Source organism: Hymenobacter radiodurans, assembly GCF_004355185.1.
Lineage (GTDB): Bacteria > Bacteroidota > Bacteroidia > Cytophagales > Hymenobacteraceae > Hymenobacter > Hymenobacter radiodurans.
The window spans coordinates 457,518-514,420 of the sequence record NZ_CP037922.1; the positions used below are offsets into that span (position 1 = coordinate 457,518).

At 54.3% G+C, this 56,903-nt stretch carries 54 protein-coding genes, 2 tRNA genes and 3 pseudogenes (2 of these 59 cut by a window edge); 34 read left to right on the forward strand and 25 right to left on the reverse strand.

What is annotated here, in order from left to right:
* Both EPD59_RS03050 and EPD59_RS03055 read left to right on the forward strand, forming a co-directional pair.
* Positions 1-618: the 3' portion of an FG-GAP repeat domain-containing protein gene (locus tag EPD59_RS03050; protein ID WP_133271504.1), read on the forward strand. It extends 165 nt beyond the left edge of the window; the window shows 618 of its 783 coding nt (coding positions 166-783); its start codon lies off the left edge, out of view; the stop codon is at positions 616-618.
* Positions 543-2,132 (forward strand): FG-GAP-like repeat-containing protein, encoded by a 1,590-nt coding sequence (locus EPD59_RS03055; RefSeq protein ID WP_133271505.1) that lies wholly within the window; start codon positions 543-545, stop codon positions 2,130-2,132. Before EPD59_RS03050 ends, EPD59_RS03055 begins: the two co-directional genes overlap by 76 nt.
* A gap of 73 nt (positions 2,133-2,205) precedes the next feature.
* Here the strand turns inward: EPD59_RS03055 and EPD59_RS03060 are convergent, their stop codons facing one another.
* The 3 genes and pseudogenes from EPD59_RS03060 to msrA form a co-directional block, all read right to left on the reverse strand.
* A complete protein-coding gene (locus EPD59_RS03060; RefSeq protein ID WP_394347214.1) occupies positions 2,206-3,003 on the reverse strand; it encodes an amidohydrolase in 798 nt (265 codons plus the stop codon).
* A gap of 113 nt (positions 3,004-3,116) precedes the next feature.
* Positions 3,117-4,277, reverse strand: a complete 1,161-nt coding sequence (locus tag EPD59_RS03065) for a methionine aminotransferase (RefSeq protein ID WP_133271506.1) — start codon at positions 4,275-4,277, stop codon at positions 3,117-3,119.
* A gap of 205 nt (positions 4,278-4,482) precedes the next feature.
* Positions 4,483-5,147, reverse strand: a pseudogene (gene msrA / locus EPD59_RS03070) (peptide-methionine (S)-S-oxide reductase MsrA).
* Between the two features lie 630 nt (positions 5,148-5,777).
* Here msrA and EPD59_RS03075 point away from each other — a divergent pair.
* Together EPD59_RS03075 and EPD59_RS03080 are read left to right on the forward strand one after the other, a co-directional pair.
* Positions 5,778-6,206 (forward strand): LacI family DNA-binding transcriptional regulator, encoded by a 429-nt coding sequence (locus tag EPD59_RS03075; RefSeq protein ID WP_133271507.1) that lies wholly within the window; start codon positions 5,778-5,780, stop codon positions 6,204-6,206.
* Between the two features lie 141 nt (positions 6,207-6,347).
* Positions 6,348-6,758 (forward strand): hypothetical protein, encoded by a 411-nt coding sequence (locus tag EPD59_RS03080; RefSeq protein WP_133271508.1) that lies wholly within the window; start codon positions 6,348-6,350, stop codon positions 6,756-6,758.
* 7 nt (positions 6,759-6,765) lie between these two features.
* Here the strand turns inward: EPD59_RS03080 and EPD59_RS03085 are convergent, their stop codons facing one another.
* Positions 6,766-7,200 carry an META domain-containing protein gene (locus EPD59_RS03085; protein WP_133271509.1) on the reverse strand — a complete coding sequence of 145 codons (435 nt, stop codon included), beginning with the start codon at positions 7,198-7,200 and terminating at the stop codon, positions 6,766-6,768.
* 271 nt (positions 7,201-7,471) lie between these two features.
* Here EPD59_RS03085 and EPD59_RS22155 point away from each other — a divergent pair, with 271 nt between their 5' ends.
* The 6 genes from EPD59_RS22155 (at position 7,472) to EPD59_RS03095 (ending at position 10,943) form a co-directional block, all read left to right on the forward strand.
* Positions 7,472-8,149 (forward strand): hypothetical protein, encoded by a 678-nt coding sequence (locus tag EPD59_RS22155; protein WP_240731595.1) that lies wholly within the window; start codon positions 7,472-7,474, stop codon positions 8,147-8,149.
* Entirely contained in the window at positions 8,128-8,766 is a 639-nt protein-coding gene (locus EPD59_RS22160; RefSeq protein WP_240731596.1) for a hypothetical protein, read from the forward strand. Before EPD59_RS22155 ends, EPD59_RS22160 begins: the two co-directional genes overlap by 22 nt.
* Positions 8,733-8,951: a TolB-like translocation protein gene (locus tag EPD59_RS22165; protein ID WP_240731597.1), complete on the forward strand. Its 219-nt coding sequence runs from the start codon at positions 8,733-8,735 to the stop codon at positions 8,949-8,951. Before EPD59_RS22160 ends, EPD59_RS22165 begins: the two co-directional genes overlap by 34 nt.
* Entirely contained in the window at positions 8,900-9,994 is a 1,095-nt protein-coding gene (locus EPD59_RS22170) for a TolB family protein (protein ID WP_240731598.1), read from the forward strand. Before EPD59_RS22165 ends, EPD59_RS22170 begins: the two co-directional genes overlap by 52 nt.
* Positions 9,995-10,049: 55 nt before the next feature.
* Complete coding sequence (locus tag EPD59_RS22175) at positions 10,050-10,373, forward strand: hypothetical protein (RefSeq protein ID WP_240731599.1); 324 nt, start codon at positions 10,050-10,052, stop codon at positions 10,371-10,373.
* Positions 10,374-10,754: 381 nt separating this feature from the next.
* Positions 10,755-10,943, forward strand: coding sequence for a hypothetical protein (locus EPD59_RS03095; protein WP_133271510.1), 189 nt, complete (start codon positions 10,755-10,757; stop codon positions 10,941-10,943).
* Between the two features lie 82 nt (positions 10,944-11,025).
* Here the strand turns inward: EPD59_RS03095 and EPD59_RS03100 are convergent, their stop codons facing one another.
* Complete coding sequence (locus tag EPD59_RS03100; protein WP_133271511.1) at positions 11,026-11,418, reverse strand: hypothetical protein; 393 nt, start codon at positions 11,416-11,418, stop codon at positions 11,026-11,028.
* A gap of 630 nt (positions 11,419-12,048) precedes the next feature.
* On the opposite strand from EPD59_RS03100, the gene EPD59_RS03105 reads away from it, so the two are divergent.
* On the forward strand, positions 12,049-14,505 hold the full coding sequence (locus EPD59_RS03105; RefSeq protein WP_165963458.1) for a TonB-dependent receptor plug domain-containing protein: 2,457 nt from the start codon (positions 12,049-12,051) through the stop codon (positions 14,503-14,505).
* Positions 14,506-14,624: 119 nt separating this feature from the next.
* Here EPD59_RS03105 and EPD59_RS03110 read toward each other — a convergent pair whose 3' ends face one another.
* Positions 14,625-15,143, reverse strand: coding sequence for a hypothetical protein (locus EPD59_RS03110; protein ID WP_133271513.1), 519 nt, complete (start codon positions 15,141-15,143; stop codon positions 14,625-14,627).
* Between the two features lie 227 nt (positions 15,144-15,370).
* On the opposite strand from EPD59_RS03110, the gene EPD59_RS03115 reads away from it, so the two are divergent.
* Entirely contained in the window at positions 15,371-16,066 is a 696-nt protein-coding gene (locus EPD59_RS03115; RefSeq protein ID WP_133271514.1) for a DsbA family oxidoreductase, read from the forward strand.
* A 92-nt stretch (positions 16,067-16,158) separates the two neighbouring features.
* On the opposite strand, the gene EPD59_RS03120 is transcribed toward EPD59_RS03115, so the two are convergent.
* The 3 genes from EPD59_RS03120 to EPD59_RS03130 form a co-directional block, all read right to left on the reverse strand.
* Complete coding sequence (locus tag EPD59_RS03120; RefSeq protein WP_317128445.1) at positions 16,159-16,530, reverse strand: DoxX family protein; 372 nt, start codon at positions 16,528-16,530, stop codon at positions 16,159-16,161.
* A 90-nt stretch (positions 16,531-16,620) separates the two neighbouring features.
* The gene (locus EPD59_RS03125; RefSeq protein WP_205703476.1) at positions 16,621-17,004 is read right to left on the reverse strand and encodes a VOC family protein; all 384 of its coding nucleotides are present in this window, start codon (positions 17,002-17,004) and stop codon (positions 16,621-16,623) included.
* A gap of 101 nt (positions 17,005-17,105) precedes the next feature.
* Positions 17,106-17,531, reverse strand: coding sequence for a VOC family protein (locus EPD59_RS03130; protein WP_133271517.1), 426 nt, complete (start codon positions 17,529-17,531; stop codon positions 17,106-17,108).
* A 198-nt stretch (positions 17,532-17,729) separates the two neighbouring features.
* On the opposite strand from EPD59_RS03130, the gene EPD59_RS03135 reads away from it, so the two are divergent.
* The gene (locus EPD59_RS03135; RefSeq protein ID WP_133271518.1) at positions 17,730-18,713 is read left to right on the forward strand and encodes a GlxA family transcriptional regulator; all 984 of its coding nucleotides are present in this window, start codon (positions 17,730-17,732) and stop codon (positions 18,711-18,713) included.
* Positions 18,714-18,731: 18 nt separating this feature from the next.
* Here EPD59_RS03135 and EPD59_RS03140 read toward each other — a convergent pair whose 3' ends face one another.
* Complete coding sequence (locus EPD59_RS03140) at positions 18,732-19,280, reverse strand: GNAT family N-acetyltransferase (RefSeq protein WP_133271519.1); 549 nt, start codon at positions 19,278-19,280, stop codon at positions 18,732-18,734.
* A 24-nt stretch (positions 19,281-19,304) separates the two neighbouring features.
* Entirely contained in the window at positions 19,305-19,850 is a 546-nt protein-coding gene (locus tag EPD59_RS03145) for a cupin domain-containing protein (RefSeq protein WP_133271520.1), read from the reverse strand.
* A gap of 731 nt (positions 19,851-20,581) precedes the next feature.
* On the opposite strand from EPD59_RS03145, the gene EPD59_RS21740 reads away from it, so the two are divergent.
* Positions 20,582-21,382: an FAD-binding oxidoreductase gene (locus EPD59_RS21740; RefSeq protein WP_205703477.1), complete on the forward strand. Its 801-nt coding sequence runs from the start codon at positions 20,582-20,584 to the stop codon at positions 21,380-21,382.
* Entirely contained in the window at positions 21,370-21,978 is a 609-nt protein-coding gene (locus EPD59_RS21745; RefSeq protein WP_205703478.1) for a BBE domain-containing protein, read from the forward strand. Before EPD59_RS21740 ends, EPD59_RS21745 begins: the two co-directional genes overlap by 13 nt.
* A gap of 41 nt (positions 21,979-22,019) precedes the next feature.
* On the opposite strand, the gene EPD59_RS03155 is transcribed toward EPD59_RS21745, so the two are convergent.
* The gene (locus EPD59_RS03155) at positions 22,020-22,454 is read right to left on the reverse strand and encodes a hypothetical protein (protein ID WP_133271521.1); all 435 of its coding nucleotides are present in this window, start codon (positions 22,452-22,454) and stop codon (positions 22,020-22,022) included.
* Positions 22,455-22,666: 212 nt separating this feature from the next.
* Here EPD59_RS03155 and EPD59_RS03160 point away from each other — a divergent pair, with 212 nt between their 5' ends.
* Together EPD59_RS03160 and EPD59_RS03165 are read left to right on the forward strand one after the other, a co-directional pair.
* Positions 22,667-24,253 carry an amidohydrolase gene (locus EPD59_RS03160; protein WP_133271522.1) on the forward strand — a complete coding sequence of 529 codons (1,587 nt, stop codon included), beginning with the start codon at positions 22,667-22,669 and terminating at the stop codon, positions 24,251-24,253.
* 237 nt (positions 24,254-24,490) lie between these two features.
* On the forward strand, positions 24,491-25,912 hold the full coding sequence (locus EPD59_RS03165) for a S8 family peptidase (protein WP_133271523.1): 1,422 nt from the start codon (positions 24,491-24,493) through the stop codon (positions 25,910-25,912).
* Positions 25,913-25,994: 82 nt separating this feature from the next.
* Here the strand turns inward: EPD59_RS03165 and EPD59_RS03170 are convergent, their stop codons facing one another.
* Entirely contained in the window at positions 25,995-26,627 is a 633-nt protein-coding gene (locus EPD59_RS03170; protein ID WP_133271524.1) for an OmpA family protein, read from the reverse strand.
* A complete protein-coding gene (locus EPD59_RS03175; protein ID WP_133271525.1) occupies positions 26,624-27,193 on the reverse strand; it encodes a phosphoribosylglycinamide synthetase in 570 nt (189 codons plus the stop codon). Before EPD59_RS03175 ends, EPD59_RS03170 begins: the two co-directional genes overlap by 4 nt.
* 536 nt (positions 27,194-27,729) lie before the next feature.
* Here EPD59_RS03175 and EPD59_RS03180 point away from each other — a divergent pair.
* Positions 27,730-28,968, forward strand: a complete 1,239-nt coding sequence (locus EPD59_RS03180; RefSeq protein ID WP_133271526.1) for an AAA family ATPase — start codon at positions 27,730-27,732, stop codon at positions 28,966-28,968.
* Positions 28,969-28,973: 5 nt separating this feature from the next.
* Positions 28,974-29,600 carry a hypothetical protein gene (locus EPD59_RS03185; protein WP_133271527.1) on the forward strand — a complete coding sequence of 209 codons (627 nt, stop codon included), beginning with the start codon at positions 28,974-28,976 and terminating at the stop codon, positions 29,598-29,600.
* A 43-nt stretch (positions 29,601-29,643) separates the two neighbouring features.
* Here the strand turns inward: EPD59_RS03185 and EPD59_RS21475 are convergent, their stop codons facing one another.
* The 3 genes and pseudogenes from EPD59_RS21475 to mfd form a co-directional block, all read right to left on the reverse strand.
* Positions 29,644-29,976: a hypothetical protein gene (locus EPD59_RS21475; RefSeq protein WP_165963459.1), complete on the reverse strand. Its 333-nt coding sequence runs from the start codon at positions 29,974-29,976 to the stop codon at positions 29,644-29,646.
* Between the two features lie 147 nt (positions 29,977-30,123).
* Positions 30,124-30,516, reverse strand: a complete 393-nt coding sequence (locus EPD59_RS03195; protein WP_133271529.1) for a hypothetical protein — start codon at positions 30,514-30,516, stop codon at positions 30,124-30,126.
* Positions 30,517-30,649: 133 nt separating this feature from the next.
* Positions 30,650-34,122: pseudogene (mfd, locus tag EPD59_RS03200) on the reverse strand (transcription-repair coupling factor).
* Positions 34,123-34,362: 240 nt separating this feature from the next.
* On the opposite strand from mfd, the gene EPD59_RS03205 reads away from it, so the two are divergent.
* Together EPD59_RS03205 and EPD59_RS03210 are read left to right on the forward strand one after the other, a co-directional pair.
* The gene (locus EPD59_RS03205; protein WP_165963460.1) at positions 34,363-35,103 is read left to right on the forward strand and encodes a metal-dependent hydrolase; all 741 of its coding nucleotides are present in this window, start codon (positions 34,363-34,365) and stop codon (positions 35,101-35,103) included.
* A 537-nt stretch (positions 35,104-35,640) separates the two neighbouring features.
* A complete protein-coding gene (locus tag EPD59_RS03210) occupies positions 35,641-36,636 on the forward strand; it encodes an NYN domain-containing protein (RefSeq protein WP_317128446.1) in 996 nt (331 codons plus the stop codon).
* A gap of 346 nt (positions 36,637-36,982) precedes the next feature.
* On the opposite strand, the gene EPD59_RS03215 is transcribed toward EPD59_RS03210, so the two are convergent.
* Positions 36,983-37,450 carry a PaaI family thioesterase gene (locus EPD59_RS03215; protein ID WP_133271532.1) on the reverse strand — a complete coding sequence of 156 codons (468 nt, stop codon included), beginning with the start codon at positions 37,448-37,450 and terminating at the stop codon, positions 36,983-36,985.
* A gap of 118 nt (positions 37,451-37,568) precedes the next feature.
* Positions 37,569-38,012: a GNAT family N-acetyltransferase gene (locus EPD59_RS03220; protein ID WP_133271533.1), complete on the reverse strand. Its 444-nt coding sequence runs from the start codon at positions 38,010-38,012 to the stop codon at positions 37,569-37,571.
* A 252-nt stretch (positions 38,013-38,264) separates the two neighbouring features.
* On the opposite strand from EPD59_RS03220, the pseudogene EPD59_RS03225 reads away from it, so the two are divergent.
* Positions 38,265-38,755, forward strand: a pseudogene (locus tag EPD59_RS03225) (YajQ family cyclic di-GMP-binding protein).
* Between the two features lie 114 nt (positions 38,756-38,869).
* Positions 38,870-39,634, forward strand: coding sequence for a TerC family protein (locus EPD59_RS03230; protein ID WP_133271534.1), 765 nt, complete (start codon positions 38,870-38,872; stop codon positions 39,632-39,634).
* A gap of 75 nt (positions 39,635-39,709) precedes the next feature.
* Here the strand turns inward: EPD59_RS03230 and EPD59_RS03235 are convergent, their stop codons facing one another.
* The 3 genes from EPD59_RS03235 to EPD59_RS03245 all read right to left on the reverse strand — a co-directional run bounded on the left by EPD59_RS03235 (position 39,710) and on the right by EPD59_RS03245 (position 41,472).
* Positions 39,710-40,516 (reverse strand): J domain-containing protein, encoded by an 807-nt coding sequence (locus EPD59_RS03235; RefSeq protein WP_133271535.1) that lies wholly within the window; start codon positions 40,514-40,516, stop codon positions 39,710-39,712.
* Positions 40,513-40,971: a hypothetical protein gene (locus tag EPD59_RS03240; protein ID WP_133271536.1), complete on the reverse strand. Its 459-nt coding sequence runs from the start codon at positions 40,969-40,971 to the stop codon at positions 40,513-40,515. Before EPD59_RS03240 ends, EPD59_RS03235 begins: the two co-directional genes overlap by 4 nt.
* Before the next feature lie 87 nt (positions 40,972-41,058).
* The gene (locus EPD59_RS03245) at positions 41,059-41,472 is read right to left on the reverse strand and encodes a DUF6438 domain-containing protein (protein WP_133271537.1); all 414 of its coding nucleotides are present in this window, start codon (positions 41,470-41,472) and stop codon (positions 41,059-41,061) included.
* 209 nt (positions 41,473-41,681) lie between these two features.
* On the opposite strand from EPD59_RS03245, the gene EPD59_RS03250 reads away from it, so the two are divergent.
* Genes EPD59_RS03250 through EPD59_RS03260 form a run of 3 tightly spaced genes read left to right on the forward strand, consistent with a single transcriptional unit; the run spans position 41,682 to position 44,252 of the window.
* Positions 41,682-42,437, forward strand: a complete 756-nt coding sequence (locus tag EPD59_RS03250; protein WP_133271538.1) for a hypothetical protein — start codon at positions 41,682-41,684, stop codon at positions 42,435-42,437.
* On the forward strand, positions 42,434-43,486 hold the full coding sequence (locus tag EPD59_RS03255; RefSeq protein ID WP_133271539.1) for a hypothetical protein: 1,053 nt from the start codon (positions 42,434-42,436) through the stop codon (positions 43,484-43,486). The genes EPD59_RS03250 and EPD59_RS03255 overlap by 4 nt, the downstream gene beginning before the upstream one ends.
* Positions 43,446-44,252: a T9SS type A sorting domain-containing protein gene (locus EPD59_RS03260; protein ID WP_133271540.1), complete on the forward strand. Its 807-nt coding sequence runs from the start codon at positions 43,446-43,448 to the stop codon at positions 44,250-44,252. Before EPD59_RS03255 ends, EPD59_RS03260 begins: the two co-directional genes overlap by 41 nt.
* A 98-nt stretch (positions 44,253-44,350) precedes the next feature.
* On the opposite strand, the gene EPD59_RS03265 is transcribed toward EPD59_RS03260, so the two are convergent.
* Positions 44,351-44,887 carry an RNA methyltransferase gene (locus EPD59_RS03265; RefSeq protein WP_133271541.1) on the reverse strand — a complete coding sequence of 179 codons (537 nt, stop codon included), beginning with the start codon at positions 44,885-44,887 and terminating at the stop codon, positions 44,351-44,353.
* A 147-nt stretch (positions 44,888-45,034) separates the two neighbouring features.
* On the opposite strand from EPD59_RS03265, the gene mutS reads away from it, so the two are divergent.
* The 8 genes from mutS to EPD59_RS03305 all read left to right on the forward strand — a co-directional run bounded on the left by mutS (position 45,035) and on the right by EPD59_RS03305 (position 54,853).
* Positions 45,035-47,746 (forward strand): DNA mismatch repair protein MutS, encoded by a 2,712-nt coding sequence (gene mutS / locus EPD59_RS03270; protein ID WP_133274581.1) that lies wholly within the window; start codon positions 45,035-45,037, stop codon positions 47,744-47,746.
* A gap of 183 nt (positions 47,747-47,929) precedes the next feature.
* Positions 47,930-48,005: transfer RNA gene (locus EPD59_RS03275), tRNA-Gly, on the forward strand.
* Between the two features lie 473 nt (positions 48,006-48,478).
* Positions 48,479-48,643 carry an HNH endonuclease gene (locus EPD59_RS24020; RefSeq protein WP_394347236.1) on the forward strand — a complete coding sequence of 55 codons (165 nt, stop codon included), beginning with the start codon at positions 48,479-48,481 and terminating at the stop codon, positions 48,641-48,643.
* A tRNA-Leu gene (locus EPD59_RS03285) sits at positions 48,626-48,708 on the forward strand. Before EPD59_RS24020 ends, EPD59_RS03285 begins: the two co-directional genes overlap by 18 nt.
* A gap of 144 nt (positions 48,709-48,852) precedes the next feature.
* Positions 48,853-50,910 carry a PAS domain-containing protein gene (locus EPD59_RS03290; RefSeq protein WP_133271543.1) on the forward strand — a complete coding sequence of 686 codons (2,058 nt, stop codon included), beginning with the start codon at positions 48,853-48,855 and terminating at the stop codon, positions 50,908-50,910.
* A 77-nt stretch (positions 50,911-50,987) separates the two neighbouring features.
* Complete coding sequence (locus EPD59_RS22180; RefSeq protein ID WP_240731785.1) at positions 50,988-52,865, forward strand: PAS domain-containing sensor histidine kinase; 1,878 nt, start codon at positions 50,988-50,990, stop codon at positions 52,863-52,865.
* Between the two features lie 141 nt (positions 52,866-53,006).
* The gene (locus EPD59_RS03300; RefSeq protein ID WP_133271545.1) at positions 53,007-54,005 is read left to right on the forward strand and encodes an AAA family ATPase; all 999 of its coding nucleotides are present in this window, start codon (positions 53,007-53,009) and stop codon (positions 54,003-54,005) included.
* A gap of 29 nt (positions 54,006-54,034) precedes the next feature.
* A complete protein-coding gene (locus EPD59_RS03305) occupies positions 54,035-54,853 on the forward strand; it encodes a class I SAM-dependent methyltransferase (RefSeq protein WP_133271546.1) in 819 nt (272 codons plus the stop codon).
* Between the two features lie 45 nt (positions 54,854-54,898).
* Here EPD59_RS03305 and EPD59_RS03310 read toward each other — a convergent pair whose 3' ends face one another.
* Both EPD59_RS03310 and EPD59_RS03315 read right to left on the reverse strand, forming a co-directional pair.
* Positions 54,899-56,197, reverse strand: a complete 1,299-nt coding sequence (locus tag EPD59_RS03310) for a lipopolysaccharide biosynthesis protein (protein WP_133271547.1) — start codon at positions 56,195-56,197, stop codon at positions 54,899-54,901.
* On the reverse strand, positions 56,191-56,903 hold the 3' portion of the coding sequence (locus tag EPD59_RS03315; RefSeq protein WP_133271548.1) for a glycosyltransferase. 523 nt of this gene lie beyond the right edge of the window; only the last 713 of its 1,236 coding nucleotides appear in the window; its start codon lies beyond the right edge, outside the window; its stop codon occupies positions 56,191-56,193. Before EPD59_RS03315 ends, EPD59_RS03310 begins: the two co-directional genes overlap by 7 nt.

A 56,903-nucleotide genomic window follows, 5' to 3' on the forward strand; every position in this document is an offset into this window, starting at 1 on the left:
AATTCGCCTCAGTTCTCCGCAATCGACCTGAATAACGATGGTCAGTCGGACCTGTACATATTTGAGCGGCAAACTAATCGGTCCCTCACTTACCTTAATGTAGCGGCTCCTGGGGGTGGGCGTGCTTGGCAATACGCGCCTGAGTACGAAGCTTTATTCCCCACGGACCTGCTCAACTGGGTGCTGCTCCGCGATTACGACTGCGACAATCGGCCCGACATCTTCACCTTCGCCAACGGTGGCGACATCCGTGTATTTCGCAATGTAGCGGGCGCGTCCGGTCGGCCTTCTTTCGAGCTGGTCAGCAATCAGCTTACATTTTTCAATAACACCACCAACAACGGCAACATCGTAACGGGCAGCTCCAATCTGCCTGCTATTCAAGATGTAAACGGCGACGGACGGCTGGATATTCTCAGCTTTGACTTTGCCAGCAGCACCCGCGTAGAGCTCTATTTGAATACGGCCGCCGGCAACTGCGGCAATCTGCAGTTTCGGCAGGAAGCCGACCGGTGGGGGAATTTCTCGGTGTGCTTGCCAGGGTGCAGTACGTTTGCCTTCGGCAGCCAGACCTGCCCGGGGGCAAACCTACTCATACCACAGGCTCCAATCTGCTGACGCTGGACCTCGATGGCGACGGCGACCAGGATATTCTCACGGCCCGCGATGCTTGCCCCGAGCTAGTTAGCCTCACCAATCAGGGCACGGCCGCCGTGGCCAATATGACCAGCGCCAGTCTCAATACTAACTTTCCATCGGCCGCCGCACCGGTGCGGGTAATCAACTTTCCGGCTGGCTATTACCTGGATGTGACCTTCGACGGCCGCCCCGATTTAATTGCTGCTCCAGCCCTTTTCGATAACCACGACCAGGTGAGCACGACGCAATCGGTGCGACTGTATGAGAACGGCAGCGCCACTGCCGTGCCCAGTTTCACGCTGCGCCAACCCGATTTTTTGCAAGGTGAGATGATGGACGTAAGCGAAGCCGCGGCACCTGCTTTCGGCGACCTCAGCGGCGACGGCCTACCGGATATGGTGGTGGCCGGCACTGATCGGCGCGCTGCTGGCTACGCTGCTTATCTGCACTATTATCGCAATATAGGTACCGCTACTGAGCCTTATTTTCAGCGCGTCAGCGACGATTATCTGGCCTTGGGGGGCAAAAAGTACACGGGCATCAAGCCGGCCTTAGTCGACTTAAACCGTGATGGTGCGCTAGATATGGCCTTTTCGGCTACCACCGGAACCACCAGCCAAGTGTTATATGTGCTAAACCAAGCGGCAGCCGGGCAGCCCGCCATATTTGATGTAGCGCAAGCCACGGCCATTGCTAATCTGCCTAACCGCGCCCACGATGCGCCCTGCTTCACCGACGTAGACGGCGACGGCAACCTCGACTTGCTGATCGGTACTAACGTCAACACGGCTACTACGGGCACGGCGCGCTACGGCATTCAGTATTTCCGTCACAACGGGAGCGCGTCGCTGGCGCAGGCTTACACGCTGAGCACAGCTACTTTTGGGCAAATCCAGAGTGCCGCTGGCAACCTGCACCCCACCGTAGCAGACTTCGACGGCGACGGAAAGCCTGACTTGCTGACGGCTGATGCCAGCGGAGAGCTGCGGTTTTACGCCGATTTTCGGACCCAGCTTCTTACGCCTGCCACTCCATTTGTTGGCCGGGCTGACATTCTATACAACGGACTGCTGAATACGTATCGGCCAACCCAGTTGGGCGTGCAGCGGAGTGCGGAAGGCAAAAACCGTGTGGCGCCCGCCGCGGCTGATCTGAACGGCGACGGCGCGCCCGAGCTTCTGGTAGGAATGGAAGGTGGTGGCATAACCGCTTTTGCCGCCCGTGGCCGCGTGCTCAGCACCACCCCGGCTGCCGAGGCCGCGCTAGAACTTCGTCTGTTTCCCAATCCGGCTACCGGCACTACCAGCCTCGAAGCGGCTCAACCCGTTCGTCTGACGGTATTTGACCTCACGGGCCGCCGCATCCACACCACCGCTGAGCCTGCCCGCCGCCATACCCTCGACCTGACCAACGTAGCCGCTGGAGTGTATTTGGTGCGTGCCGAAAGCATAGATGGCGAAATGGCTGCCATCCGACGCCTTTTAGTGCGTTAATAGTCTGTTTGTTGATAAAAAAGCCCCCCACGCTAGCCTCAATGGTCGCTGGGGGGCTTTTTTTGGTCTGATATTACTTAACCGCCACTGGCTGACCGATCATGAATTCATCGGCGTCGAGCAGGGCGGGGAAACGTTCTCGAAAAGCGTCTAAATCTTTGCGGCGTAGGGTGCGGGTGATGCCCGTTTCCTGGTTGCCGACTTCTACCAGATATTCGCCGCTCATGTCAAGCAGGGCGGAGTCGCCGGCATAGGTATGGTCGTTTCCATCAGTACCAACGCGGTTTACACCCATCGTATACGCCACGTTTTCAATAGCCCGGGCCCGCAACAGCGTCATCCAGGCCATGCGCCGAACGGCCGGCCAGTTGGCTACATATAGCAGCAAATCGTAAGGGGCTGTGGCCGGGTTCCGGCTCCAGACGGGAAAGCGCAAATCGTAGCACACCAAGGGGCAAATGCGCCAGCCGCGCCACTCCTCCACTAGCAATGTATTGCCGGCTGCATACACGTTGTGCTCGCCCGCCATCCTGAACAAATGCCGCTTATCGTAGTGACTAAGCGTTCCGTCGGGCCGCGCCCAAATCAGGCGATTATAATACTGTCCGTCTTCGCGGATAATCAAGCTGCCCGTCACCACGGCGTTTCGGCTTTCGGCGGCGGCCAACAGCCACGCGACGCTTGGTCCATCCATGGTTTCGGCCAGCTCGGCGGCCTTCATGGAAAAGCCCGTCGTAAACATTTCCGGCAGCACAATGAGGTCAGTGGCTACCGGCAGATCCTGAATATAGCGCAGCAGCCCGCTTCTATTCGCCTCGGGGTCATGCCATTGCAGGCTAGCTTGTATAAAAGAAACCGTCAGATCAGTCACGGGAGCAACAGGGTAAAAGGGTGTTTATACTAACGTAAAAACTACGTATTAGTAGCACCAATATCGTGCCTTTTAGAATAATGTATATATATTTTTTAATTATTTAATGACGCTTACCATGTGTGCAAGCGCTGAGCTGCGGCGGTTAATGTATCTGGCTGTTTAGCGAAGCAAAAACGAACAAGCCCATGATCAGTGCCATCATGATAAAAGGCAGAAACGGGCACTACTGCCACCCCAGCCTCGCGGGTAAGGCGGCGCACAAAGCTGACATCATCTTCGCCGGGCGCAATAGCATCGTAGCGGGCCAGCTGAAAGTAGGCGCCCTGTGTCGGCAATAGTTCAAAGCGGGTCGGCGCCATCAACTCCACAAACAGGTCGCGCTTTTGCTGATAGAAATCTGGCAGCGCCTCGTAATGAGCAGCATCAGCCAGCACATCGGCCAGCGCATGTTGGGTCGGCGTACTTACACTAAAGGTCACAAACTGATGCACCCGCCGCAGCTCCGCCGTAAGGAGTGCCGGTGCTACGCAATACCCCACTTTCCAACCCGTAGCATGGTATGTCTTGCCGAATGAGGACAACACAAAGCTCCGTTCGGCCAGTGCTGGGTACTGCAACGCACTGCGGTGGGCCTGTCCGTCGAAGGTCATGTGCTCGTACACTTCGTCGCTGAGCAACAGCGTGGGCGTATCGGTGAGCAGGGCGGCTAAGTGTTGCCAATCGGCATCGGTGAGCACGGCGCCGCTCGGATTATGTGGCGTATTCACGAGCATTAGGCGAGTGCGTGGCGTAAGAGCAGCAGCTACCCGTTCCCAATCGGGCCGAAAGTCAGGCAGCAGCAATGGTACATACACGGGCACTCCACCCTGCAAACGAATAGCTGGCCCATACAGGTCGTAGGCCGGTTCCAGCACCAGCACCTCGTCGCCGGGGCGCACCACAGCGGCCAGCACGGCGTACAGGGCTTCGGTGGCGCCACTCGTAATCGTGATGTCGGTATCGGGGTTGGGGGGCAAAATTCCGTAGAGCTGCGCGGTTTTGTGGCTGATCTGTTCGCGCAGACGCGGCAAGCCCGGCATTGGGGCGTACTGGTGGTGTCCACTGGTGCGCGCATGCCGGGCCAGCGCCTCCGTGAGCACCTGTGGCGGATCATAATCGGGAAAGCCCTGCGCCAGATTGATAGCGCCGCATTCGATGGCCAACTGCGACATGATGGTAAAAATGCTGGTGCCAACATCGGGCAGCTTGGACGCAAAGGCGGGTAAAGCCATACAATCAATAAAAGATCTGGAAGAAGAAATCTTCGCCAAAAGGACCCAGGTGGAGTCCGACGAAGATACGGTAGTGCGGCAAACAGGCCTTAAGTTTACGCAGCCCAGCCCACATTATCAGAAGCGGGTGGCTTCGTTTAGCTTCAACAAAAAAGCCCCCGCATAATGCGTGGGGGCTTTTTTGCTATAATACTCAAGCATATACCTATAGCGGCGACTTTAGCAGCTTCGGAAACAGCTTGCGAAACTTCTCCACTTTAGGAGTCGATACTGACTGTACATACGGCTCGTTGGGGTGCAGTCGGAAGTAGCCTTGGTGGTAATCTTCGGCGGGCCAAAACTCTGTAAAGGCCGTTACCTGGGTCACGATGGGGTTAGGATACTGCTTGGCGGCATTCACGCGCTGAATGGCAGCCGTAATCTGTTCTTTCTCCTGTGGCGTGCGATAAAACGCCACCGACCGATACTGCGCACCCGCATCGGGACCTTGGCGGTTGAGCGTAGTGGGGTCGTGGGCAGCGCGGAAAAAAACATCGAGCAGCGTGGCGTAGCTCACCTGCTTAGGGTCGTAGTAGATTTGAATCGCTTCGGCATGGCCGGTGCGTCCGCTGCCTACCTGCTCGTAGGTGGGCTTTTTTCGGGTCCGCCCGCGTAGCCCGACACAACCTCGCGCACACCTTTTATTTCCTCAAATACCTCTTCGGTGCACCAAAAGCAGCCGCCGGCCAAAGTAGCAACGGCCAAGCCCTGCATATTAGTCGGTGCTTTGCCTGCCGTAGAGCGGGTAGGCTGGGCATCCGAGCGATTCTGTGAACAGGCCGCTGCTGTTAGTAGCAAACCCATTAAGTAAACTTTCAAGTGACGTATCATACCGTAATGTACGTAGCACACCCTTGCTCGGACGCGCTGGTAATGTCTGTTAGGTCAAAAATTTATGTAGATCTAAACTCAGCTGATAAGCTGCACTAAGTAAGCATCTTGAGCAGGAAAATTGTTTCGGCTCTGCCACAGTCTGCTAACATGATATAGAAATTATTGCTAGGAATAATTCAAAAAACATGCTTGCCTACTCGAAAGCAGTAAGTTATGCTAGCCGCATAAAACACACTTCGTTCTCTACAAGACCTCCTACATTTTCTAATTCTGAATGAAGCCGTCATTCCTAATGCTTAATTGAACTTATCCGATTCAATCAACCTATGATATTGGTACTGCCTAGGGTTGCTATCTTCTTTCAGGTCTGCTTGATGCGACTGTATAGCTTAATTATTGGCGTTAAAGATGAAGATAAGCGCGATGCAAGTTTGTTTTATTAGATGAGCGAGTATTATAACTAAACCATAATATAAATAATTAACTATGTGTTTAAATGTGCTAAATTATTGTCCAAAAGCTTATTCTGATTCATAGGGTGCCACTGATAGATATCTCATTCGTCAGCTACAAGATTGGGCATTGTTATTGTTTTCCGGATATTATTATTGTTCAATAACAGATACAATGAGTTTGCTCACGCTGCTCGACGAGCCGCATCTTACCATCTCTTATGATAACCGCAATCAGTGGCTCTACACTGATTGGGTAGGTGCGCAGAATCTGCGGACGCTTCAGCTGGGGTGCGAGCAAATAGTAATGCATCTGCAGGCGGAACATTGCCGCAAGATTTTGAATGATAATACCCGCCTCAGCAGCATTCATTCACAAGCCAGAAGCTGGGTGGAGCAAGGCTTTCTGCAACACCTAGCCGCCGCTGGCCTGGAATACATGGCTTGGGTTTACTCGCTCGACTTCGATAGCCGGTTCTCCACCGATCTTACTTTATTGCGTAGCACCCAGCCAGTAGTAGTGGGATTCAATGATTTGGTGGCTGCATACGCTTGGCTCGAAAAATGTGAAGCCCATCCGTCCTCGCTTTTCATCGGATCTTAAGAATCTGATATCACCATTAGTAACGTATGTGATAAAGCATCACGCCTAATTTCCAGACGTTTAGATAGTAACCCTGATTTCGAATTACTATTGACTAGACTATTACTCTATTAGTTATACAATACTGCTATTTATATGGCTATGCACCTGCTTTTCGACTCACCTCACCTCGTTATCTGGCACGACTGTACCAACCACTGGCTGTATGTAGAATGGAAGGGGCAACAGGAGTTAGAGGTGATCAAAGAAAGCTGCAACTATGTGCTGCAGAATATGCCGTTAGCCGGCTTTAATAAGATATTAAACGATAGTACACAGGCCGTAGGCAACTGGACGGCGGCTTCTGAATGGCTGGGTAGAGACCTGTTTCCTCTTCTTTCTGCCGTTGGGTTTACTCACATGGCATGGGTATATGCCACCGATTTTAACAGCCGCTTTTCTATCGACTCCACGCTGCGTTGCGCTACCGCCGGCCTAGCTATTGTCACCTTCGACGACCTGGATGCTGCCTGCACATGGTTGCAGCACGCTGACGAGTTACACGCCGCCTAGGCAGCTTTTACAAAGCACTGTCTGCTGCCCTGAAGGTAGCCAGTGGTGTGGCCTGCTTGGCAGCGTAGAGTTGCAACGTGTTGCCGCTGATTTCGAAGCGGGTGGTTTGCTCTAGTACGCTCAGATAGCGCATTTCTACCTCTATTGCTTGATTGCTGCGTCGCATCATCGTGCTGATAATGCGCGGAATAGCTTGCAGACGAGTGCTGATCGAATGTTCAAAGGCTCCTTGATAGTGCGCCTCTTTAGTAATTGCCGGGCTGGGCAAAACTAACTCAGGACGTGCCGCTGGCTGAAGGTAGGGCAGGGGCTTGCCATCGAGGGTGCTTAATACCCAGTGAGTAGGGGGATACTGCGTGGCAGGTAGCTGATTGCTAGTGGTGTAGCCGCCAAAGCCTAGTCCTGCGGCAACACATGCCCAGGAGAAAAAGCGAAGTAGCATAAGCACTGTTTACATGTCATTTAGGTTCAGCAGCAGGAGCCTGAAGCGCGCCACATCGTTGCATAACGTAGAAGATACGAGGGTGTATTTTTCGTAAGTGGGTTACTTTAAGTTGCTTATATAGGGATAAATGTTTGCCGGGGCGAGCTTCATTGGCTCCAATCGCACTTTTAGAGTAAGGTGGTAAAGGCCGCAATCAGGATTACTTCAGGGCAAGATGGACGCTTGCTTTCCGGTTACTGCTGAAGTTTATTGCAGTAGTCAAATCCCTATGATGCTGAAACACTTCCTGGCGGCCGTGCTGCTTCTGCTAACGGCTTGCCTCACGCCGGCGCGGGCCCAAATCTTGCCATTGCTGGACCAGAATCCGCCGTCTTTGCGCTGGTATCAGGTGCGCACTCCGCATTTTCAGGTATTATACCCGGCGGGCTTTTCGGCGCAGGCTCAACTCACGGCGCGGCGCTTAGAGCAGGTATATGCGCCGGTAAGCGCCTCGCTAGAGCGTGAGCCGCGGCCGCTGACCGTTATCTTACAAACCCAGACTACCATTGGGAATGGCTTTGCTACGGTATTACCCCGGCGCTCCGAGTTTTATACCACGCCGCCGCAGGACCCATTCCTAACCGGTACCCTCGACTGGCTCGACCAGCTAGCCATCCATGAGTTTCGGCATATTGTGCAGTACGACAAGGGGTTGCAGGGTATCACCAAGCTGGCTTATTCGCTATTTGGCAATGGGGCCCTGAGCACCGCGGCCATTGGTATGCCCGACTGGTTTTTTGAGGGTGATGCTGTGGGCACCGAAACCCTGCTGACGCGTAGTGGGCGGGGCCGCATTCCTAATTTTGATATCAGCCTGCGGGCGAATTTACTGGCCGGGCGGCGCTTCAACTACAGCAAGGCCGTGGGGGCTCTTACCGCGACAATGTGCCTAATCACTACGTGCTAGGCTATTTTCTGACCACAAATCTTAAGCGGACCATTGGCCCCGCGGCCTGGAGTCAGGTGCTCAACCGTTACTACCGCTTTCCAGTCTATCCGTTTTCCTTTTCCAATAGCCTACGCCGTACGGCTGGAGTGCGGGTAGAGGATTTGTATGTTCGCACCATGAGCGAGGTCGACTCTATATGGCGGGCGCAGCAGCAGGGCTTGCAGCTAACGGAAGCTACGTCTTATCCTGTCGCCGCTGACCCCAAGATCTTCACGCAGTACCGGTATCCGCAGTATGTAACTGATAGCACAGTGCTGGCGGTAAAAACTGGCCTAGGCGATATTTCTCAGCTCGTGCTGCTGGATAAGCAGGACCGGGAAAAGAAGGTGTTTGTGCAAGGCCTGGTAAATAACCCCGAAATGCTATCGGTGGGGGCGGACGGGCCTGCTGGCTGGAGTTTCGGTACGATGCGCGCTGGGGACAACGGGTGTATTCCGAAATCAGAGTGCTCGATCTGGCGTCGGGCCAACTTACCCACCTTACGCGGCGAAGCCGTTACACCGCCGCCGCGCTGTCAAGTGATGGACAGCGCTTGGTGGCCGTGCGCAGCGACTCGGCTTACCAGAACCGCTTAGTGGTGCTCGATGCCCGCTCCGGGCAGGAACAGCGCGTACTGCCAAACCCTACCAATGACTTGTACATTCAGCCCCGCTGGCTGCCCGACCACCGCACCGTAGCGGCCGTGCTGCTCAAGTCGGGGGCAAAACATTGGCTCTTATCGACACTGAAACCGGCCAGACTCGCGAACTGCTGCCCGTAGCTAACAACAACCTGAGCCATCCCCAGCCGGGGGGCAATTTTGTGTTCTACAACTCACCGCAGTCGGGTATCGACAATGTGTATGCGGTTGAAATCAGCACAGGGGAGGTAAAGCAGGTTACCTCGCGGCCACTAGGGGCATATCATGCCGCCGTTTCTCCCGATGGGCAGCGTCTGGCCTTTCATGATTTTCGGGTAGAAGGTGCCCGCGTAGCCGATATGCCGCTGGAGCCTACACGTTGGACGGCGGCCTCGGCTGCGCCCATCACGCCGTCCGCCTACACCGACCCGTTGCTCACACAGGAGCCCGGCGTAGGCACTATTGGGGCCGTAGTACCCGATTCGGGAACGGTGCAGCCTAGCTTGGCGGTAAGCCGCTACAATCGGTTCAACCATTTATTCAACGTGTTTAGCTGGGGGCTGGTACAATCACCGGATGGCCAGGGCGTCCGATTGGGCGTTCGTTCCCAGGACTTGCTGAGCACCACAGTAGCCGTGGCCGGCGTGGGCTTCGACCAAACTGAACGCACCGGCAACGTCTTCGCGGACCTCAGCTACCAAGGTTTTTTGCCCGTGCTTGATCTGAGCGTACAGCATGGGTCACGCCGCACCACCGGCTTTGTGGATCGGCGCGCTCCACTCGATAGTGCCAGCGCCGACCGGTGGCGCTACACCCAATTCACTACCGGCGTACGACTGCCGCTCAACTTTACGCGCTCCAAATACCTGAAAGGTCTGACCCTAGGCGCTCACTATAGTCAGCAGCAAGTACGCGATTATGACTTACGGACCCGCCGCCTATCGGAGGTTGGGTTCGGGGGCTCTTTGCACATCGTGCAGTACAGTCTAAGCTATTATCATCAACTCCTGCAAAGCCGCCGTGACGTAGGGCCACGCTGGGGCCAGAACCTGAGCGCAGTGTGGCGCACTACTCCTTTTAGGGCCGGCTTGCAGGGCAATCAATGGGGGTGCAGGGAAACCTGTACTTTCCGGGAGTGCTCAAACATCATTCGCTGCGCCTGCGTGGGGCTACCAATATCATGATCAATCGCAGTATCAGTTCAGCTCCCTGATTGCGTATCCTCGTGGCCAATCATATGTGAGCTTTGATAAGTTGCGAACGGGCAGCGTAGAGTATCGCCTGCCTGTAGCCGACACGCACTGGACGCTGGGGCGCTGGCTGTACATTCAGCGCATCAAGGCGGGGAGCTTTTTGGACGTAGCTTCCGGGCAGCGGCGGTTAGCCACCGACCAAGGACCAAAAACCTTCCGCAGCAGCTATACCACGGCTGGCCTCGACGTGACCTTTGTGTTTAACCCGATGCGTTTGCGTACGCCGCTAGAGGTGGGCGTTCGGTCTATTTATAATTTGCGCACGAACCAATGGGAGGTGCAGCCGCTGGTGCTTGATATCGGGTTTTAAAGCAAATGGCAAGATGGCTCGCGTCGATACGCAGTGTTACAAATCTTGTTATTGTGAAAACAAACTGGGTTATGTGCAGCTTTTAGCTTTACTTTTCGCCTTCCGTTCTCTTCCAAGGACTTCACAACGACTTGTTGCCTTAAATGCCCCAACTATTGCATAACTGACTATGGCGCTTCGTTTACTGTTTGAAAATAAAGACATTACCATTTATTACGACTATACGAATGAATGGCTTCATGTAGAATGGCAGAAGAACCAAGATATGGAGTCGGTGCAGGCCGGAGCTGGGAAGATGCTGGAGTGTATGCAGCAGGAGCAATGCCATAAGGTGCTCAATGATAACCGTTTGGTAGAGACTATGTGGTCGGATGCTTCGGAGTGGGGGGCAAAGTTTGGCTGCCGGCTATGGCCGAAGCTGGGTTGCAGTATTTTGCCTGGGTGTATTCGCCCAACCTGTATAGCCGCCTTTCCACCGACCTGACCTTGCAGCACGCCCCAGCGGTGGGCCCGATAGTATTTACCTTCGATAACATCGACACGGCCAGCGCTTGGCTGCGGCAGATGTAGTCCTACGAGATAAGAGCAGTAAGACACAAAAAGCGTCAGGAAGCATTTCCTGACGCTTTTTGGTTGTGATCAGTTGTTGTAGCTAGTTGGTGGTGCTGCCCGAAGTAGAGCCGGATTTGCCCCCCGACTTGATGGGCTGCTTGGAGTTTTTGTCCACCATCTCCTGATTGGTCGAACCCGTGGGCTTTGTGGTGCCCGGAGAAGCGGGGCGGGATTCTTTCAGGACACGCCGGCTCGACTCCGACATGGTGCCGGTAGGGCTAGTGCGATTTTCGGGCTCTAGGGTGCTGTTTTGCGTCTTTTTGCTTTGAGTCTTGGCTGGAGTGGCTTTTTTGGGTGGGTAGGAGGCCGCGGGCGAGGTATTAGACACACTCGTTTCGGGGCGGGTAGAAGAGCCACCTGACGAGGTGCCCTGGGCCGCCGCCGTTGAAAAGCCAGCTACGCAGGCCACGATGAATGCAAAAGCAGTTTTCATAAAAATATAAGAGGGGTGAGAAATAGACACGCATAAGCTCAACACTATATGCTTAGTACCAATCTCTTACGCGTATAAGCTGCTTGTGTTTTGACCGATAAGCAGCAACAGTGACTCCTGTTGAGCTTAATCGGCAGACCTGATGAGTAATGGTTGTAAGCGCGGCTGGGGCACCCAAATACCTATAGGAGCAGCTTCTGCTGGCCGGCAATACCACGTTTTCCTGCGGGCGAACCACACTAAATAACAGGTGTCGAAGCAGAAAAAAGCCCCCCAGACCAGCATTTTGAAAGGGTGACGTGCCCGCTACCCCTGCGCAAAACAGGGCGTTAGGGTAAGATGCTGGAGGCGGAATACTACTTGCGGCAGTAGTACCACCCGCGACCCAATCGGGCCAGCTTGCGCGGCATGAGCATAGGCAACGACGGAAAAACACTTCGAACGTTAGTCAATCAACACATTTTGAGGCATAAACGCAAGCACAACCGGAGACGAGCAACCCTGAATTTGCCCCCGGTTGGGCTTGCTGACCTACACGGAATTCTTAAGGCTGAGCATTACCTGATACTAGCTCAACATTGCACTATATTCGAACACTTTTATCCTCCTTTATTCTGTATTAATAGGTTTATGCTGCTTCGTAAAGCGTTATCAACGAGAGTTATTATTTGTCTGCTGGTTGGGATAATTGGTGGCTTTCAAGTAGCCTCGGCCGATGACTTCGTGCGTCAGGCCATTGCCCGCCTTCAGAGTTTTTACATCGGCAGCTTTCCCGAAAAAAGCTACATCCACACCGACAAAGCATTTTACGCCGTGGGTGAGACTATTTGGCTAAAGGCCTACGTGGTAGATGCCGCCCGGCACCGGCCTGATACAATGAGCCGGGTGCTGTACGTTGACTTGGTTGCCCCCGACCAGCGCGTCGTAGGTCAGCGCGTGCTACGCCTAACTCAGGGCACCGCCGCCGCCGACTTTGAGCTGACCGACAGTCTGGCGCAAGGCATGTACACGGTGCGCGCTTACACCAACTGGATGCGCAACTTCAGCCCCGACTACTTCTTTTCCAAGCGCATACCCGTGTGGCAGGCGGCTACTCCTGTGGGTACTAGCGCAGCCGCCCGGCCCGTTGCGAAAGCCAGAGTACGTAAGGCAGCCTCAGCCCCTAAGCCCAAAACGGACGTGCAATTCTTCCCCGAAGGGGGCAATCTGGTGGCTGGCCTACCTACCGTGGTAGCCTTTAAAGCCACCGATGAGTACGGCCGCGGCGTAGCCGTGAGCGGACAGCTAACTGATGATCAGGGACAGGCAGCGGGCTCTTTCAAAAGTCAGCACGCGGGCATGGGCACAGTATTGCTGACACCCCAGCCGGGTCGGCAGTATAAGGCAGCAGTAGTGCTGCCGGGGGGCGCCCGCGCCGAGTATCCGTTGCCCGCTGTGGCCCCCAGCGGCTTTGTGCTGAAGGTGACGCAAACCAAGGAGTTTGTGTACGTAGGCGTGCAGCGCCAAACGGCGGCGGGCACTGCCGCCGCGCCCGCCGAAAATGTGACGCTGCTGGCTCACGTACGCGGCACGGTAGCTTACGCCGCCAAAGGCCAGCTGACCGGCAGTGAAGGTTATGCGGCCCGTATTCCGAAAGCCAAATTCCCGACGGGCGTAGCGCATTTCACCCTGTTCGATGGGCAAGGTGTGGCGCAAGGTGAGCGGTTGGCATATATTGATGCTCAGCCTAGCCTGCAGGTGCGCATCACCCCGGACAAGCCCGCGTATGCTCCCCGCGAGAAAGTAAACCTGACGGTAGCCGTAATCGATGGTGCCGGTCAGCCTGTAGCGGCCCAGTTGTCATTGGCCGTAACTAATGCGCTGGCAACGGGGATGAATGAAGCGCCCGAAACGACTATCCTGACCCAGTTGCTGCTGACCTCCGATTTGCAGGGCTACGTGGAAAACCCAGGCTACTATTTCCAGAATAAAACCCCCGAAACCGAACAGGCGCTTGATCATCTGCTGCTCACCCAGGGCTGGCGGCGGTTTGTGTGGAAAGAGATTCTGGCCGATAAAAAGCCCCCCAGACCCTTTGCGCTGGAGCAAGCGCTAAGTATAGGTGGGCAGGTGGTGCGCCCCAATGCCAAAGCCGCGGGCGTTAGTCAGCTTACTATTTTTCAAATGGGAGCTACGGGCGGAATGGCTGTGGCCAGCACCGAGGCCGATGGGAGCTTTCTGCTTACGGGCTTTCAAGGCAAAGACACGGCCCGCGTGGTGGTGCAGGCTCGAAAAGAGAAAGGCGGTAGCAACCTGCTTATAAAGCTGAACCCGCGCTGGCCCGAGGTGACTGCCCTTACCTGGCCATTGCCCGCCGAACCAGAGCCAACCGTAACAGCATATCTGCAGCAGAGCCAAAAGCAACAGAAGGCCGAGCGCCAGTATCGGGCTGATACGGCCAAAACCATTATGCTGAAGGGCGTGACGGTGGCGGGCCGCAAGCCTACGCCGCCCCCCGATGCGCGCCGCATCTATTCGCAGGCCGACGCGGTGCTTCGGCCAGACGATATTCCAGGCAGTAGCTCTTTTTTTAGCGTATTGCAGCTCATACAAGGGCGAGTAGCCGGGGTTCAGGTAACTGGTTCAGCTCCTAATTTTCAAGTGCAGATCAGAGGAGCTAGCTCTATTACCGGAAGTAACGCACCGTTGTTCGTTCTGGATGGTATTCCGGTTGATATCGATGCCATTAACACAATACCCGTTACGGATGTCGAAACCGTGGAAATATTGAAAGGGCCCTCGGCCGCTATTTATGGCAGCCGGGGGCAGGAGGAGTCATTGCCATCTTTACCAAGCGCGGCAACTCCAACTACGACTACTCCAAAACGCCCGCTCCGGGCATCGCAACCGCAGTGCTGCCCGCCTATTACCAAGCCCGCGAATTCTACGCCCCGCGCTACGAAACGCCCGCCCGCCCCGCGCAGCAGCGTCCCGACTATCGGAGCACCACACTCTACTGGGCACCCACGCTGCGCACCGGCGCCACCGGCCAGACGCAGGTATCGTTCTACTGCTCCGACGACGCCAGCACGTTTCGAGTGGCCGTAGAAGGCTTGTCGAATGCCGGTATGCCTGGCGTCGGTACCGGAGAGTTTAAAGTAGGTAACTAAAAAAGCCCCCAGGCACCGTCTGGGGGCTTTTTCACAGCTCTGCAGTCAGCGGCGCAGTTAGCGCACGACTCGAAGGCGGCTGCCAGCGGCAATAGGGACCTCTTTTATCAACGTAAAATCGGCGGCTGTGGCGGAGTCGCGAGTGGGGCGGCGGAGTACTTGCAAAATGGTATCGTTGGCGCGAAGTATGGCTACATCGGTGCCGTTGGTAGTGAGGTCGGAGGTCCGAAATCCGAGTAGGGCATCTTCCGGAAACGCCCGCTCCGTGAGGCTGTCCAGCACCGTAGCCCGGCCATCGAAGGTGCCAAGGGTCACTTGTTCCATGGGTGCCCCTTGCCGGGTCATCAGCAGCGCGGCCTGCGTAGCGGGTCCGGTTGGCTTGGGCGGGGCGTAAGGAAAGATGAGTCCTAAGAACAGGCTGTCGGAAACCGCTGGAGCCTCCGCTACCGCTACCGAATCGCCTTTCCTGGCTTTACCAGGCTCGGCCTGCTCCCGCGTCGACTTTTGACACGCAACCAGCCAGCCAACGGCCAGAACCGCGGCGCAAGGCAGAGCTTTTATTGAAAGTCGTGACACAGGTGGGAGTAGTAAATGATGGTGTATAACATACGGATTTACAGGTGCTTGTGGCTATAAATCCGGGTGGAAAACGCTGTTTTTTATAATTGGAAAGTGCAAGCGATGCTGTAAGGATGCAAAGCTTGCCTTAGAGGCCATGAAGGTGGTTGAGAGCGTGAAAAGTAAACTTTTTGCCCCCCAGCGCGCTTATACTCACTTATCTTTTGCTCCCTTATTCTTTGAATATGAAAGTCGAAATCTGGTCCGATATCATGTGCCCGTTCTGCTACATCGGCAAGCGGAAGTTTGAAGCGGCGCTGGCCGAATTTGCCCCCCACAACGATGTGCAGGTGCAGTGGCGCAGCTTTGAGCTGGACCCTAATATGAAAACCAACCCCAACCAGAGCATCCATGAGCTACTGGCTGAGCGCAAGGGCATGTCGGTGGCACAGGGCCGCCAAATGAATAATCAGATGGCCCAAACGGCCGCTGAAGTGGGCTTGGAGTTCAATTTCGACAAGACCATTCCGGCCAATACTTTCAACGCTCACCGCCTCATTCATTTAGCCGCCGCCCACGGCCGCCAGGATGCAGCCAAGGAACGCATCTTATACGCTTACTTCACCGAAGGCCGCAACGTGGATGATCCTGCCACCCTCACCCAACTCGCCACCGAGCTAGACTTGCCCGCAGCGGAAGTAGCCCAGCTTTTCGAAACCGACGCTTATGCTCAGGAAGTACGTCACGACGAATACCAAGCCCGCCAGATAGGTGTGCGCGGCGTGCCCTTCTTCGTGTTCGACGACAAATACGCCGTGTCTGGTGCCCAGCCCAAGGAGGTTTTTCTGGAAGTGCTGGAGAAGGTGTGGGAAGAAAGCAATCCTAAGCCCACGCTCATCGCCGACGGCGCCACCTGCGGCCCGGATGGCGTGTGTGACTAACCTGCATTGAAATGAAACACCAAAACGGCCGCCCTACATAGGGCGGCCGTTTTGGTGTTAGCCCTGGGGGCTTTTTTGAGAGCAGTATATAGTTACGCTTCCATCTGTAGGCTGTGCGGCTCACTTGCTACTCTCAGCCCGACGGAAGTGCCTTTGGCTCGCCGCAGCTTGTGATGATAGCTATATGAACCGCCCAGGATGATGAAGCCAATAAGCATCGGAGCCCACTGACTCACCGGAACGCCGATGGCAATGTGGGAATACATAGCGCCCGCCAAATCGAAAAAGAAGCCGGCATACGCCCACTCCTTTAGCCGCGCGAAGCCGGGCGTAACTATCGCTACTACGCCCAAGGCCTTTGCCACGCCCAGAAAAGGCAGCAGATACGCCGGATACCCCAGAAACTTGAAGTAGGCAACGCTCTCGGGCGAACTCATAATGTTCGGAATGGCGGAAGCCCCCATGAGAGCCGCCAGCAGGCCCGTGAACACCCAATAAATGATCTTCAGCTTTTTTATCGTAGTACGTAGTTAGAAAGGTTAGTTTTCGGTAGATCATTGCTTTGCTACAGCTAGTATTTCCTGTAGAAGCCAGGAGTTGCTATCGGGGTCGCGGAAGTAGGCGCACTTCATCGCGCCCGGAAATTCTTGGATGCCGCCCACTTCCACGCCCCGGCTTTGGAGTTCGGCGCGTGCTTCCGCTATGTCGGCTACTACCAAATGCAGCGCTTTCACGGTTCCCGGTATCATGCTCGAAATTTCGGGCATGCCGGTACCCATCACGATGGAGCAAGCCGAGCCCGGCGGCGTCAGCTGCACCACCCGCATCGTGTCACTGGCCCGAACATCATGGTCTAGAATAAACCCGATTTTCTCGGTGTAAAAGGTCTTGGCGCGGTCCACGTCGGCGACGGGTATCGGTACGAGGGCAAGTTTCATGTCCATGGTCTTATAAGAATATCGAGCTGAATGAAGGAGTGCCAGCGGCTGGTAGTAAATAAGCGCCCTGGCCAGTGACGTAATAGCGAAGGTAAATACCCTTACTGCTGCGCCGGTGCTTTGTCGTGGTTCAGCAGCCAATCTATCCCAAATCGGTCGGTGAGCATACCGAATTTTGCCCCCCAGAAGGTGTCGTCCAGCGGCATCGTCACCTTGCCGCCATCCGAGAGTTTCCGGAACCAAGTCGTGATTTCCTCCTCGCTACTGCAGTTGAGCGATAAGGAAACGGTGTTGCCCCGCGTGATTTTTTGCCCCCCAGCGTCGGAGCCGAAGAGAATCATATTCCCATTGGTCAGACTGGCATGCAGCACCCCATTTTGAGCATTGGCGGGCATATGCTCAGCGGCGGGCGTACCAGCCACATCCTGAATCATCAGCTCGCCGCCGAGGCACTGCTGGTAAAAGGTCATGGCTTCACGGCAGTTGCCGTCAAACGAGAGGTAAGGGTTGAGTTGGGAAGTTGTCATGAGCGATATAAGGTTACATTGTGTGTGAAATGCAGGCAGCGAAGGCGTTCTATAGCTCAGCTAATTTATTTAGCTAAATTGGCGAAAATTTGTGTGCTCTACGCCAACAATATTAGTAAAAAATGCGTTGGTACAGCGGGGGCAAATGCGACCAAATCAGGGTTTATTGCGACATTAGACGTAGCTAGCCTACCTACCATGAAGCACATCACTATTCTGGTTCCTAAGGGAGCCATTTTGGGCAGCATTGAAGGCCCGCGCTTGGTATTTTCGGAGGTAAATGCGCTCCTGCAGCGCATGGGCAAACCTGCCTTGTTCACTATTGAGCTGGCCGGCCTCGCCAACGAAACGCCCGTGTGCGGCGGCATGTATTCGGTGTACACCAAAACGCTGATCCAGGATATTGCCCACACCGATCTGGTTGTTATTCCCGCCATCGACGGCGATATAAGGCAGGCACTAGACAGCAACCGCGACTTCATCCCCTGGATACTGGCGCAGTATAACCGCGGGGCTGAAGTGGCTAGTTTGTGCATGGGGGCGTTTATTCTGGCCTCTACGGGCTTGCTGAAAGGCCGGGAATGTACCACGCACTGGGCCGCCGCCAACGAATTTCGGCGCATGTTTCCGGAGGTGAAGCTGGTCGAGGATAAGCTCATCACTGATGAGCACGGCATTTATTCCAGCGGGGGGGCTTTTTCTTACCTGAATCTGGTGTTGTACCTGGTAGAAAAGTACGCCGGCCGCGACATGGCCATTACCTGCGCCAAAGTTTTCCAGATTGATATTGAGCGCGTCAGCCAATCGGCCTTTATCGTGTTCAACGGCCAGAAAGAGCACGGCGACGAGCCCATCAAGAAAGCTCAGATCTACATCGAGGATAACTATCAGGAGAAAATAACCGTCGATCAGCTAGCTGATATGCTGGCCCTGGGGCGCCGCAATTTGGAGCGGCGGTTTAAGAAAGCCACCGCCAACTCGGTGGCCGAGTACATTCAGCGGGTAAAAATGGAGGCGGCCAAAACCAGCCTGGAGTCGTCGCGCGAAAACGTGAACGAGGTGATGTACCAAGTCGGCTACACCGATCCGAAGGCGTTTCGCTCCACGTTCAAGCGCATTACGGGCCTCTCGCCCAACGAATACCGCAGCAAATACAACCGCGAAAAAGCAGTAGCCGCCTAAGTCGTTGCCGCCGGAATCTTACCGCAGCACCCTCACCTGCGACTTATCATACAGCCGTAGCCAGTCGCGCCGCAGAATAGCGTAAAGGTATTCGTCCTCAAACTCGCCCGCATCGTTGCGCCCCGATTCGCGCATAATACCTTCAAACTGAAAGCCCACGGTTTTCTCAATGGAGTGCTTCGAGGACAGGTTGGACACGCGGCAGCCCGTGGCCACGCGGTTGAGGCCCAGCAGCTCAAAGGCCAGATAAAACAAATGCGGCTTGCTGCGCGGCGTGACACCCCGGCCGCGCATGTGCTCGAACACGTCCGCGCCCGTCGAGCCGGTAAGCTCTTCCCAACTGTCCACGGTCAGCAGCGTCATGCCCGCCAGCTCATCACCTAAGAAGGAATAAAAGCCAAAGTTCGTCCGCTTACCTTGCTCGTAGCGTGGTAGATAGTTGCGAAACAGCTCCTCCAGCATCGATGTTGAGTCGGGGAAACCTTGAAATAGGCTGTATATCTCCGCCAGATTATCTTCGTTGATGAGGTGCAACGTAATAGAATCGGATTGCAGGGCCTTGAACATAACATACTTAATAACTGGTCTGCATCAGTCCGGCGAGAGGCGTGGACCTGTGGGTATCATGTTATGCTTGCGGAGTAGGGCCTCCCGCTCGGCTTGTGTAGGATTTTTCAACTGACGTGCCTGCAGAAAGTACTCCTCCATACTTCCCGCGGGCAAATGCATAATCAGGATGCGGCCGGGCTCCTCGCTGGTCTTGACAAAAGCATGAGGCACATTGCGTGGCCCAAACATAGAATCGCCTGCTTTAAGCCGAAACTGCTCTGTGCCCACCTGAAATTTAAACTCGCCCTCCGTTACAAAAAACCACTCGTCTAGGTCGGTGTGGCTGTGTAGCATAGGACCCGTTTTCTCGAAACGGATCGTGTCATACACACTCATTGCCCCAGCCGTATCCTGCCCCGACACTTTCAAATCGAAGCGGGCGCCGAGGAAAGTGAAGCTTTGACCGAAGCGGTCCTGGTTGGCATCTACTTTTATGCCTTTGGGGGGCAAATTGGCCGGAGGTAGCACAGCTAGCATAGGCACCGCAGGCAATACTAGCGGTAAGGAAAGGAAAGTGCGTCGTTTCATGTCCTGGAAAAGTAGGAATGTTACCTCTGCTTTACTTAAATATAGTGGTTATACTTTACTTATGTAACTGATAATCAATAGCACAGTGATGTTGACCTATTAGCTAGCCAATTTGGCGTGCTGACAATACTGGGGCAAATACCAGCTTCTCCAGTGCAATTTATTGATGGTAAAGTGTTAAATTGAAGTAGCCTGCTTCTCCACGTACGACCATGGAACCCTACTGGTATACTGCATGGGGGCGGCCACAGGCAGATACTTACCCGGCTCGCTCCCCACCACCTACTCCCAACATTAATTCCACCCATCAGGGCACGTATCCCTACGTCCTGATTTTACAGTGTTTCCTGCTCTAAAAGCCTAGGCGTCTTAACTAGATGACGGTATTTGAATATAAAAGGTGGTCATACAGAGGGCAGCGAAGCATCTCGCGTGTTTTCCAGAATTAGTAACCTCACATCAGCACGCGAGATGCTTCGCTGCGCTCGGCATGACGGGCGAGAGGATATCTGCCCGCTTTGCATGAGTGCACATTGGCATAAGCTCCTTTTTACGTACCGCGCTACCCTATATGCTGAGTAGCTAATTTTCAATACGCTCCAAGCACCACCCATCAAAGACCTGGAAAGCCCCTAAAAAAGCCCCGGGTATCTGAATTGAGATTTCGCCCAAACACTTCACGTGCCTGTGGGCGACGATTCATTATCCCATTCTTTTACACTTTATACGCCATGCTAACGGAAGAACTCATTGCGGAGCCCCACCTGAATGTGCGGGGCAAGCTGATTCGGCGGCAGGATGCGGACTATGAGCAAGCCCGCAAAGTACATAATGGCATGATCGACAAGTATCCCGATATGATCGTGCAGTGCGTGGATGTGGCCGATGTTATTGCGGCCGTAAATTTTGCCCGTGAAAATGATGTGCTGGTGGCCGTAAGAAGCGGAGGGCACAGCGGAGGCGGCTTTGGCATGTGCGACAAAGGGCTGGTAATTGACCTGAGTCACATGAAAGGCGTTCATGTGGACCCCGTGGAACGCACCGCCCTAGTGGATGCCGGCTGCACCCTCGGCGACGTAGACCACGCCACCCACGCCTTCGGACTGGCCCTACCCAGCGGCATAGTGTCTACTACCGGAGTGGGGGGCATTACGCTGGGCGGTGGGCTGGGCCACCTCACCCGTCATTGCGGCCTTTCCATCGATAATATGCTGGAAGCCGATGTGGTGCTGCCCGATGGCAGCTTTGTGAAAGCTTCCGCTACCCAGAACCAGGATTTGTTCTGGGGCTTGCGGGGCGGGGGCGGCAACTTCGGCGTTGTCACGTCCTTTTTGTTTCGCCTGCACCCCGTCAGTATGGTGGTTGGCGGCCCCATGCTTTGGCCTATGAGCGAGGCCCGAACCGTAATGCAGTGGTACCGCACCTTCATCCAGAAAGCCCCGAGTATATCAATGGGTTCTTTGCGTTTCTGTCGGTGCCGCCCGGACCGCCGTTTCCCGAGCATTTGTGGGGGCAAACGATGTGCGGAGTAGTATGGTGCTACACCGGAGCGCCCGAGCAAGCCGAAAAAACGTATGAGCCGATTCGCAGCTTCCGCACGCCAGCGCTGGATTTGGTAGGGCCATTGCCGCTGCCGGCGCTGCAAAGCATGTTTGATGGCCTGTATCCGCCCGGCTTGCAATGGTACTGGAAAGCCGATTTTGTGAATGAGCTTAGCGACGAAGCCATCGACATACACCTGAAGTTTGGCTATGAGCTGCCGACTCCGCTTTCCACCATGCACCTCTACCCAATAAATGGTGCCGCATCGCGCGTGGGTGCCCAAAATACGGCCTGGAACTATCGCCATTCCACCTGGTCGATGGTTATTGCGGGCGTCGATGCCGACCCTGCCAACCGGCAGCGCATCACGGACTGGGCCAAAGCCTACTGGAACGCGCTGCACCCATACTCAGCCGGTGGTGCCTACATCAATTTTATGATGGACGAAGGGCAGGAACGCATTAAAGCCACTTATGGCATTAACTACGAGCATCTGGTAGCCGTCAAAAACAAGTATGACCCCGACAACTTGTTCCGGGTGAATCAGAACATCCGGCCCACCAAGCACGGTCACGTTTTCACCTGATCGGGTGTGGGCAAAGCCCGCTTTGCCCCAATAAACTGAACCTAAAAAGCCGCTTGGTCTGACCGATCAGCGGCTTTTGCCTGTGTAGGTCCTGATTGCTGCGCTGCGTCCTGCGGCCTGTCATTCAGGTAGCGCTTCACGTCACTGGAGCAGCAGAGAATGCCCAAAGCAATCAGATTGAGAGTATTGGTGAGTAGATGCCCCACAATTGGGTCGTCGTCACCTAGATTGTTATACAAGACCATAGAGCTGAAGCACAAGCGCAAAACCAGCCAGCCCACCATGAGAACAAAGGCATTGCGCCAGCGCTTAAACAAGCCAACTATCAGCAACAGGCTAACAATGACGCTGGTGCTGAAGCTGCCGGTTTCGTCCACAAACCACAGCTTTTGCCATCTCGGTAGAAAGTCGGCCACTAGCAGAAACCCGGCTATCAGGTACAAGTGCTGCAATGCTGTCTTTTTAGAATACATCATAGAGAGATACAATTGGCTAACCAGTGCTATAAGGATATGATAATAAGATACAAAAAACCTGCAAAAAGCCCCCAGCCTCTATCAAGTAAACCTATAGGCTGACTTGGAGTGAGAGTCTCTTTTCGCCAAATATATATCATCCAAAATATTTATCTTCCGAATAGGGAAGCAGCAACCAAGCTGCCTCGTACAGCTACTGGAGGAGCTATCCGATGAAGCACATTCTACTAGTTATTGGGCTGGTATGGGGTCTAGGAATAGGGGCGCGAGGCCAAGCTGGGCGGGCCGATATGGTACTGCTCAACGGTAAGATATTCACCAGTGACGCGGCGCGCCCGTCGGTGGAGGCGCTGGCTATTCGGGGCGAGCGAATCATTGCCGTGGGTACAGTGGCAGAAATAAGCAAGCTGGCCGGCCCCAAAACCCGCCGCATCGACTTGCAGGGGCGCGTAGTTACGCCAGGCTTCAACGATGCCCACAACCACTTCGACCCCATGCCGGCTGGATTTCGGCTGGCCTTCACCAGCATGGAGCCCAGTTGGGAGGAAACCAGCCAAGCTATTAAAGCCGCTGCCCAACAAGTGCCCGCCGGCACCTGGATTTTCGGCACCGTGGGTTCCAAAGTAGTGCTCGACCCACTTGTAACCCGCGCCGCTCTCGATGCGCTGGCTCCGAATCACCCTGTATTGCTTGGTGCTTTCTACGGGCACGGTCAGATAGCCAACACCAAAGCACTACCACTTCTCCAACTCGATATCGAGCAGCCCGACCCGCTGGGGGGCAAATATGAGCGTATCACCGGCTCGCGCGAGCTCAATGGCCGCATGCACGAGTACGCCGAGTGGCGCACCAACTTCGTGCTAGCCGCGCAGGTACCCGATACCGCCGTTATTCGTGCTCTCCGCACCATGGCGGCGGTGGCGGCTGGCTACGGTATCACCACGATGCAGCTGTTTACCATCCTGCCCACCGATCGGTTTGTGCGCCTTCTTACTCAAGCCAATCTGCCGGTGCGGGTGCATGCGCGGCCCTTTCCGCTCACCACGCCCCAGGGCCGCGAAACCACCGAGCTACGTAAGCTCCTCACGCCGCCTATGCCCAAACTCGGCCCCCGCGTGCAGGTAAGCGGTATCAAATGGGTGTTGGATGGTACGCCCTACGAGCGGGGCGCTGCTCTACGCACGGCTTACCGCGACCAACCCAACTGGAAAGGAGAGCTCAACTTCAAAGAAGATGAAGTAGGCAAGATGGTGCAGGAAGGACTCGACTGGAAACAGCCACTGCTCTTCCACTGCGCTGGCGACCGGGCCGCCGAAGTAGTGTTTGATGCCCTCGAAGCCAACGAAACCAACGTAAACTGGCCCGCGCGGCGCGTCCGCATTGAGCACGGCGACGGCGTCGTTGGTGACCTGATCCCTCGAGCCAAGCGCCTGGGCGTGGTGGTAGTCCAAAACCCCACGCACTTTACCGAGCCGGCGCTGTTCGGGCAGCGCTGGGGCAACAAAATGCAGCCGCTTCGGTCATTGCTGGCGGCGGGCATACCGGTGGCGCTCGGCTCCGACGGGCCCATGAATCCCTTTCTGAACATCATGTTAGCTGGCATTAATCCGGCTAATCCAGCGGAGGCTATCACGGGCCATCAGGCTGTACAGGCGTACACGGCCGGATCGGCCTACGCCGAGTTCGCCGAAAAAGACAAGGGTACGCTGGCCGTGGGCAAGCTTGCCGACCTAGCCGTATTGTCACAAGATATCTTCTCCGTGCCGCCCCCGAACTGCCAAAAACCACGAGTGTCCTGACTATAGTTGGAGGCAAAGTGGTGCACGATGCCAATGTGTTAAAATAAGCTGGGGGCTTTTTTTATGACCGAGCTTAGACGCAATTCTCTATATGCAGCTTATTCTTTGCTAGAGGAAATTATAGATAAAGGCACTTTAGTCATACTTAATCTTGAATCACTGAATACATTTTTGTAGCTTCCTATTCTTTGCCAAAAGCGCTTGTAAACAATGGTTTAACTTTTACCACCTCTCCCCATGAAACATAAACATATGGCCGTATTCAGCAATCCTCTATTAGTGGGCGGTTTGCTATCTGCTATTTTTCTGGCTGGTTGCGAAAGCAGCCTCGACAAGATTCAGGACGAGCCTACCACGCAAAGCCAATCGGCTGACGCCCAGGGCGAGCCGGGCCGCGACTATGTAGCCAATGAACTGCTGGTCAAGTTTAAGGCTGGAGTATCGGAAGAGGCCAAGGCCAATGCACTGGCTCGTATCAGTGGCAAAGTGTCGGAGAAGATTCTGACCAAGGCCATGGAGCGTGCGGGGGAGAAGGAAGGCCTGATGGTAGTGCACACGCCCCTGCAAGCTTTGGAGGCGATGAGCAAGATGAAGGGCGGGCCCGAAATCGAATTTGCTGAGCCTAACTATATCTATCAGCACACCGCTACTTCCTCTGATCCGTACTACACCAATGGGTCCTTGTGGGGTATGTATGGCGCATCTACCTCTCCAGCTAACCAGTATGGCAGTAATGCTGCCGCAGCTTGGGCCGCTGGCAGAACCGGTTCAGCTACCGTATATGTAGGTATCATTGATGAAGGTATTCAGTTTGACCATCCCGATTTGTCAGGCCAGGTTTGGACGAACACGTTTGATCCAGTGAATGGACAAGACGATGATGGCAACGGCTACATCGACGATACTCACGGCTGGGACTTTGATGGCAACAACAACACGATCTATGATGGTGGTGCCAAAGGTAGCCTCGACGACCACGGCACGCACGTAGCGGGCACTATCGGCGCTAACGCTAACAATGGCGCTGGGGTAGCTGGCGTGAACTGGAACGTAAGAATGATTTCCTGCAAGTTCCTGGGCCGACGGGGCGGCACCTCGGCTAACGCGGTGAAGGCAGTAGACTACCTAACCAACTTAAAAGTAAAGCGCGGGCTAAACATCGTAGCCAGCAACAACTCTTGGGGTGGTGGCGGCTATTCACAGGCTCTATTTGATGCCATTAAACGCGCCAACGATGCGAACATTCTCTTCATCGCGGCGGCCGGGAATGGAGGCAGCGACGGCGTAGGCGACAATAACGACGCGGTGGCTAGCTACCCTTCCAATTACAACGTGGCAAATGTGATTGCCGTGGCCGCTATTACTTCCAGCGGTGCTAGGTCGAGCTTCTCCAACTATGGCGCTACCACCGTTGACATTGGAGCTCCGGGTTCAGCTATCTGGTCAACCACAGCCTATAATGGCTACTCTTCATACAGCGGTACATCTATGGCTACGCCGCACGTAACGGGTGCGGCGGCTTTGTACGCTGCTACGAAGCCGGGTTCTGCCGCTCAAATCAAGAATGCCCTACTGAGCAGTGCTGTGCCAACTGCTTCGTTATCTGGGAAAACCGTAACTGGTGGGCGTTTAGATGCAAATGCTGCACTTTCTAAATAGTAGAGTTACCGGTAGTTTATACTAATACATTCCAAAAAAGCCCCCAGAGCATCTCTGGGGGCTTTTTTCTGGCTTCCCTATTTTAGGAGATAATAACCTCTACGCGGCGGTTTTGCTGGCGGCCTTCGGGGTTGTCGGAACCGTCGGGCTTGGTGTTGGGGGCTATGGGGTTGGCCTCACCGAAGCCTTTCACCTGAAACTGCCCGGCGGCGCCGGCCTGGTGCTGGGTAAGCCAGTCGGCAATGGCCTGGGCGCGGCGCTGCGACAACGACACGTTGTAGGCGTCGTCGCCCTTGGCGTCGGTGTAGCCGTTGATGACCACGCGGCTCTTGGTATACTGCTTTACTACCTGGGCCAGCTTCTCCAACGTGGGCGCGGCCTCGGCCTTGATGTCGGCCTTGTCGAAGTCGAAAAGCACGTCGGTATCGAAGTTGATAACCAGGCCCATATCCGTCATCTGGGCGTTCAGGTCGTTGGCGGCGCCCGACAGGTCGCTTACCTGGCCGGTGAGCTTCTGGCCCTGATCAGGAGTGGCGGATGAAGCCGCCGGGGCTGCGGGTGTAGCCCCTGGTGTGGCGGGCGCTGCACCCGCGGGCGGCTGCACGGTGCCCGATAACGGCTGACCGGCATCGGGGGGCGTTTTTTGCTCTGAGCAGCTGCTAATAACCAGCAGCCCAGCCGTCAGCAACGCCCCCAAGTAAACGAGGCGGCTCATCGCTGCACCGCTATGCCATCAAAGGAACCAACCTCGGGCACACTCAGCGAGATGGTAGGGCTTTCAGCGGGCGGGGCCGGGAATTTCAGCGTAACGATGCTCGGGCCAGCTTTGCGCGCTGCTATGTCCAGGCTTTTGCCGCTGGAGTTGGTGGGCATGGCCATCCAGGCGCCCTGCTGGTCCTTGAGGATATTGTACTTGCGCGAAGTAGCGTCATCGATATAGTTGATCTGGTCGATGTCGGTGTGCAGAAACTCTGAGTTGCTATTGCTGGCGGCGGGCAGCGTGTATTGCAGCTCCACGTTCAGAATATCGCCTACTACGCGGGCTTTAGTCAGCGCTACTTGGGTGCCCTTGGGGCCGGGCTGGGTAGACAAAGCGGCTGCGGCCGGCGCCGGCGCTACTGCCTCGGCGCGCTCAACTCCGGCAGTTGCTTTGGCAGGGGCCGGAGCCGGCGCTGCGGCGGGCGTATCGACGGCCGTAGTAGTGGTGTCGGCGGTCTTTTCCTGGCTACAAGCGGTTACGCTCAAAGCAAATACACTGGCTACTAACAATGACTTTTGCATAAGTAAAGCTATATAGTTGAGTTAGGCAGTACGGCCATACGGCGCCCGAGGTTAAATTCCTGTCTTGAAGCCTCCTTCCCACACCGCCGCACCAACACGCGGAACGTGTTTGCCTCATCCGTTGCGTCGTCGATAATACCTGTCTTACCTAGAAATCGGAATTAGACTAGGTTAGCCATCAAAAAAGCCCCCCAGAATATATCTGGGGGGCTTTTTTAGGCTACGGTGGGTTCAATCGGAGGGAGGGACATCGCGACGCTACGCTGGGGCGGCCACCGGGGCGGAGGCGACCGAAGCCCCCGAAACCGAAGTTACGCAGGGCCGTCAGCTTTTGCCGTGGGGAATAGATTATAATAGCAAATTTTAGCGCTAGCCGTATGAATAGGTAGCCTCAAACTGCTTTCCCTAATACCGTCGTACGCAGTCTAATAAGGGTATTAGGAACTGATACAAATGAGACAAGCCATATTTACAGCACAATAAGAAATACTCTAAAGAGTGTTAATATTGCTGAGGCACCACGAATAAACAATATCATGAAAAGAGAAGCCAAAACGCTTTATTTGGAATCAGCCAAACTGAAGGGTTACAAATCAATTGTCGATGTTGAGATAGACTTTCTGCCTGGATTAAATATATTGATTGGTAGAAATGGATCTGGCAAGACAAATTTGTTAACGTTGTTAAGTAAAATAATTTCACTTGAATTTGATAATCTATCTGAATTAGATGGCAAAATAAAGTTATATGGCAACGAAAGATTTGATATGAATTTTAATAAATCGCCTCATATAATCGAGGAAAATGCAAGTGCTTCTGAATTTAATTCGAGAATAGAATTTAATACTAACTTTAGAATATCTTCGGGAAGGAAGTTGGTTTCTAAGGGTGTAATAGAACAAAATACTACGATAAGTGAATTTATGACTAATAAAATTTCTGCTTTATATATTAAGCATGGTTATCCTGAAGAATACCCTTTTGTTGGGCAAAATGTGAATTTTGAGTTAAAGTATTCCGATTACACCAAATACTTGTACGATTATGCAATTAACCGTAATATACCTCTTTTTTCTAGATGTCTGTATGCTGATTTCTATTCAGCATTTTTTGTAGGTAAATCTAATGTTAGTGAAGATAGTTTAATTGATAGAATTACTAATTATATTGAAAAAAGTAAATCTTATTTAGTTATTTCCTTGTCTAGTATAATGAATACATACACCTCTGTGCAAGAGGTTAGAATAGATTCTAAATGTAGTACAACTGTCTCAAGTGATGGTATGAAAGTAGAAGGATTTAGAATCGAATTTAAAATTGATGGTACATGGCATGCATTTGAAGATCTATCTGACGGAACAAAAAGAATTGTTTATATGATCATGGAAATGTCGATAGATAATATATTCAGAGTAAACTATGTATTTAATGATAGATATTTTGGAGCCAGAAGTAAAATATCAGAAAAGGCTATCTCAAGAGTTGTGTTTCTAGAAGAACCTGAGCTAGGGGTCCACCCAAAACAATTTCATAGCATTATGAAATTCGTAGAAAGATTTGCTGAAACCAATCAAATAATAATGAGTACTCATGCTCCGCAAGCTCTTGACTATATTACCCTAGAAGAGTTGGATAGAATTATAATTGCATCTTTCGATAAAGATAAGGGATCTATTTTTAAAAGAATGTCTGATAAGCAGAAGAGAAAAGCTAAATCATATGTCGATGATGCGTATTTACGCGATATGTGGATTCATTCTACACTTGAAATCTGATATTTATGCCCCTTATAGCAGTCGTAGGTGAGGCACCTAGTGACACAGCAGCGGTTATTGGCCTTTTAGTGCCTTTGTTCAATTCTGATTACCAATTTATTACTCTGCTTGATACCATAACGGGCTCTAAATTAGATGAACAAAAAACTAAACATCTAATTAGAAAAGAATTCGATTTTGAGAAGCCGGATATTGTTATATTTTGTCGTGACTTGGATGGTCTTGCTAACGAAAGAGATAAAAAGTTAAAAATGCAGACATACTTTTTAGATATGAATAGAATAGTTAGAAAAAAGGGTGTTTATCTATTGTCAGTATTTGAGCTAGAAACATTGATACTGGCAGATATTGAAAAGTTTAATAGTGAATATGAGTGCAATGTGGTTATTAACTTCAATCCTGAAGAAAAAGAAAAATCAAAAGATTTTTTAAAAGATTCTACCCATGGAAAGCAAAAGCAATTTGTAGAAGGACATAATTCTTATCTTATTCCTAAATTAGATCGTTATAAAATAATAAATTGTTCATTTTACGAAGCATTTATAAGAGAATTAGATATTATGTTGGCTAAAAGAAGGCTGCCGGCGAATATTTTAGACCAACATAATAACGTAGAAAATATACAGGAGTAATTTCTTTTACTGTTATTAATGAGTAATACCTTATTGAATTAATTTACACCCCCACCTTCTCCTCACTCCCCAATTCACTCAAAATCCGCTTAGCGGCCTGTACGCTTTTCACCTCCTCGATGCTGACGATGAGCTGTTCTTTGCGCTCCTTCATGGAGGCGGTTCGGGTGTGGGTTTGCACGTAGCTGACGATGTTGCCGAAGGTTTCGCCCTGGAAGTAAGCCTCGTTGTCGGTGGCCGAGATGTAGCCTTTCAGCAGATTCTTCTTCAGCGTCAGCTTCTCGAAACTATTGTTCGAGTGTACCCCAAAACTCGTTTTTACCCATTCCCAGAATACGGAGCCCGTTTTTAATGATGAATTCAGGTACTGGATCAATGTGGGTTTGAAAAGTAATTGGGCGGTTTAGATCTTTCCGGGTCCAATGCTCATGTCCACCTGTTGTGCGAGTATGTTGGCAACCAACCCGTTCCAAGAAAGTGCGATACTCCCGGATGGTCACATTACGGAGCGTCTTGATGGTCATTAGGCTAACACAGGCAGCTCCACCTTCCGATCATACTTTCGGAATTCTTTGTGGTTTACAATATCCTGAAGCTGGTCGTTCTGGCGAAGTAAACGACTGAATTCCGGAGCTTTATACGTGCGGTTGCTGGCACGACCAGCGGTCTTCCAACCCAAACGAGCAAGCTCATTCTGCAATGATCCTTTGTTGCCGGTGTAGCGCAAAAACTCACCTAACGTTTCATCAAATGATGCTCGGGCTTCTTTATCGGTATGTCCATACCCAAACATATCCAATGCCGGCGAGAAGATGACATGCAAGTCCTCATCGCGGTAGGACAGTAGGGACAAACCTACTTCCATTACTTTGCCGTTTGGGCCGTTTAGCGTACCCCGATATTTAAGTTTAGCCACGGTTTTTATTAAGATAAGTACAGCAAGGTAAAGGTTACTATACGCAGTAGCAAGCGGACATGGGCAGGCATCGTGTCCGCCCATGTCCGCTTGCTACAAGTGATAACAAAGCATAAGAGTTATTTACTCCCTCTTATACGCCCACCTTTTCCTCACTGCCCAACTCGCTGAGAATCCGCTTGGCGGCTTGCACGCTTTTCACCTCCTCGATGCTGACGATGAGCTGTTCCTTGCGCTCCTTCATGGAGGCCGTGCGGGTGTGGGTTTGCACGTAGCTGACGATGTTGCCGAAGGTTTCGCCCTGGAAGTAAGCCTCGTTGTCGGTGGCCGAGATGTAGCCTTTCAGCAGATTCTTCTTCAGCGTCAGCTTCTCGAAGCCCACATGGCAAGCCTGCCAGCGCAGGCGCACGATGTCGGCCAGCTGCTCTACTTCTGGCGGTAGGGGGCCAAAGCGGTCCACGATACCGGCCACGATTTTGCGCAGCTCCTCGGGGCTTTTCACCCTATCCAGCTTGGAGTAGAGCTGCAAGCGCTCCGATACGCTGCTCACGTAGCTATCCGGAATCAGGATTTGCAGGTCCGTCTCGATGTTGCACTCCTTGGGGCCTTTGGTGCCGGCCGCTTCCTGGAGGCGGCCCGTGGTGTCGCCCAAAAACAGGTCGCGGAACTCGGTTTCCTTCAGCTCCGTCACCGCGTCGTCGAGAATCTGGTGGTAGGTCTCGAAGCCCAGATCATTGATAAAGCCGCTCTGTTCGCCCCCCAGCAGGTTGCCAGCCCCGCGAATGTCGAGGTCGCGCATAGCCACGTTGAAGCCCGCGCCCAGGTCCGAGAATTCTTCCAGCGTGCTCAGGCGCTTGCGGGCGTCGGAGGGCAGGGTAGCTACGGGCGGGGTGAGCAGGTAGCAGAACGCCTTCTTGTTGGAGCGCCCCACGCGGCCCCGCATCTGGTGTAGGTCGCTTAGGCCAAAGAGGTGGGCGCGGTTGATAATAATGGTGTTGGCATTGGGAATATCCAGGCCCGACTCGATGAGGTTGGTGCTCACCAGCACGTCGTATTCGCCATCGATAAACTTCATCATGCGCTTCTCCAGCACGTCGCCCTCCATCTGCCCGTGTATGTAGGTGATGCGGGCGTCGGGCACGAGGCGCAGCACCATGGCCGCCATTTCCTCAATGTCCTTCACACGGTTGTGCACCAGAAAAATTTGCCCCCCACGCTTGATTTCGCGGGCCACCGCGTCCCTGATCAGTAGCTCATCAAACACGTGCAGCTCCGTTTGCACAGGCTGGCGGTTGGGTGGCGGCGTGGCAATCACGCTCAGGTCGCGGGCGCCCATGAGTGAAAAGTGCAGGGTGCGCGGAATGGGCGTAGCCGAAAGCGTGAGCGTATCCACGTTCACTTTCAGCTCCTTCAGCTTGTCCTTAGTTTTTACCCCAAACTTCTGCTCTTCGTCAATCACCAGAATACCCAGGTCCTTGAACTTGATGTCCTTATTCGTGAGCCGGTGCGTACCGATGAGAATATCGGTTTTGCCGTCGGCCACGCGGGCCAGGGTTTCCTTTATCTGCTTGGTGGTCTTGAAGCGGTTGACGTACTCCACCGTCACGGGCAGATTGGCGAGCCGCTCGCGGAAGGTTTTGTAGTGCTGCATGGCCAGAATGGTAGTCGGCACCAGCACGGCCGCCTGCTTACCATCGGCCACGGCCTTAAACACCGCCCGAATGGCAATTTCCGTCTTGCCAAAGCCCACGTCGCCGCAAATGAGGCGGTCCATGGGGTGGGGCACTTCCATATCGCGCTTCACGTCCTCGGTGGCCTTGGCCTGGTCGGGCGTGTCCTCGTAGATAAAGCTCGATTCCAGCTCGGCCTGCATGAAGCTGTCCTTAGCAAAGGCGTGGCCGGGGGCCGTTTTGCGCTTGGCGTACAGCCGAATCAGCTCGGCGGCAATGTCCTTTACCTTCTTCTTTACCGACTTCTTCTTGTTTTCCCACTCCGGCGAGCCCAGCTTGCTCATGGTCGGCGGCGCGCCCTCGGCCCCGAGTATTTGGCAATCTTGTGCAGGGCGTGAATGCTCACGGTCAGCACGTCGTCGTCGCGGTACACCAGCCGGATGGCTTCCTGCAAGTGCCCGTTTATCTCCACCTGGGTAAGGCCCGCAAAGCGCGCGATGCCGTAGTCCTGGTGGGTCACGTAGTCGCCGGGCGACAGGGTGCGCAGCTCCTTAAGGGTCAGCGCCTTTTTCTTGGAAAACTTGCGCGCTTCCTGGGCCCGATAAAACCGCTCAAACAGCTGGTGGTCGGTGTACACGGTCAGGTTGAGGATTTCATCAATGAAGCCCTCGCGCAAAGCCAGCAGCATGTGCTGGAAGGTCACGTTGTTGTCAAGCTCATCGAAAATGGTGCGCAGCCGGTCGGCCTGCCGCACCGAGTCGGCCGCAATCAGGCAGGTAAAGCCCTTCTGCTGATTTTCGCGCAGGTTTTTTACCAAGCGCTCAAAGTCCTTATTAAAGCTCGGCTGGGGCCGGGCCGAAAACTGAAAGTCCTCGGCATTCTTAAAGCTGAACCGCTTGCCAAACTCCACCACGGCGAAGTTCTCCAGCAGCTTCTTAAACGACTTTCCCGACTCAAATAAATCTTCCGGCCGGCTCACAATCTGCATCCCGCCCGCCGATTGCAGCATCTCCTGAAACCCCTGATCAGCCTTCTCAAATGACTCCCCTACAATGTCGATGGTCTGGCGCACGTCCTTTATCCAGAGCGCCGTATTGCGCGGCATAAATTCCAGAAAAGCCTCCCGGGTCTCCTGCAACAGCTTGGTTTGCACGTTCGGAATAATGCTCACCTGCGGCTTCTGCTCCACCGACAGCTGCGTCTCCGGATTGAACGTCCGAATCGTCTCGACCTCATCTCCAAACAGTTCTATGCGGTACGGTAGCTCATTGGCATAACTGAAAATGTCCACGATACCACCACGCACGGCAAACTGGCCTGCCTCATACACAAAGTCAGTCCGCTCGAAGTCGTACTCCGACAGCATCTCGCTGATAAAGTTGACGTCCAGCTTCTCACCTACTTTCACGAGGAAAGTGTTGGCAACTAGGCTTTTCTTGTTGATAACTTTCTCAAACAGCGCCTCGGGGTATGTTACAATCAGCTCGCCGCGCACTTCTGCTTTGGAGGCTTTGCCATTTGCGCCCACGGCGGCGCCACTGCGGCTGCTGCTGAGGCGGTTGAGCACCTCGGCCCGCATGAGCACATTAGCGTTTTCCGTCTCATCGAACTGATACGGCCGCTTATAAGAGCTAGGGAAAATGAGCGGATCTTCATCCGGCAGTAGGTGCTGCAAATCGGCCAGGAAGTAGCTGGCTTCGTCTTTATCGTGCAGCACGAACAAGTGGTGCTGCTCCGGGTAAAGCGTATGCGCCGCCGCGGCCAGCACAGCATCCTGGCTACCCACCAGGCCGCGCAAATGGATGCGCGTGGGTCCGTCGGGCGCGGGCTCACCCGTAGCGCGCAACGATCGGGCGGTGGCCGGATTCAGGCGGGCCGCGACGGTCATCACAGTGGGATCGAGGCGGTATAACTGGAGGAAGTCGGTGACTTTCAAAAGCAGAGAAGGCTAGGAGGGAGGCAAAGGTAGAAGCCCGGCCGGGCAATATTCCGGTCGGGCTACTATGTGTTAGGCAATACCACGCCAGCGGGCCGAAAGTTTCCGCTGTGGTTGCGTATGTCCATTGGGGGGCAAATAAGGCTGATTTTTGAAAAACACAACTTAAAAAAGCCCCCCAGACCAAAGCTGCCGTCCGCGCGGGTATCTTCGTCTTCCTGTTCTGTTAAAATTTACAAAGTGCGCGGTTCTTCTCACCTGGCCATCGGCCTGATTACGGGCGTGGCCATTGCCGGCTTGGTGCCCGGTATTCCCTTTTCACCCGCTGGTATTGCCCTAGCTGGGTTCTCCTCCCTGGCCCCCGACCTCGACCACCCCGAAAGCCGCCTAAGCAAACGGCTCGGTTTCTCCCACAATTACGTGCGCTGGGCCTTCGCCGCCGCTGGGGCCGGCTTAGCCGCCTATACTCACTTCTTACTCCCTGTTGGCCCCGACCGGCGCATGGGCTTCACGGCTGCGCTGGCGTTTGGCTTGCTGGGTTTGGCTATGCAGGGTGGCTCCGTACGTAAGCTGGCGCTGCTGTTTACCGGCGTGCTCACCGTGCTGGCCGGCTTGTACTTTGAGTTTCTGTGGGTGAGCCTGCTGGGAATATTCGTGGCCGTGGCGCCCTTCACCAGCCACCGCTCCTGGACGCATACCATTTGGGCTACCATCCTCTGGACCTACATCGGCTACCTGGCTAATCAGGCGTTAGGCTGGCACGGCGTGGCCCATTTTGCCGGGGCTGGCTACCTCTCGCACCTGCTCGCCGACTCGCTTACCAAACAGGGCGTGCGGTGGTTCCTGCCCTTCTCCGACACGAGCCTGAAACTACCGCTTATCTCCACTGGCTCGGCTACCGGCAACGTGTTGGAAGTGGCCATTTGCGCCGGCTACGGATTGCTGGTGCTAGGGTTGGTTATTGGGCGTTTGCAGTTCTAGTAATTTAGGAAGCTTGCTGTACTAAAGTCATAGAAAGGCTCCGGGAAAGCCGCAGAGACCCCTACGTATATCGCGTATGGACTTAAAAAAGATTATTGCACAGAAAGATGCACTGGCAAAAGTTTGTATTCTAAGAATGATGCAGTTAGTTTCGCCTACCGAAAGATACCGGGGAGCAAATAATCTGGTGTAAACTACGTAGTATTAAATATATTTTTTTTAATATTACGTTTATATTAACTCAGTTAGTTATACTGCGATTCCGGCAGCGCCTGGTGGCTTTCTACTTTAGTTCTTATTTAAACTTCTTCTTTTCCGAGCTCTTAAACTAGCATCGCCTCCGGTTGTGATTCGAGGCGATTGGCTCACCCAACGACGCGGTACTTAAGTATTGCTTTAACTATTCTAGGTAGTGCGAGCAGCGTGCTTTGTATCTTTGGCCGGCCATTTACTACTGTTTGATTACCCTGCCGAACATATTTACCCGCTCCTATTTCACACCTCACTTGCGCACAAAAATTTATTAGTATGAACCAGATGAATAGCCCTCTGATTCGGATAGGCGTCTTCTACGACGGCAATTATTTCCTGAAAATCAGCGATTACTACTACTTCCAGCATGAGCGTAAAGCTCGTATCAGTCTAGAAGGTCTACACGAATATATCCGCCACCAAGTAGCCGAAGAAGAAGACGTAGACGTTCGCCTGAGCCAGGTGACCGACTCCCACTTTTTCCGGGGCCGGCTAAGCGCTACCGAAGCCCGCGACAAAGACCGCCTGTTCCACGACCGTCTGCTCGACGATATTCTGATGCACCTGGGTGTAACTACCCACTACATGCCGCTGAAAACCCGCGACGGCCGGTTGCAGGAGAAAGGCATTGATGTATGGCTGGCCCTAGAAGCCCTGGAGCTTGCCCTGCACAAAAGCTTCGACGTGATTGTGCTCATCGCCGGCGACAGCGACTACGCCCCGCTGATCAAGAAGCTCAACACCATCGGCACCCGCGTGATGCTATTGAACTGGGACTTCAAGTATGTGGATTTCAAAGGCGAGAACCGCGTAACGCGCGCTTCTCAGCAGCTATTGGAGCATGCTACGTACCCCATCTCCATGCACGACGTGATTGACGCCGGCCTCGCCAGCAACGACGAGCTGATCGAAAATCTATTCGTAACCCAGCCCGAGCCTGCTCCTTTCCCTACCGTGAAGCCTGCCCGCCCAACCGGCCCTACGGCCGCCGGTCCAGTAGGCACGGTGGGAATGAGCACGATCAAGAACCTGAAAAACGGGTTTGGCTTCGTGGTAATGCCCCCCAATAACCTCTTCTTCAGCTACGCTGACATGTCGGAAGGCGATTTCAACGACTTGCACGAGGGCGATTGGGTAGAGTTTACCGTGGGCCGCAACCACCGCGACGAGGACTGCGCCCGCAACGTGCGTAAAGTACAGCCCCCACAGGAAGGCGACGAGTACGACGACGAAACCGAAAACGAAGAGCACGAGTCAGCCAACACCTCGGAGCACTTGTAAGCTAATTTATTCCGCTCTAATTCCACCCAGCGGTTCGGCGACCATTCACTTTCGGCCCTCATTCTCTTGTAACAAGAGAATGAGGGCCGAATTTCTTTACCTAAAAAGCCCCCCATATAGCTACGGGGGGCTTTTTAGGTAAATATTGAGACCAATAAACTACAACTGCCACTATACATACCTCAACCATCATCTTGGCCGTCATGCAGCGCAGCGCGAAGCATCTCGCGTGCTGAGGTTAGATTAGTGAATCTAACGACTGCGTGCGAGATGCTTCGCGCTGCGCTGCATGACGGTCTTAATATAAATAGTGATCAGGAGTTTGATAAGCGGCGTGCTAATCCAACTACTCTTCCTTTGGGAATAGTAACTCGTGAAAGTCACGCTTGTCGGCGGGGTAGCGATTGAAGGTGCCGAGGCCGCGGGCTACTACTATTTCGCGGGTGGCGCAATAGATATCGGCGCTGGCTACAATGAGGGTTTTGCCAGAGTGCTCTACATGGCCGCGAGCCAACAAGTGGTCGTGCAGACGAACGGGAAGCAGGTAGTTTATCTTGAATTCGACCGTTGAGACTAACTCGCTGGCGGTAAAAGCCAGGCTGAGCGCGGCTGCGCCCAGCGCCGCGTCCATCAAGCCGGCCAGCACGCCGCCGTGGCAGGTGCCGGGCGAGGACAGATGATCTTCGCGCACCTTCATGGAGTAGGTCACTTCGCCGGGCTTCGTCATGCTGAGCTCCATCCCATTGGTGCGGCCGTAGTTGTTGATTTGATTGTACAGCGCTATAAGCGTGGCAACATTTTGAGTAGGTTCCATAGTAGCTGAAAAGATACGGTTCCTTCTTAAAAAAGCCCCCCAATAACACTTGGCGCCCTCCAGTAATTTCCAAAGACTTGGCTATCGTACACATAGCGTTAGACATAGAAGCCAATAGCTATGTGGCCAGTGACTTGCGCATCCGAAAATGGGGAATGACGCCAAACAGCGTATGCGAAGGCGCCACAATCTCATAGTCTAGCTTCTGATAAAACCCTACTGCCGACTCGCGGGAGTCGAGGATGCATTCTGTAAAACCTTGCGCGGCTGCGTATTCTTCCAAATACGTCATGAGCTGTTGCCCAATGCCGCGGCCGTGCCAGTCGGGGTGCACGGCTACGGCGCGCACCTGCACCTGGCCCGGTCCGGACGGCTGCACGCGCGCCACCCCGATTATGCTACCATCATCGGCTACGGCCATGGCGTGGTGAGTAGTGGGGGCAGCGTCGTCGTCGGAGCGCTCTGAGCCGGGAGGCTGCTGCCAGGGCTGGCGCAGCACTTGGTAGCGCAGGGCGTAATAGGCAGCAAAGTCGGCGGCGGTACTGGGCTGGCGGATAATCATCGGTGATTGAAAATCGAATGACGGTGCGTGGATGCGTTGACTAGGCCAATTTGCCCCCCAGCCATCATGTGCAGGAAGTGGCAGAGTGGCCAGGCAAGATAACGGAAACCCGCACGTGGCGAGGGGCAAATTGTGAACTGACAGCCTAAAGCACAACCGTGCGCAAACGTTGGCAAACGCCTACCTTTGGCACTTACGTCACCCCGACGGCCGGACTGACGTACAGATTACTCCACTCCTCAAATCCTACCAATGCCTTCTTTCGATATTGTTAGCAAAGTAGATCCGCAGACGCTCGAAAATGCGGTGAATACGGCCAAAAAAGAACTTCAGACCCGCTACGACCTGCGCGACACTAAGGGCGGCATCGAGTTGGACAAAAAAGCCAATACCATTCAGCTCAGCTCCGAGAACTCCATGCGCGTGAAGTCCTTGGAGGATATCCTGCTGGGTCGTATCGTGAAGCAGGGCCTCGACGGCACCTGCCTCGACTTCTCCGAAGAGGAGCAGGCCTCGGGGCGCTGGTCAAGAAAACGGTGAAAGTGCGGGCCGGCATCGACAAAGATACCAGCCGCAAAATCGGCAAGCTCATCAAAGACAGCAAGCTGAAAGTAGATGTGCAAACCCAGGATGAGCAGGTGCGCGTGGCCTCCAAAAAAATTGACGAGCTCCAGCAGGTGATGGCCCTGCTGCGCGGCGCCGACCTAGGCATTCCGCTGCAATTCGTGAATATGAAAAGCTAACGCCAGCTTTTGAGAAGGGAGCAGACGCCGCTGGTAGCTGAATCGGCGGCCTCTGCTCATTTTTTGTTTCTTTGATCCATTGCTTTTCGTTTACTCTGCAAAACCTGCGTTTGAATGTTCGATATTTCTGTTTTCTCCGATCCTAATACCTGGGTCAGCCTGCTCACGCTTACCTTCATGGAGGTGGTGCTGGGCATTGATAACATCATCTTTATCTCCATCATCGTCAATCGGTTGCCGAAGGACCAACAAGGGCGCGGACGCACCATAGGCCTGATGTTGGCGCTGCTGTTTCGCATCGGATTGCTGTTGAGCATCACCTGGATTGTCAGCCTGAAGGAGCCCTTGTTTACAATCAATCTTCCCTTTCTGGCGGCTGACCACGGCGTATCGGGCCGCGACCTGATTTTGTTCGCTGGGGGGCTTTTCCTGCTGGCTAAGAGCACCACCGAGATTCATACCAAGCTTCAGGGCGAAGAAGAAAGCCACGAAGCGGGCAATTACAGCAGCTTTGCCCGCGTCATTGTCCAGATCATTCTCATCGACATTGTGTTCTCCTTCGACTCGATCCTGACGGCCGTGGGCTTGGTGGATAACGTACTAGTGATGATTCTGGCGGTTATCATCGCTATGGGTATCATGCTGATTTTCGCCAAGATGATCGGCGACTTCGTAAATCAGAACCCAACGATAAAAATGCTGGCCCTGTCCTTCCTGATTATGATCGGTATTATGCTGGTGATGGAATCCTTTCACCAGGAAATTCCGAAGGGCTACGTCTACTTCGCCATGTTCTTCTCCCTGGGCGTGGAACTGCTGAATCTGCGCCTCCGCAAAAAGGTGCCACCAGTGGAGCTGCGCGATTCACGCTTCGATTAAGACGCGATTTGAGCGTTTTATTTTTCCTGCAGTGCCCTAGCGATATGATACGTCAGAAGCTAGGGCACCGTGTTTTTAAGCAGAGATCAATAAATAAAGGGTCACTATCAGTAACACTAGCGTCATTAGACCTGTCCCTAATCGGGCATCATTACCGAGCCTTTTTATCTGTGTTAGGCCCGCGCTAATAAAAAGTAGCAATGGCATCACCAACGATTCTGTATACAGGTTCATGGGTATTATATACTGACCATTGCTACGTACCACTTGTAAAGCCTTGCCAATGATTGGAGTGCGCTCTACACGTACAGCTTCGCCTAGTGCGATACTTTCATCGCTATCAAAGCGACCTTGGTCCGTTCGGTGGTGAAAATAAGTGTGGCGAGTGCCGCGGCTATGCTTAGAACCTCCCGAATAGTACACGTCGAAAAGTGACTCTTCGATGCGCTCTACCTGTTCGTAGGCTAAAGAATAATCGATTATAAAAGTCAAGCATAATGCTAGGCTACCTAGCATAATAGGGCGCAGCCCACCTAATACGCGTGCATATTGGGCTGCATAGCGTTCCTGCAAGCTAACGCGGCGCACAGGACGCGGCATCGGTCCTCGATAAGCCGGATCGGGGTGCCGCGGAACAACAGGGCGAGACACCACCGGCGAAGGCGGATTGCGCAAAGCCCACAACCGGGCATCGTACGCCTTGCGCTTGTCGGGTAAGCTCAATATTTCGTAAGCGCGGTTTACGGCCAAATAACGCTCGTGCGCGGCCGGATCTTGGGTGCGGTCGGGGTGGGTGAGGAGTACTAAGCGCCGATAAGCCTGCCGGATGTCGGCCGCCGACGCTTGCTCAGACACCTCCAGCGCCTCATAATGTGTAATCATTCCCCAGCCGCAGTTCCTTCAGCAAGTAGGGTAGCTAGGGCAGCCACATGGTCCTGCACCCGCCGAATAGCCAGCTCCAACAGGCGGCGGTTCAGTTCTGCGCGGTGGGGGCGGTAAAAAGCCAACTCACTCTGCGTCAATAACCCAACCACCGTGCCCACCAGTAGGTAGCGCAGCTTCACATTGCGCGTGAGCAGCTCCGCCACCACCCGCTGCTGCTCCACTACCGCTGAGGTGAGAAACGGAATGTGGTGTTCCTGAATAAAATCGGCCACCAGCAGCAGCAGCAACTCATTTTGTAGCTTCAGCACGGGCCGGAGCGTACGGTGCAGAAAGTCGCCCACGGTGGGGCCATCGGCGGTGGGGGGCAAAAAGGCCGTTTCAACCAGCGGGCGCGAACTAAGAATGGCAGCGTCGCGGTCGGCGGGAGTAAAAGCGGCAGAAGTCTGGCTCATAAGAAAAAAAGCCCCCCAGCGGCTTACATGAGGGAATTGAGTGGTGAAAGCTAAGGTAATCAGCAAGGTTTACGCTCTATACCTGCACTATTTGGCCGGCACGGCGCTCTGCTGCCAGCGGTCAGCTTTTATTAGTTTAATTAATTCTGCTTCTAAGCCTTTGAGAGCCGCCGGAGCGCCGTCATAATCCCGAATACGCTTGCTCTTACCTCCCTTCCAGTAGGTAATGTACTTCGTAGGATAGTCGAGCTTGGTAGAGGTGTAGCTGTCCTGCAAAGCAAAAAAACTAGCCGCGTCGAACTTGGCGATAAGCTGCTTCCGCTCGGCCGCCGTCAAGCGCCCCGCATACGTGCCTTGGCGGGGGGCATTTTCGCCGCCTTTATATTCCAAGCGGCCATCGGTGTACACCGTAATCTGATCGACGGGGCAAGGACCCATGCAGGCGGTGCGCTCCAATTGCATGAGCTTTTCGGTGGCGGCCTGTACTGGTCGGCAAGCCACCAGGCAAGTAACAGCTAACAATAAAAGCAGGCTGGGTAAAGCCCTAATACAAAATAGCTTTGTCATAAAAAGAGCCCAGATTCGGCCCAAATGCCGAAGCCAATAGGAGCATACCAGTAAGAAGGGATATTTTTTCGGAAAAATGAGCGTGATACTCTAAATTTAAGGATCTACAGCTTTTATTGGCCGAATACGCCGTTCGTTCATTTGTGAAAAAACTACTCTTACTCTCTTTACTAGCATGCGGAGCGTTGGGCACCGCGCGCGCGCAGCAAAAGCTGGTGTCGCAGGCCGAGCTGCCGCTGGAGTCGCGGCCCGCGAAACCCATAATATGCTACGCCCGGCCCGAGAACATGCACACCTACGTGGCGCCCCCGGCCCAGTTCCTCAACCGGAGTGCCGGTCGGCCCACTGCCGATCAGGCCCGCATTGAGGTTACCTACATTGGCTTCCCGCCTGATGCCCGCGCGGCCTTCCAGAAAGCGGTCGATATCTGGCAATCTTTACTCTTCTCGCCGGTCGTTATCCGGGTTGAAGCGCGCTGGGAAGCCCTGGATGAAGGCGTGCTTGGCGCCGCCGGTACCACCCAGATTTATCGGAACCTGCCGGGTGCTCCCAAAAGCAACATCTGGTATCCGGTAGCACTGGCTGAAAAAATTGCCGGCCAGGACCTGAATGGCACTAATGCCGACATCAGCGCCGAGTTCAGCAGCAACTTCGATTGGTACTTGGGCCTCGATGGTCTGCCGCCCGCCGGCAAATACGACTTGGTAACGGTAGTGCTGCACGAGCTAGGCCACGGCCTGGGCTTTGTGTCGGCTTCTAGCTACACCGATCCGCCTCCCGTAACAGGGGCAGTAGCCAGCCTAAATAGCTCCGGCTTTCCATGGGTTTTCTCTACCTACATCGAAAATGGCGGGGGCAGCGGCTGGCTAGCAGCAGTCTGTTTCCAAGCCCTTCCGTGAACCTTGCTGCACAATTCACCAGTAATGACTTGTACTTCGGTAGCCCCTTAGTTAACGCTGTAACAAATGGGCAGCGCGCCCGCTTGTACGCACCCACCAAATATGATGGAGGCTCCAGCATTTCACACTTGAATGAAACGTCCTACCGTGCTGGCGACCCGAATTCTTTGATGACACCCCAGGTTGGAGCCGCCGAGGCCATTCAAAACCCCGGCCCCATTACGCTCAAAATGTTCGACGAAATGGGTTGGTTTAACACCGCTATTCGTCATAATCCTTCCTTGCGCGACACCGAAACCGCCCAAGACTTTGTAGTGCGGGCGAATGTGGTGAGTGACGGTACTATCGTACCGGGCTCTGTGCGCCTCTATTACCGCGTCGACAATGGTACCGACGCGCCGGGTGCCACCGATATTGTGCTGCCCATGACGGCGGCCAGCGGCTCTACGCAGTACACGGCCACCATTCCCAATCCAGGCTTAGGCCGGCGGGTAAGCTATTATATCTCGGCCGCTGATGTGGAAACGGGCCGCACATACACGGCCCCTGGGGTGCTATTGGCTACGGATGCGCCTAATACGCAGCCGCGCTACCAATTCTTCGTTGGTCCCGACGTTGTGCCGCCGGCACTGGTTCATCAGCCAGCGCCGTTCATCTTTGTCAGCAACCTGCCTTTAGTGCTGACGGCCCAGGCCAGTGATAATATTGGAATAGCATCTGTGTCGGTTGAATACAGCGTAAATGGCGTGGCCCGACCCACCTTCAACCTAACGCGCCAGGCTGATAACATTACGTATAGAGGCTCCATTGCCAGCACGGGGAGCGCGCCCATTGTGGCCGGTGACTTAATTTCCTACCGCCTTATCGCCCGCGATGCCTCTTCTAATGCCAACCAAACGGTAAGTCCGGCCAGTGGCGCCTACCGGGTGCCGGTGGTTAGTATAAAAGCCCCCAGGCTTCCTACGTCAATAATTTCAACGCGATTACAGCAACTACGCCCCCGATTTTGTGGGCAATGGCTTCTCCATCGCGCAGCCAACCGGCTTTAATGATCTGGCCATCCACTCCGTTCATCCTTACCCTGATGCCGATAATACGCTGATCTATCAGCTGCTCACCCCGATTATTGTCGAGGCTGATCCGGCAAAGTCTACGATTACCTTCGATGAGGTAGTGCTAGTGGAGCCGGGTACGGACGGTGCTCCTTTCCCTAGTGTCGAGTTCTTCGACTATGTTGTAGTAGAAGGTAGCAAGGATGGCGGTCAGACCTGGAACCCAGTGGCTGATGGCTACGATTCCCGTGATAAAGAGGAGTGGTTAGCCGTGTATAATAGCACCATTGATGGAGAGCAAAACTCTACGGCGGTGGGTACGCAGGCGCTCTTTTTGCCCCGTGCGATGAACCTGCGCGACAACGGCTACTTCCTCGCTGGCGACGTAGTGCGGCTGCGCTTCCGCCTGTTCGCCGATCCGGGTGCGCACGGCTGGGGCTGGGCCATCGACAATCTGCGCATTCAGGATAACACCGTTACCAGCTTAGCTTCTGAGCTGAAAAAGACTGGCGGCCTGAACGTGTACCCCAACCCAAGTGAAGGCAAATTCACGGTGCAGGCCCGCTTTGCGAAGCCCACTACCAATTTGCAGATTATCGTGCGCAACAATCTGGGGCAGGTAGTGCTGCGTCATTCATTGGCTGGTGCACAAACTGAGTTGAAGCAAGCACTCGATTTGAGTGCGCTTTCCGCTGGCATGTACATGGTGAGTGTGGGCGTAGAAGGCGACGCCGCCATGCGCAAAGTGCTGATCACGAAATAGCTCTTCGCCAAATAAAAAAGCGGCAGCTCCACATTGGGGCTGCCGCTTTTTTGTGGGCTGTAATCACGGACTAAAAAAGCCCCCCAGCCCGATGCTAGCTAGTTGCCAAAACCCATCTTCCGCATGAAGTCCCAAAGTACCACGCCCGCCGCTACTGATACGTTCAAGGAGTGCTTGGTGCCGAATTGTGGAATCTCTACGGCCGCGTCGCAGAGGGCTAATACTTCGTCTTCCACTCCAAACACCTCATTGCCCATCACCAGCGCGTAGGGTTTCGTTGGATCAGGTTGGAAAGCACTGAGCGACTGGCTACTATCCGTTTGCTCCACGGCAATCACCACGTAGCCGGCGGCTTGCAGCTGGCGCACTACATCGGTGGTCTGGGGGGCAAATTCCCACGCTACCGACTCCGTGCTGCCTAAGGCCGTCTTGGTAATCTCGCGGTGCGGCGGGCGCCCTGTGATGCCGCAGAGCCAGATTTTCTCTACCGCAAATGCATCGGCGGTTCGGAAGGCGGCGCCCACATTATGTAGGCTGCGCACGTTATCGAGCACGAGGGTTAGGGGGATTTTTTGCGTATTTTTGAAGTCTGCCACCGTCAGTCGGTTCAGTTCTTCCATCGAAAGTTTGCGCATAGCGCAAAGGTAGGAACGCGTTCCGGCGCGCTGGCCAAGAGTGGCCCAAAAGCACAGAAACAGTTGAAAACAAAAGTCAAAAAAGGCCCAGGTCCGCGCTCCGAAGCTTACGCCGCCGTGGCGCCTACTCTCGAAACGACGCCCCTCATGCGTCAGTATTACCAGCTAAAGCAGCAGTACCCCGGTGCGCTGCTCCTGTTTCGGGTAGGCGATTTTTACGAAACCTTCGGCGAGGACGCTGTCACCACGAGTCGTATCGTGGACATTGTGCTCACGAAGCGCGGTGCTGGCACCTCTTCGGAAGTGGCATTGGCGGGCTTTCCTCACCATTCCCTCGATACGTATCTGCCCAAACTGGTGCGTGCTGGGCAACGCGTGGCCATCTGCGACCAGCTCGAAGATCCCAAGCAAGCCAAGGGCCTGGTGAAGCGTGGCGTGACGGAGTTGGTAACGCCCGGCGTGTCCTTCAACGATAATGTGCTGGAGCGCAAGTCCAACAACTACCTCTGTGCGGTGCATTTTGGCAAACAGGAAGCCGGCATTTCCTTCCTCGACATCAGCACCGGCGAGTTTCTGGTGGCGCAGGGCGACGTACCGTACTTAGGCAAGCTGCTCCAAAACTTTGGTCCGGCCGAAGTGCTTTTCTGCAAGAAAAGTCGTCAAGAGTTTGAGCAGCATTTCGGCCCCGACTTTTGCCACTACGCGCTTGATGAGTGGGTATTTGGCTTTGATTACGCCCACGATACACTCACGCGCCACTTTAAAACTACCTCGCTTAAAGGGTACGGCATCGATGGTCTGCGCGAGGGCATCACGGCGGCGGGCTGCATTCTGCACTATCTGGCCGAAACCAAGCACACCAATGTGGGCCACATTGCCGGCATTGGGCGACTTGAGGAGGACAAATACGTGTGGCTGGACCGCTTTACCGTGCGCAACCTGGAGCTGGTACAGCCCCAGCACTTGGGCGGTGTGCCCTTAATTGATATTCTGGACCAAACAGTAACGCCGATGGGCGCCCGACTACTACGCAAGTGGGTAGTGTTGCCGCTGAAAGAAGCCGCCCAGATTCAGCGCCGGCTGGATACTGTAGAGGCTTTGTTGGCTGATACCGACCTTTTAGGAGAAATAACCCAAAACCTGCGGCAGATCAATGACTTAGAGCGCCTGATTTCGAAGGTGGCCGTGCGCCGAATCAACCCGCGCGAACTCCTGCAATTGAGTCGGGCGTTGGAGGCCATTGGCCCCATTCGGACTGTGCTAGCCGGTTCAGGCATCCGCGCCTTACAGAAGCTAGCTGATCAGCTGAACGCCTGCGACACACTGCGAACAGATATTACGGCCAAAATTCGGCCCGACGCGCCTGTGCTTACCAACCAGGGAGGCGTGCTGAACGACGGCATCGATAAGGAGTTGGACGAGCTGCGCAGTATTGCTTTTTCGGGCAAGGACTATCTGTTGCAGTTGCAGCAGCGTGAGCAGCAGAATACGGGTATTTCTTCGCTGAAAGTAGCTTACAATAAGGTATTTGGCTATTACCTGGAAGTGTCGAATGCGCACAAGAACAAAGTGCCAACCACCTGGATTCGTAAGCAAACGCTGGTAAACGCCGAGCGCTACATTACGGAGGAGCTAAAGACCTACGAAGAGAAAATTCTGCACGCTGAGGACCGCTTGTTCATCATCGAGCAGAATATCTACAACGAGCTCGTGCAAGCTGCTGCCGACTATGTGCCGCAGATTCAGCAGAATGCCCGCGCCATTGGCGTGCTCGATTGCCTGGCCTCGTTTGCGGCCACCGCGCGCCAATACAACTATGTGAAGCCAACGGTGAATGATGGTGGCATTCTCGACATTCGCCAAGGTCGCCACCCGGTGATCGAGCGACAATTGCCCCCCGGTGAGGCTTACATTCCGAACGATATTTGTTTGGACCAGGATGACCAGCAGATTGTGGTCATTACGGGTCCTAATATGGCGGGTAAGTCGGCACTATTGCGCCAGACGGCTCTTATTGTGCTGCTAGCTCAAATCGGCTCCTTCGTACCCGCTGATGCGGCCACTATTGGTGTCATTGACAAAATTTTCACCCGCGTAGGTGCTTCCGACAACCTCAGCAAGGGCGAAAGTACCTTTATGGTGGAGATGACTGAAACGGCCAGCATCCTGAACAACCTCTCCGACCGCAGCCTCGTGCTGATGGATGAAATTGGGCGCGGCACCAGCACGTACGACGGAATCAGCATTGCCTGGGCCATTGTGGAACACCTGCACAATAGCCCAAAAGCGCGGGCCAAAACACTGTTTGCTACGCACTACCATGAGCTAAACCAGCTCGCCGACGACTGCCCCCGCGTGCGCAATTACAACGTGGCCGTGAAGGAAGCCGATGGGCGCATTCTCTTTATGCGCAAGCTGGTGGCGGGTGGTTCGGAGCATAGCTTTGGTATTCACGTGGCACGCATGGCGGGTATGCCTACTTCGGTGGTACTGCGAGCCAACGAGATTATGCACCACTTGGAGCAGGAGCGGGCTCACGCCGGCGATGGCGAAGCAGATGCGCCCACTGAATTTGATGAGCTATTGGCAGGATTGGAGCCCGAGCAGCAAGGTGGTAAGGTGCTGCCGCTCAACGGCCATACGCACGAAAAAGCCCCCCAGCGCGGCCCACGGGCCCAGCCCGTGGCGGCCGTAGCTACGGCCCCGCGTCCGAGCCTACAGCTGAGTATGTTTGAGCCCGCCGACCCCGCCTTGGAGCGCGTACGCGAACTTATTCAGCAGCTTGATGTAAATACGCTTACGCCCATCGAAGCACTGCTGAAGCTGAATGAGCTGAAACTGGCGCTGGGGGGCAAATAAGTCCCTGGATTTGATGGTGCGCAAAACAAAGAGTTGAAGCAGAAGTAAAAAAAGTGCCTGACAATGAGGGCGAAGCAACTTTTTTGCAAGATAAATCAAGAAAAATGTGGCCTCACCTCTTGACAAAAGCGAAATACGTTGTACTTTTGTCGCACCATTCGCTGCTTCGGCGGCGTACCTCAAGCGAGAGTAGCTCAGTTGGTAGAGCGCGACCTTGCCAAGGTCGAGGTCGCGAGTTCGAACCTCGTCTCCCGCTCCAAAACAAAAAAGACGCTTCCTGAACGGGGCGTCTTTTTTGTTTTTTGTCTGTTCAATACGTGGGCAGGGAAACAGGTAGACATGTATTTAGCTTGATAAATACATGTCTACCTGTTTTAGCGATGTGGCTATCTTTGCGCAGACATTTTTTGCATGCGAAGAAAGATATCGGACCAGGAGTTTAGCGAGGCTGTAGCCCAAAGTTTATCAATAGCACAAGTAATTGTGCAGTTAGGGCTGGTGCCGGCGGGGGGCAATTATAAGACGGTGCAAGCGCGTATCGATAAGCTAGCCCTTGATAGAAGCCATTTTACTGGTAAGGGCTGGAATGTGGGCGACCGGTATCAACCATTTGCAAAATGCTTTTCGTGGGAGAATGTTCTCGTCCAAAATTCTAAGTACACATCGAGCAATCGACTGAAATATCGGTTGTTAAATGCTGGTCTTAAGCTTCATCAATGCGAGCGGTGTAGGATGAGTGAGTGGCTAAAACAACCCATTCCACTGGAACTCCATCACGTGAATGGCGTAAATAATGATCATAGAATTGAGAATTTACAGTTATTGTGCCCAAATTGCCACGCTCAAACTCCAACATACCGGGGTAAGAACCAAGCAAGAGCCGGAGTGGTGGAATAGGTAGACACGCAGCACTTAAAATGCTGTTTCCTTTGGAAGTACGGGTTCGATTCCCGTCTCTGGTACTTTAAAAGCCTTCTGCCAACTGTGCAGGGGGCTTTTTTGCTTTATATCAGAATCTGTAGGTTGAAATGCGCCCGGTAGCGTACCTTACTTTTATGATTAGTGTTGGGTGCCTTACTTGCGCCTAAAGGCAGTGCTCCACTTGTATGACCGCAGATTCTGTTGACTATCAAGCCTTATTCGAAACGCTGCCAGGTAGCTATCTGGCTTGTAGTCCTGAATTGGTTATTGTAGCGGTTTCGGCTGGGCTGGAAAGAGCAACCGGAAAAGCAAAGGAGCAGCTTCTGGGCAAACCATTAAAAGAGGTTTTGCCCGAGCAAGGAAGCGCGCGGCAAAGCCTGTATGCGTCCTTACGTCATGTGCTGGACCATCACACCTCCCATGAGCAGACGCTTACTGTAAACCCTGTGGTGGCAGTTTCGATTAATGCATCAGGTGGTGACATACGCAGTTGGCACAGCCGGGCGTGGCCGGTGGTAGGCGCGGGGGACAAAATACGCTACGTTCTGTATAGTGTGGAAGCTGGGCCGGCACCTGCCTCGCACGAAAACACCAGCCAAACGATCCACTGGAATAGCGCCGACACGGAAACGGTGCAGAAGCATCAGCAGCCAGTAGTATCCGACCAGCAGCTACAGCAAATCTTACGGCAGGTGCCAGCTCAGATAGCCACCCTTTTAGGCCCTGGTCATGTGTACGGCTTTATTAATGAGCAAGCCCAACAGCTGTTGGGTGAGGCAGCAACGCTCGGTACGCCAGCTGCCATAGCTCGCCCTTCGCTGGTTGATTCTGGCTACATCCGCTTGGTAGACCAGGTATACCAGACGGGAATACCGTTTGAGCTGAGTGAAATGCCCACCGAGCAGCCTGCTTCGGCAACCAACTCCCCCGGCGAAACTTTGTATTTCGACGGAGTGCTGCGTCCCCTAACCGACGACAAGGGACAAACGCAAGGTGTATTGGTATTTGGAATAGATGTAACGGAGCGGGTGCGAGCCAAGCAGCGCGCGGCTGAATTGATGGAAGAAGTACGCTTTCAGGACCAACAATTTCATCAGGTAATGGAAGCCCTGCCCCAAATGGCCTGGGTTTCACGGCCTGATGGGGGCGTAACTTATTACAACAAGCGTTGGTACGACTTTACAGGGAGCAATTTTGAGGAGATGCAGGACTGGGGCTGGGAAGGATTTGTCCACCCCGCCGACCTTGCAACCACCGTGGAGCGCTGGCAAACGGCCGTGAGCCAAGGAACAGTGTTTGAAACCGAGCACCGCTGGCGTGATCGGCAAGGAGGCTACCGTTGGTTTTTGGCCCGCGGTGAAGCTATTCGCGCGGCTAATGGCAGCATATTGCGATGGGTAGGCACCAATACCGATATTGATGAGCATAAGCGCTTTCAGCAACAGCTAGCGGCAAAGGACGAGCAGCTCCACCAGATTCTGCGCCAAAGTCCGGCCCTCATTGCTACGCTCGAAGGCGCTGATCATCGCTATGCATTCACCAATCCCGGGTACGACCTATTGGTAGGCTACCGGGCCAAATTGGGCAAACCGGTGGCTGAATGCTTGCCGGAGCTGGTAGAGCAAGGTATTATCGATAAACTTGATAGCGTTTACCAAACGGGTGAATCGGTGGCTAATCTCCAAACCTACCTTGAATTGGTAGATCCCGTGAGGGGTGAGCGCCGACCGACTTATCTTGATATTACCTACCAGGCTCTACGCGATGCTGGGGGGCAAATTCAGGGAGTACTGGCCTTTATCGTGGAGGTGACCGAGCAAGTGCGCTCCCGCCAACGGGCGGAGGCTTTAATGGAGGAAGTGCAGGCTGGCTCCTTGCAGCTGATAGAACAGCGCGAAACGTTTTATCAGCTTTTCCAGCAAACTCCGGCCAGTATTGCCATTCTGCGCGGCCCAGAGCACCGTTTCGAGTACTTCAATCCTAGGTTTCAAGAGCTGTTTCCGGATCGGGAACTGATGGGGCAAGCCATGATTGAGGCGCTGCCTGAAACCGTAGAGCAGGGCTTTATGGAACTGCTTGATCGGGTGTACCACACGGGCGAAACTTTTTTGGGAATGAGTTGCCGTTTCAGGTATATGAGCGGTCTGGTAATGGCTCCAGATCCATCTATTTCAACTTCACCTATCAGGCTTTCCGGGAAAATGGAGTTACTGTGGGCGTTGCCGTATTTGCCTACGATGTAACGGAGCAGGTAAAAGCACGCCGGCAGACCCAGGTGTTGCAGGCCAAAATGAGTCGGCGCGACCGGGAGCTGCGGATGATGGCCGAGAGCCTGCCGCTTATCACCTTCGTGACCGAAACCGACGGACGGCTAAGCTACATCAGCCCGCAGTCGTTCGCCTATACGGGTATGAGTGCTGACGCGGCTTTGCAGAGCAGTTGGGCTGATATCGTCCACCCCAACGATCTGGAAGCGCTGCAAAAAGAAATACAAGTCGCCACCAACGAGTTGCGGCCGTGGCGGTGCGAGTTTCGCATGCTCCGTCACGATGGGCAGTACCGCTGGTATCTGGGGCAGGGCGTTCCCGACCTGGACGTGACCACCGGGCTGCCGCGGCGCTGGTATGGCTCGAGCACCGACATTCACGACCTGCGCGACCTGCAGGACCAACTGTTGATTAAGGATCAGCAACTGCAGCAGATTCTGAGTCAGGTGCCGGCGTACATTGCCACCGTAACGGGCCCCGAACACCGCTATGCCTTTGTCAATCCGGGCTATAACGTTCTCATGGGCGGGCGCATAAAACTTGGCCGACGAGTGGCCGATTTACTCCCGGAGCTAGTGGAGCAAGGGTTCGTAGCGCTGTTGGACGAGGTGTATACTTCGAAAAAAACATACATAGGGCGCGAAACACCCATCACCTTGTTTGATCCTGGAACTGGCGGCAACCGGGAATACTACCTCGACTTTGTGTACCAACCGTTGTACGATGCGAAAGGGCAGACTCAGGGTATTCTCGGCTTTGGAATCGATGTAACGGAGCAGGTGCGGGCCCGCCAACAGACCACGGCGCTGCAAGCGGAGCTACGGGGCCGCGATGAGCAGTTCCGCTTCCTCGCCGAGAGTATCCCCCAAATTGTGTGGACGGCTGCGGCCGACGGTGAAGTAGACTACTTCAATCAGCAATTGTGGGATGCCACGGGCTTTCATCCAAGTGAAAGTTTGGGTTCGGTAGCGTGGCTGAATCTTATTCACCCCGACGACCAGCAACGCTCCCAGGCAGCTTGGGCCGAAGCCGCCCGGACGGGGGGCAAATATGAGATTGAGTACCGGTTTGTATCGCGCCAGGGGGGCTACCGCTGGTTTTTGGGCCGAGCCGAGCCCCTGCGTAATACCGCCGGCGAGGTGATAAAGTGGTTTGGATCGTGCACCGATATTGATGATTTCAAGCAAGCGCAACAGCACCTGCAGACGCAAAACGCTCAATTGATTCGCATCAATCAGGACCTGGACAACTTCGTCTATACTGCTTCGCACGACCTCCGGCAGCCCATTTACAATATGGCGGGCATTTTTGAGGAGCTGACCCGCACTACCCATTTCAACGACCCCGACACGGCCGAGCTGATTGCCATGTTTGAAGAAGCGCTACAGCGCATCTATGGCACCATTCAGGACCTGGCCGACCTAGTGCAGGTGCAGCGCCGCCACGAGCAGGTTCCCGCCGAGGCTGTGGACGTTAAGTTGCTTGCGCAGTCGGTTATTCGCAGTATGCAAGAGCAGGTAGAGGAAGTGGGGGGCAAATTTGATCTGGATACCACTGCCGTGCCCACGCTGTGGTTTGTGCGTAGCAACTTGCAAAGCGTGCTCTATAATCTGCTCAGCAACGCGCTGAAGTACGCTATGCCCGGCCGGCCGCCCTATATCCGGGTGCGCACCGATTTAATCGACGGCGTTCCCGTTCTCACCATAGCCGACAATGGGTTGGGAATTGACATGGTCCGCCATGGTGCGGAGCTATTTCAAATGTTTCGGCGCTTCCACGACCACGTAGCGGGCTCCGGCATGGGTTTGCACCTCGTCAACCGAATTATTCAGCAGGCTGGCGGCCACGTGGAAGTGGAAAGCACCGTGGGCCAAGGCACTACGTTTCGGGTATATTTCAGTCCGCAGCACCAAGTGCGCAGCACCAAATAGGTGAGGAGTTTAAGAGAAAATATGGCCGTAGACAGACTAAGGCAGCAAAACCGGAGTTGTAGTACGCTCCCGACCGCAAAATGCTTCGGCCGCTAAGCATCCGAATCACTACTTTTAAGCCTTTCCTCCTCGCTCTCCCCTATGGCCGCTCCCGATTCTACCGCCTCCGCCGCCGATCAGCTTGCTTATTACCAGGATAAAATCAAGCAGGTGTTTGCCGAAGTAGGCAAAGTGGTAGTAGGGCAGCAATACATGGTTAATCGGCTGCTGATTGGGTTATTTACGGGGGGGCATATTTTGCTGGAAGGCGTGCCTGGTCTGGCCAAAACACTGACCATCAGCACGCTTTCCAAAGTGCTGCACCTGCATTTTCAGCGCGTGCAGTTCACACCCGACTTGTTGCCCTCCGACCTGGTCGGCACCATGATTTACAATCAGAATCAGTCGGAATTTCAGGTTAAGAAAGGGCCTATTTTCGCCAATTTGGTACTGGCCGACGAAGTAAACCGCTCCCCAGCCAAAGTACAGAGTGCCCTGCTCGAAGCCATGCAGGAAAGACAGGTCACCATCGGCGAGACCACCTACCCGCTTGATTTGCCTTTCCTGGTGTTAGCTACGCAAAACCCAGTGGAGCAGGAAGGTACATATCCGCTGCCCGAAGCTCAGGTCGACCGCTTCATGATGAAAGTGTATGTCGATTACCTGAAGAAAGCCGATGAATTGGAGGTGATGCGCCGCATGGCCAACCTCAGCTACGTGGGCGATGTCAGTCCGGTGCTTACCAAGGAAGACGTGTTTGGCGTGCGTGGCCTAATCAATCAGGTTCAGATTTCGGAAACCCTGGAGAAATACATTGTGGAGCTGGTGTTTGCTACCCGCAAGCCCGCTGAGTACGATTTGGCCGAGTTTGCGCAGTACGTGCAGTTTGGGGTAAGCCCTCGGGCCAGCATTGCTTTGCACCGCGCTGCCAAAGCTGTCGCCTTCTTCGACAGCCGCGACTACGTATTGCCCGAAGACATTAAAGAGGTAGCCACCGATGTGCTCAATCACCGCATTTTGCTCAACTACGAAGCCGAAGCCGATGGCATCCGTACGCAGGATTTGATTGAGGCCATTCTGAAAAAAGTGCCGATCAGCTAGTTTCACGCCTAAACCCGCCCTGCCACACTGTGTCTCGCCTTACCAAAACCCTGCGGGCGCTCGGTAGCCTTGTGCGGAATCCGTGGTTGCTCAACCATGTACTAGCCGCCGATGAAGTGGCGTGGCAGCGCCAGGCCTTGGCCCACGCCGCCGGCCGCCACAGCCTGACAGCGCAGGGGTTGCCGACAGTAGCGCTCACGTCGTTTTTGCCCCCCAGCGGCGATACTGTGCAGCCGTTTGCCTTTCGCGACGGTGGCTCGCTACCTACGGACCTGGCTTTATTGCGTGGTCTGGCCCGTTCTATAACCGGTTGTCGCTACTTCGAAATCGGGACGTGGCGGGGCGAAAGCGCGGCCAATGTGGCGGAGGTAGTCAAGTCGGTTCATACGCTCAACCTATCGGCAGCCGAAATGCGGGCTATGGGGTTGCCTGCCCGCTACGCCGAGCTACATGGGTTTTTCTCGAAAGACTTGGCTAATGTGCAGCATCTCTATGGCAACTCCGCCACTTATGACTTGTCGGGACTGGGCCAGGCTTTTGATTTGATTTTTATTGACGGCGACCACCACTACGAAGCGGTACGCATGGATACGCGCCGCGTATTTGAACATTTAGTCCATCCCCGCACGATAGTCGTGTGGCACGACGCGGCCCGGCAACCGGGTCAGCCACGCTGGGAAGTGCTGGCCGGCATCATGGCCGGACTGCCCCCTGACGCTGGGGGGCAACTAGTGCAGGTAGCGAATACGCTCTGTGCCATGTACTTGCCCGAGCCGCTGCTTGCCTCTGCCCCCAATCCGCTGGCGGATCCAGTGCCCGCATTTTCGGTACACATTCAGCCGCAGTAACCCGGCGAAAAAAAGTGCAATGGCGCTTAATGAGCTGGTGAAAATCTATTTAACGGCTACTTCTCTTGGGGGCTCAACTTTGCTTTTTTGAAGACGCAGCAGTTGAATAAGGTAGTGCAGCTCAGCTTTTCCAGGCAATAAATCGCTTAGTGGTAGACCGTTGGCAACTCGGAAAGCCCGCAGCAGATACGCAGTCGAGAAGAGGTAGGACAAGGTAGCCGCCGTTGCTGCTCCCTCAATTCCCCACTGGGGAATCAGTAGCCAGCACGCCGGAACCGTGACAAAAAGCCCCCCAATGGCCGCCGCCGTATTAACCTGATAGCGTCCTAAACCGGCAAAGTAGGAGTTGAGAATAATGCTGACCGCCATGGCCACTACTCCCGGAGCCAGCAGCAGGATAACGGGCCGCGCTTCCCCAAAGTCAGCCCCGAACACAGCGGCCAGCGCGCTAGCTGGCAGCAGGCATAACCCCAGTACTATAGCCGTCGTGCTTAGCAGTGTGAGGCGAACACCGCGCAGGGTAGGAGCCACCTGAGAGCGTTTGTCGGCCGCATAAATTAGGTCGACATATTGGCTTTGCGAAGCACTACGCGCAATCACCCAAACCGCCTCCGTAAGCGCAACCCCCACGGACAATACTCCTACGGAATGGGTATCAGCATAATAGGCAACGAAGTAATAGCTGAGGCGGAAGTTGATGAAGGATAGAATGTTGGACAGATGGGCAGCGCGGCTGTGACGCGCCAACTCGCGTGCCGAAGCGCGCAGCCGACGGCTCATCTGCCAACGGTCGGCTAAGTGGTAGAGTAGCACTAGGCTCAGTAGAAAAGGAATGCCTTGGGCGATGTAAGCGGCGTAATAGTACGCCTCAACTGCGTGCCAATGGCCCAGCGTAAAAGCCAACAGGAGCAAGCCGCCCTGCAAGCCGGTAGCTAATAGCAGCAAGGAGTTGTAGGTGCGCTCTTGTCGCCGCCCTAGCAATAGCCCCGCGTTTATCAGGAAAAATGCCTGCAACAGACATACGCCCCACAAATGCCCCACGTAGCTGAAGGACACTGTCCGCCACACCCAAATACCCACTGCGCCTATGGTACATACCATTGAGGCCCACATGTAAGCCGGTATCAGTAAGTTCCAGACGTTGCGGCGCGGCGCCAGATACATAAGTGAAACGCCGCCCACCAGCCCGACGAACAGCAATAGCAACGCACAATCGGTCACGAAAAGGCTGATAGCGCCGCGGCCGGCTGCCCCTAAATAGCGAGCTGTGAGCCACACAATACCAAAGCTACCTCCGGCCGTCGCTAGTCGCGTGACTATATTTTGGAAGACCCGCTTCAGCATGAGACAAGCGCTGAAGGAGTGCTGAGTTGCACCGAATTTTGCCCCCCAGCGGGCCGCAGTATGCTTGCGTATAAAGCCGCGAACTGGCTGCCAACTCGTGCCGGACTACAGCGAAGCTCAGCATCGTAGCGAAGGAGGTCGGGCTCAAAAGCTGCGCTGCCGCTCAATACCGCTACTAAAGCCGCCGCTAGGGCAGTTTCATCATCAGGAGCTACGAGTAGACCAAAGCGGCCGGAAGGTTGAAACAACTCCGGAACCCCGCCCGTGTTCGTGGCCACGACGGGGCAAGCACAAGCCCGGGCCTCTAGCAATACACAGCCAAAAGTTTCGGCGCGGCTAAAGGAAACCAGCGTCGTGGCGCGTTGCATTTGAGTGGCAACGGCGGCATGCGAAAGTTTACCTAAGAAAGTAACCGTGCCATCGGTGAGCAACCCTAGTTCCTGGGCCACGCGCCGTACGCGCACTTCATCGGGGCCATAGCCAGCCAGATGTATGCGCAGGTTAGGCCAAGTTGAGCGTAAGCCAGCCACCACCCGCAGAATGCCGGTCAGATTTTTAACGTCTTCGTGAAAAGCGGCCACGTGCAAAAGCGTCTGGGGAGCGCGCGTAGCATCTGGGGGGCAAAAAAGCGCCGTATCGACTACGTTAGCAATGACTACGCTGGCGTCATTTCTGAATCCCAGGTTTTGCATAGCTTGTTGTAGCG

Excerpts from the sequence above, each read along its gene's own strand:
- EPD59_RS03230 (WP_133271534.1), top strand. The coding sequence starts at position 38,870 with ATGTTCGATATTTCTGTTTTCTCCGATCCTAATACCTGGGTCAGCCTG.
- EPD59_RS03210 (WP_317128446.1), top strand. The coding sequence starts at position 35,641 with ATGAATAGCCCTCTGATTCGGATAGGCGTCTTCTACGACGGCAATTAT.
- EPD59_RS03115 (WP_133271514.1), top strand. The coding sequence starts at position 15,371 with ATGAAAGTCGAAATCTGGTCCGATATCATGTGCCCGTTCTGCTACATC.
- EPD59_RS03135 (WP_133271518.1), top strand. The coding sequence starts at position 17,730 with ATGAAGCACATCACTATTCTGGTTCCTAAGGGAGCCATTTTGGGCAGC.
- EPD59_RS03290 (WP_133271543.1), top strand. The coding sequence starts at position 48,853 with ATGACCGCAGATTCTGTTGACTATCAAGCCTTATTCGAAACGCTGCCA.
- EPD59_RS03100 (WP_133271511.1), bottom strand. The coding sequence starts at position 11,418 with ATGAAAACTGCTTTTGCATTCATCGTGGCCTGCGTAGCTGGCTTTTCA.
- EPD59_RS03180 (WP_133271526.1), top strand. The coding sequence starts at position 27,730 with ATGAAAAGAGAAGCCAAAACGCTTTATTTGGAATCAGCCAAACTGAAG.
- EPD59_RS03165 (WP_133271523.1), top strand. The coding sequence starts at position 24,491 with ATGAAACATAAACATATGGCCGTATTCAGCAATCCTCTATTAGTGGGC.
- EPD59_RS03185 (WP_133271527.1), top strand. The coding sequence starts at position 28,974 with ATGCCCCTTATAGCAGTCGTAGGTGAGGCACCTAGTGACACAGCAGCG.
- EPD59_RS03215 (WP_133271532.1), bottom strand. The coding sequence starts at position 37,450 with ATGGAACCTACTCAAAATGTTGCCACGCTTATAGCGCTGTACAATCAA.
- EPD59_RS03140 (WP_133271519.1), bottom strand. The coding sequence starts at position 19,280 with ATGTTCAAGGCCCTGCAATCCGATTCTATTACGTTGCACCTCATCAAC.
- EPD59_RS03300 (WP_133271545.1), top strand. The coding sequence starts at position 53,007 with ATGGCCGCTCCCGATTCTACCGCCTCCGCCGCCGATCAGCTTGCTTAT.
- EPD59_RS03170 (WP_133271524.1), bottom strand. The coding sequence starts at position 26,627 with ATGAGCCGCCTCGTTTACTTGGGGGCGTTGCTGACGGCTGGGCTGCTG.
- EPD59_RS22155 (WP_240731595.1), top strand. The coding sequence starts at position 7,472 with ATGATGCTGAAACACTTCCTGGCGGCCGTGCTGCTTCTGCTAACGGCT.
- EPD59_RS24020 (WP_394347236.1), top strand. The coding sequence starts at position 48,479 with ATGAGTGAGTGGCTAAAACAACCCATTCCACTGGAACTCCATCACGTG.
- EPD59_RS21745 (WP_205703478.1), top strand. The coding sequence starts at position 21,370 with ATGTGCGGAGTAGTATGGTGCTACACCGGAGCGCCCGAGCAAGCCGAA.
- EPD59_RS03105 (WP_165963458.1), top strand. The coding sequence starts at position 12,049 with ATGCTGCTTCGTAAAGCGTTATCAACGAGAGTTATTATTTGTCTGCTG.
- EPD59_RS03240 (WP_133271536.1), bottom strand. The coding sequence starts at position 40,971 with ATGAGCCAGACTTCTGCCGCTTTTACTCCCGCCGACCGCGACGCTGCC.
- EPD59_RS03160 (WP_133271522.1), top strand. The coding sequence starts at position 22,667 with ATGAAGCACATTCTACTAGTTATTGGGCTGGTATGGGGTCTAGGAATA.
- EPD59_RS03145 (WP_133271520.1), bottom strand. The coding sequence starts at position 19,850 with ATGAAACGACGCACTTTCCTTTCCTTACCGCTAGTATTGCCTGCGGTG.
- EPD59_RS21740 (WP_205703477.1), top strand. The coding sequence starts at position 20,582 with ATGCTAACGGAAGAACTCATTGCGGAGCCCCACCTGAATGTGCGGGGC.
- EPD59_RS03265 (WP_133271541.1), bottom strand. The coding sequence starts at position 44,887 with ATGCGCAAACTTTCGATGGAAGAACTGAACCGACTGACGGTGGCAGAC.
- EPD59_RS22180 (WP_240731785.1), top strand. The coding sequence starts at position 50,988 with ATGGCCGAGAGCCTGCCGCTTATCACCTTCGTGACCGAAACCGACGGA.
- EPD59_RS03220 (WP_133271533.1), bottom strand. The coding sequence starts at position 38,012 with ATGATTATCCGCCAGCCCAGTACCGCCGCCGACTTTGCTGCCTATTAC.
- EPD59_RS03080 (WP_133271508.1), top strand. The coding sequence starts at position 6,348 with ATGCACCTGCTTTTCGACTCACCTCACCTCGTTATCTGGCACGACTGT.
- EPD59_RS03120 (WP_317128445.1), bottom strand. The coding sequence starts at position 16,530 with ATGGGGGCTTCCGCCATTCCGAACATTATGAGTTCGCCCGAGAGCGTT.
- EPD59_RS03175 (WP_133271525.1), bottom strand. The coding sequence starts at position 27,193 with ATGCAAAAGTCATTGTTAGTAGCCAGTGTATTTGCTTTGAGCGTAACC.
- EPD59_RS03065 (WP_133271506.1), bottom strand. The coding sequence starts at position 4,277 with ATGGCTTTACCCGCCTTTGCGTCCAAGCTGCCCGATGTTGGCACCAGC.
- EPD59_RS03310 (WP_133271547.1), bottom strand. The coding sequence starts at position 56,197 with ATGCTGAAGCGGGTCTTCCAAAATATAGTCACGCGACTAGCGACGGCC.
- EPD59_RS03125 (WP_205703476.1), bottom strand. The coding sequence starts at position 17,004 with ATGAAACTTGCCCTCGTACCGATACCCGTCGCCGACGTGGACCGCGCC.
- EPD59_RS03075 (WP_133271507.1), top strand. The coding sequence starts at position 5,778 with ATGAGTTTGCTCACGCTGCTCGACGAGCCGCATCTTACCATCTCTTAT.
- EPD59_RS03085 (WP_133271509.1), bottom strand. The coding sequence starts at position 7,200 with ATGCTACTTCGCTTTTTCTCCTGGGCATGTGTTGCCGCAGGACTAGGC.
- EPD59_RS03235 (WP_133271535.1), bottom strand. The coding sequence starts at position 40,516 with ATGATTACACATTATGAGGCGCTGGAGGTGTCTGAGCAAGCGTCGGCG.
- EPD59_RS03155 (WP_133271521.1), bottom strand. The coding sequence starts at position 22,454 with ATGATGTATTCTAAAAAGACAGCATTGCAGCACTTGTACCTGATAGCC.
- EPD59_RS03130 (WP_133271517.1), bottom strand. The coding sequence starts at position 17,531 with ATGACAACTTCCCAACTCAACCCTTACCTCTCGTTTGACGGCAACTGC.
- mutS (WP_133274581.1), top strand. The coding sequence starts at position 45,035 with ATGCGTCAGTATTACCAGCTAAAGCAGCAGTACCCCGGTGCGCTGCTC.